Source organism: Sphingomonas sp. RS6, from assembly GCF_054489705.1.
Genome location: NZ_JBTMWM010000003.1, coordinates 113526 through 171196, shown reverse-complemented (window position 1 = coordinate 171196; position 57671 = coordinate 113526). Strand labels below are relative to the sequence as shown.

Sequence of the window (57671 nt, the reverse complement as noted above, 5' to 3'; positions counted from 1 at the left end):
TCCGGTGCCAAAGTTCCATCGCCGCCGGAGCGGGTGACGACCTCGACGCCGAACGCGCGAAGCCTTGCGCCGATCAGCCGCCCGATCGTTCCGTAACCGACCACCAGCGCGCGGCTTTCGAAGAGTTCGACCTTGCCCGGCGTGTCGCTCAGCCAGGCGCGCTGGTCGGCGCTGCGCAGCACGGTATCGAACCGCTTGGCGGCGATCAGGCAGGCCATCACCGCATATTCGGCAACGGCATGGGCGTTGACGCCGCTGCCGTTGGTGACGCGCGTACCGCGCGCGCGCAACAAGGCCGTATCGAGCGGGTCGATCCCGGCATAGATCGTCGACAGCCATTGCAGCCGCTCGCCGGCAGCCACGGCGCGCGCCCATTGATCGGGCCGGTTGATATCCAGCCAGCCGATCGCCGCATCGCGCGCCATCGACACCGCGTCTTCGGGCGTGACGAACCAGGCGATGTCGAGTCCGGCGGGAAGGTACGGCTCCAGCAGCGGCCGCGCGAGCGCCGGCAGGACCGCCTTCATCGGCTCAATCCCTGGCGTAGCGCCGGGCGAACTCGTCGTCCGACATGATTAGATAGCGAATCATGTCGACGAACGACCAGATCGACGTGACCAGCAGGCCGATGATGGTGATCGTCATCAGGATCATCGCGACGCCCGATCCGATTCGCCCGAGATAGAAGCGATGAACGCCCAGCGTGCCGAGGAAAAACGCCAGCGCGGCCGCGACATAGCGGTTGCGATCATTCTCGGTTGGCGGACGGATTGCCTTCGGCTCGGCTTCTAGGAGCCGGAAGATGCGGCGCGCCCGCTTGCCGTCGGCTTCGAAATCGACACGGACCCCGGCGGCCGGGTGCCGCGAATCGCTCCAATCCTCGGGACTGAAGGCGTAACGCAGGCCGTCTTCACCCGAAATCTGGCCGTCGCCGCTCGTCCGATCGACCCCCAATACTTGTCCGCGCATGCAATCCCCTCTGCTTCACGCCGGGTTCTGGCGGGGGCGCACCGGCAAAAGCAAGCCTCTTTTGGCGATCAGAGCGCCGGTTTCCAGTCCCAGCCCAGCGGATCGCCGTCCATTACTTCGATACCGGCTGCGGCGAGTTCGTCGCGAATCACATCCGAACGGCGGAAGTCCTTGACGACGCGGGCCTCCTTGCGTTCGAACAACAGACTGGTGATGGCGTCCGCATCGATCGTCGCGCCTTTGGGCCGCACCCGCAATTCCTCGCGGGTCAATTCGGAGAGCCGCAGTCCGAGCACCTTGTCGAATTCGGCGAGCGCTGCCAGTCGGTCCGCCGGCGTCGTGCGCGTGTCCGCCAGCAGCTCGTCTAGCACCGGCAGCGCCTTTGGCGTGTTGAGATCGTCCGACACCGCGGCGTCGAGCCGCTCGAGCCATGCCTCGGGCGCATGGCCTTCGCCTTCGGCACGCGCCTTCAGCGCGGTGACGGTCATCACCAGCCGCTTCAATCGGGTGAGCGCCGCGCCGAGATTCTCGGCCGAAAACTCGAGCTCGCTGCGATACTGCGCCTGCAGGCAGAGCAGCCGATAGGCGAGGGGGTGAACGCCCGCCTCGATCAGCGACTGCAACGTCGTGAACCCGCCCTTCGACTTGGACATCTTGCCCTGGCGATCGACAAGAAAATTATTGTGCATCCAGAATTTGGCGCCGGTATCGCCGCAGCCGCAATAGGCCTGGTTCTGGGCAATCTCGTTCGGATGATGGATCTCGCGGTGGTCGATGCCGCCGGTGTGGATGTCGAACGGCGCGCCGAGATACTGGATGCTCATCACCGAGCATTCGAGATGCCAGCCCGGCGCGCCCTTGCCCCAGGGCGAATCCCATTCCATCTGGCGCTGCTCGCCCGGCGGCGATTTGCGCCAGATCGCGAAATCCTGCGGGTGGCGCTTGCCGGCCACGGCCTCGATCCGCCCTTCCGCCGCGTCGTCCGCCGCACCGGCGAGACGGCCATAGTCAGGGACGGTCGACACATCGAAATACAGGCCGCTGTCGAGCTCGTAGCAATGCTCGGGCGCGATCCTTTCAGCGAAGTCAATCATCTGTTCGATGTGATCGGTCGCGACCGACCATTTGCTCGGCTCGGTGATGTTGAGATCGGCAATGTTCTGCTTGAACGCCGCGGTATAGTGCGCGGCGATATCCCAGATGCTCTTCGCCTGGGCGCGCGCCGCCGCCTCCATCTTGTCGTCGCCGGCGTCGGCATCGGACGTCAGATGGCCGACATCGGTGATGTTGATGATGTGGGTGAGGCGATAGCCCTTCCAGCGCAGCACGCGGCTCAGCGTATCGGTGAAGACATAGGCGCGCAGGTTGCCGAGATGGGCGTAGTTATACACCGTCGGCCCGCAGGAATAGACGCGAACGCCCTTCTCGGCATCGAGGGGCTCAAATCGCTCGAGCGAGCGGGTCAGCGAGTTGTAAAGCGTCAGCGGGTTAGCATGCATATTTGGCCCATAGCGAAAGGCGGGCCGGGCAGAAAGCCGCTGCGTCGCGAACGGCGACGGGGTTTACGCGACCTCGACTGGCGCCTCGCGGATCGCCGCATTCATCATCGCGCTCCAGATGTCCGCCGGATCGTCACCGGCCAGCCTGCCGGCCTCGATCATCGCGGGCGTCGGTTCGCGCAAGGTCCGCAGCACCGCCAGCGCCCGGTGGGTTTCGCGCGTCCAGATCATGTCGACGATTTCGCTTACGGGCCGACCCAGATCGCCGGCGCCTTCGGCATTGGGGCTCAGCATTTCGGCGGCGATCACGCGAGCGACCCGCTCGACCGGGGAGGTAGAGGAAATGCTGGTCATCGTTGATCGCCTCGTGCGCCGGAAAAAAGCTGCATCATGCCGCAAGCGGCGGCCAGGCGGCGAACCGCCCGTCGGATCCGCTTCTACAGGAAAGGGGAAGGGCGGTCGCGCAGAATGCGCATTCAGCGGTGGTTCGACCGATCATCCAGTTGGACTGGCCGCAACCGGGACATGGATTGCGCTCATTGGCCCGATAGGCCGCAGGCGGTCCGCCGTCCGTGCCGCTGCGTCGAAAGTCCCACATGGGTGCCGTTCCTCTGGTTGCAGCGAGCAAACGCCGACTGCCCTGCTCGGTTCCCGGTGGGGAAGCGTGCGGGTGCAACCACCATGATCCTGAACCCGCGCTAACAGCCGCATTCAGCGTCGGAACAGCGCAGTTGTGCGAATCAGGGTTTCGAAGCGGCACATCGCCGCATGGGAGATGAAAGATGAGGAAGTTCCTGATCGGTGCCGCAATGGCAGCCACGACCATCGCCGGCACGATTGCAACTACGACTTCGGCGTCGGCCCAGGATTATCGCTATCGCGACGACTATAGCCGCTACGACCGCGGCGATCGCTACGGTTACGATCGCTATGACCGGCGTGACTATCGCGATTACCGCGACGTGCGCAGCCGCGCCGCCTATCGCGATCGCTATTATCGCCAGCGCTGCAGCGATGGCACCACCGGCACGATCCTCGGCGCGATCGCCGGCGGTCTGCTCGGCGGCGAGATCGGGCGGGGAAATTCCTGGCGCGGCCGCAGCACCACCGGCACGATCATCGGCGCTGGCGTCGGCGCCCTGGCCGGTCGCGAGGTCGACGGCGGCAATTGCCGCCGCCGCTGAACCATCGGCACCATTATCCCGAACGAAATCAGCGAGCCGCCCCACCGGGGCGGCTCGTTTCATGCGGCCGGCGAAGGCGGGAGAGGGGCTCCCGCCCCGATCGTCACTGTTGCCAGACGGTGACGTTCGAGTTGCCGACGCTCCCGAACCCCTCGGTCGCGAGCACCTGGTAGTTCATCATGCCGAGGTTCATGCCCCGGCTGGCCCAGGCGTTCACATGGTTGCGGAAGGTGATCGTGTGGTTGACGCCGGTCGCGCGCTTGGCGGTGCGGACGCTCCAATATTGATAGAAGGTGGCCGTGCCGATGATCGAGGGCGCGTTCACCCGCTGCGTGCGATAGATCCGGTAGGTGCCGCCATCGCTGTTGACCGTGCCGATCTGCGTGGCGTTTCCGGGCGGGGTGAAGTTGCCCCAATTGTCGACGACATAATATTCGACAAGCGGATTGGTCGACCAACCATAGAGCGTCAGATAGCCGTTGTTGCCGGGCACGAACACACCGGCATTATAGCCGACGACCCGGTTGATCGATCCCGTTTCCCAGCCTTTGCCGACAACCAGATTGCCGCTCGATCCTAGATTCCAGTTCACGCTGTAGTTACCGCCACTGCCCAGCGTCATGCAGCCGGACCCAGAATCGCGATAGAATGTGTAAAAATAGCCGTTGTTGGTACCTGTCTGATTCGAACAGATCGTCTGGGCGGCGGCGCTGACACCCGCCATCAATGCGACCGCCGAAGATGATAGCGCTATCATTTTCAGTGACTTGTTTAACATCGATCCTGCTCCTGCGACATTTTTCGGATATTGCCGCGCAAAAGCCACGCAGCGGGAAGCATCATGATCCCCACGCCGTTAGTTCGTCAACGAGGCTGGAGAGGTACTTTGGTTCACTTTGGCAGCACATCGTCGCGTGGTTCGCGTGCCCAATCGCTCGGGGAAAGGAACGAAGCGGCTGCGGCTGGATCGGAGCGCCAGCCAAGCCGGCCTTGCGACCTTAAGGAACGATCGTCCCAACGATACGGCTGATGGGGGGAGGTTCGGAGTACAGGTCGATGACCCAGCAGCGCCGACAGCCCTAAAGACGATAATCTACATTATGTAAAATAGAGGTAATGGTCAGGGATTTCCGTCTCCACTGGCGACCGGCTCGAGCACCAGCTCCTTGCCCTCGACGCGCCAGCTGTGCAGCCGCGACAGAAAGTTCATGCCGAGAACGTCGAGGTCGCCGAAGTTCTGCGCCACCACGACACCAAGATCACGCGTTTCCACCGGGCCGACGGCCACGCTTTCGATCGTTCCCCGATGCGCCGTAACGCTGCCATTGGCCGTTTCGATGATCGCCGGCAGACCGCCCGATACATTCACGCCCGCCGCCTCGGCAGTTCGCTGGGAGATCGCCGTGATCGTGGCGCCACTATCGATCAACATCCGCCGCTCGATCCCGTTCAGTCGGACACGTGCCCAGAAATGCCCGTCGGGACTCATCCGGATGCGCAGCGTGCTGCCTTCGGCGCGCTGTTCGTCGATGCCGAGCTTTGCCGACAATGTGGCGAACGCGGCCGCGATCTCATAACGGTGCGCAACCGCGACGATCGCCACGAGCACGATCGCCGCCCAGCCGAACGCCGCCCGCACCAGCGATCCAAGGCCGATCCGCCGCACCGAGATTGCGCTGACAACGAGCACGAGCGCGCCAATCAGCCAGATCAGATTGACGGTGTCGCCCGAGGTCATGCCGTCAGCTCCAGGCCGTCATGACCGGGTACCACCCCTGGGGGCAGCGCGGCGGCGAGCGTGGCATAGTCCATCGAATGGTCCATATGGACGAGCGCCGAACGCCCCGGCTTCGTCGCGTCGATCCAGCCCAGCACCTGATCGAGGTGCGGATGCGTCGGGTGCGGTGCACGGCGCAGCGCATCGACCACCCAAATGTCGAGCCCGCTGTAAAGCGCCGCCATCGCGTCGGTCATTTCATGAAAATCAGTGGCATAACCGATGATTTTCCCATCATGTTCGAACCGAAGTCCGGCCGAGGTTATGCCGCCATGCGGCTGATCGACAACCCGAACGGTGATGTCACCAATGGTGAAAACGTCCGGCATGGCCTCAAGGGCGACCACGGGCGGGTAGAATTTCCCCCTTCCCTCAACAAGATAGGGAAACCGGATGAAAATCTGTTCGAGCGTGAACGGCCTCGCGATCCCGCGCACCGGCTGGCCGCCGCGTGCATGCATCACCTGCCGCAGGTCATCGATGCCGTGGCAATGATCGGCATGGTCATGCGTCCATAGCACCGCATCCAAGTCGGCAACGCCAGCGGCAAGGAGCTGCTCGCGCATGTCCGGGCTCGTGTCGACAAGAATGGTCGTCGTCGCGCTGCGCACCAATACCGACGCGCGCGTGCGGCGGTTTCGCGGATTCCCGGGGTCACAAGCGCCCCAATCATTGCCGATCCGCGGCACGCCCGAAGAGGTGCCCGATCCCAGGATCCGGATTTTCAGCAACGCCGAGTCGCCTCTCTGCCCGTCATGGGCGCGTCTTGGCGAACAACGTGTGGAAATTGGCGCGGGTCGCCTCGGCCAGCGCGCCCGGATCTTCGCCGCGCAGTTGCGCCAGGAAGCGGCAGGTGTCCGCCACGAACGCCGGCTCGCCGGTCTTGCCCCGGTGCGGCACAGGCGCGAGGAACGGCGCATCGGTTTCGATCAACAGCCGCTCGAGCGGCAGCGCAGCCGCGGTTTCCTGCAGGTCCCTGGCGTTCTTGAACGTCACAATACCTGAAATCGAAATGTAGAAGCCAAGTTCCAGCGCCACCTCGGCAAATTCGCGGCTGGCGGTGAAGCAATGGATCACGCCGGGGAACGCCCCCTTCCCCATTTCATCGCGCAGGATGTCGGCAGTGTCCGCTTCGGCATCGCGGGTATGCACGATGATCGGCAACTGGGTTTCGCGCGATGCCGCGAGATGCGCGCGAAAGCTCGCCCGCTGGCGGTCGCGGTCGCTATGGTCGTAATAATAGTCGAGGCCGCTTTCGCCGATGCCCACCACACGCGGATGCTGGGCGCGCTCGACCAGCTTGGCGGTGTCGACATGGGGGTGCGTGTCCGCCTCGTGCGGATGGATGCCGACGCTCGCCCATACATCCGCCTCGCGCTCGGCGACCGCGATGACCTCATCCCACTCATTCTCGCGCGTCGAGATATTGAGCATCGCCACCACGCCGGCATCGCGCGCACGGGCCAGCACCTCGGGCTGCTGCTCGCCCAGCCCCTTGTAGATCAGGTGGCAATGGCTGTCGGCGAGCTTCATGCGTCCTCGGAAGCCTGAAGTTCAAGGCGCGGGAAAATCGGGGTCGGCGGCGTGATCCGGAAGTCCGCGTCGCCGTCCGGCCCTAGCTGCGCGAGCAGCTTGGCCGCCGAGGTCGGCACGACCGGCGCGATCGTGACACCAAGACGCCGGATCGCCTTGAGCAGCGTGCCCAATACCGCGTGCATCCGTTCGGGATCGGTCTTGCGGAGCGTCCACGGCGCTTGCGCGTCGATATACTGGTTGCAGGCGAACACGCCGGTCATCCACGCCTCAACGCCTTGGCTGAGCGCAAGGTCCTGAAACGCGCGGGTAAAGGCAGCGCAGGCGGTGTCGACCTCAGTCAGCAGCACCGCATCGGCATCCTCAGCGCGACCGGCTTGCACCGAGCCTTCGCAATTCTTGGCGACGAAGCTCAGCGTGCGCTGGGCAAGATTGCCGAAGCTGTTCGACAGGTCGGCATTGGCGCGGGTGACAATGGTCTCGTCGCTGAACGTGCCGTCCTGGCCGAAGCTGACGTCACGCAGCAGGAAATAGCGCAGCGCATCGACGCCGTAGGTCTCTGCCAGTTCCATCGGATCAACGACATTGCCGACCGACTTCGACATCTTCTCGCCGCGGTTGAGCAAAAAGCCATGGCCGAACACCTGTTTCGGCAGCGCGATGTCGGCGGAGATCAGGAAGGCCGGCCAATAGACGGTGTGAAAGCGGACGATGTCCTTGCCGATCAGGTGCAGGTCGGCGGGCCAGTAGCGCGCCAGCCGCTCCGCATCGTCGGGATAGCCGGCGCCGGTCAGATAGTTGGTCAGGGCATCGACCCAGACATACATCACATGCCCCGGCGAACCCGGCACCGGCACGCCCCAGTCGAAGCTGGTGCGGCTGACCGACAGGTCCACCAGCCCGCCCTCGACGAAGCGCAGCACTTCGTTGCGGCGCGATTCGGGACGGATGAAGTCGGGATTGGCGGCATAGAAGTCGAGCAAAGGCTGCTGGTATTTGGAAAGCCGGAAGAACCAGGTTTCTTCCTTGGTCCACTCGACCGGCGTACCCTGAGGCGAGAGCTTCTGCCCCCCTTCCCCTTCGACCAGTTCCTTTTCCTCGTAAAAGGCCTCGTCGCGGACCGAATACCAGCCCTCGTAGCGATCGAGATAGAGGTCGCCCTTCGCCGCCATCTTTTCCCAGATCGCCTGGCTGGCGCGATAGTGATCGGCCTCCGAGGTGCGGATGAAGCGATTGCACGAAATATCGAGTTTATCCGCCATAACACGGAAATGGTTCGACATTTCATCGGCTAGTTCGCGTGCAGTCATGCCGCGACCACGAGCGGTCTGCACCATTTTGAGGCCATGCTCGTCGGTGCCGGTCTGGAAGAACACGTCGCGACCTTGCTGGCGCTGGAAGCGCGCGATCGCGTCGGCGGCGATCATCTCATAGGCATGGCCGATATGCGGCTTACCGTTGGGATAGTGGATCGCGGTGGTTATATAGAAGGGGTCAGCCATGCGTGGCGCTTTAGGGCGCGCCGCGCGCGACAGCAACCGGCCGAAACGCGATCAGCGCTGCCCCAGCCGGGCAATGATCCCCGCCATCTCGAAACTCGTCGCGCTGCTGTCGAGCGACAGGCCGAGCGCGGCCCCGGCAAGGTCGGCTGCGGCGGCATGGGCGTCGAGCGCGGTGCGCAGCGCCTCGCCACGCTTCTCCCTCGCCTGCGCCGCGATAAAGCTGGGCGCCCGTTCGAGAAAGGCCTCATAGCGCGGTTGTGCCGCCTTGACGCCAAGCTGTCGTGCCAGTCTGGTGCGGATGGCGTTGTCGCGGTCGCCACTAGCTGCGAGCGCCGCCATGTCCGCCTCAAGCGCGCCGAGATCGAGCCCTGCGAAGCGGAGGGCACGCCCCGGCGATCCGCCCGCCGCAGCCACCAGCGCATCGAGCTCGGCATCGCTGGCGTCCGGCAGGTGCTGCCGAAGCACGGCAGCGGTATCGGCATCCGGCAGCGGATCGAAACGCAGCAGGCGACAACGCGATCGGATCGTCGGCAGCAGCCGGCCCGGAGCGTGGCTTACCAGCAGGAAGATCGTACCGGCGGGGGGTTCCTCGAGGTTCTTCAGCAAGGCGTTGGCACCGCCGCGCTCAAGATCGTCAATCGCGTCGATCACCACCACGCGCCGCGGCCCGAGCGCGGGCTTGGTTGCGAACATCGGCTGGAGGCTGCGCACCTGCGCGATCGTGATCGAGCGAGCGAGCGCCTCGCCGGGCTTATCTGAATCCTTTGGCGGGCGTTCGAGCACGCGGAAGTCGGGATGGCTGCCGGCCGCGATCAGGCTCGCCGTTCGGGTTGCTTCGGGCACCTCCCAGCCGGGGGCGAGCCGCGCCGGCTCCGCCGCTTCCGCCAGCATTCGCCGCGCCGCGATGCGCGCGAAGCTACCCTTGCCCACGCCCTCCGGCCCGGCGATCAGCCACGCATGGTGAAGCTCGCCGCTGACCATCGCGGCGGCAAGCGCCGCGCGGGCCCGCGAATTGCCGATCAGCGTCGACATGCTGCGATGCTCCAACCGACCGCCGGCAGCACCCGGATCAGGCCCAGCCGAACAGGGAGAGAAAACCGATCCAGATACGACGAAAGAAACCGGCGGGCCCGACATCCTCGGCCGCGACCAGCGGCAGCACCTGCTGCGGCATGTCCGGCGCTTCGATCACCAGGTCGGCGATATGATCGCCCGCCTTGAATCCTGCCTTTACTGGACCTTGATAAACGATCTTGCCGTTCAGTTTCGGATCGATGCCGGATGGCAGGGTGACGTTCAGGTCCCGCGGCGCCACGACCGCAACACGGGCGGCGTCCCCGCCCTGCACCTGCACCTCGCCGACGGTGCGGCCCTTCTTGACGACAGGCTTGGTCTTCCACGCCGCGAAGCCCCAGTTCATGAAGCGAACGGCCTCGGCAGCGCGGCCGTTATAGGTGTCGAGCCCGGCGATCACCATCACCAGACGGCGACCATTCTGTTCCGCAGAGCCCGTGAAGCCATAGCCGGCTTCTTCGGTATGCCCGGTCTTGAGCCCGTCGGCGCCGGCGACCTTGCCGAGCAGCGGGTCGCGATTGGCTTGCGTGATGTCATTGCCTGCGCCCAACGTCTTGCCCCAGCTGAAGCTCGGCAGCGAATAGAACTGCTTGTAGAGATCGGGGAAGTCGCGGATCGTCGCGGCCGCCAGATGCGCCAGATCACGCGCGGTGACATAGGTGCGGCCTTCGTCGGGCCAGCCGTTTGAATTGCCGAAATGGCTGTTGGTAAGGCCGATCTTCTTCGCCCGATCGTTCATCAGGTTGGCGAATGCTTCCTCGGTGCCGGAAATGCCCTCGGCCAGCACGACGCAGGCGTCGTTGCCGGACAGGGTGACGATCCCCTTCAGCAAATCGGACACGGTCGGCCGCTCACCGACTGCTAGGAACATGGTCGAGCCCTGCGAATGCCATTTGCGCCAGGTATCGGGTCGAACCTCGATCTGCTGGTCGAGCTTCAGCTCGCCCTTCCGGATCAGGTCGAACGCCACATAGACCGTCATCATCTTCGCCATCGATGCCGGCGGCATCCGGCGATCGGCGTCCTTGGCGAACAGGATCGCGCCCGACGACATGTCTTCCATGAACGCGATCGGGGCCGGTGTCGTGAACGATGGATCAGCGGCAATGGCGGGCCTGGCGATGGCGAGCGCCAGGAACGAAACGGCAGCGAGATTCTTCATGATTGACGGTCCAGAACGCGAAAATGAACGCATAACGAGCGGGAATATGCGCGCATTTCCATATTCCGCCCGAACGGTGCCGGAGCATCCGCACTCCGCCTTTACGAAGCCGCACCTCGCTTCGGCAAGCGTCTGGGCAGGCTTTGCCGAAGAAAGTGCGGCCGTCCGGCCATCGCGCGGCGGGCGCGGTTGAACGCGGAACGAGAAAAGGTCCGGGCCACCCAGATCAACGTTCGACTTCGTCGGCCAGCAGCCCCACCGACAAGGCGTAGAAGTTCGAACAATTATAGTCCAGGATCACGCGATAATTGCCGGTCAGCAGATAAGCCGTCTTGCCAGGGCCGTCGGGTTCGAGAAGCGTCGCCATGATCATATCGGCGGGCCAGGCGCGCGACTGTGGCGCGACGCCCAGCGCACGCCATTCGGCCATCGTTTTCCACTGGCTATGCCGGGCATGGACACGGGGACAGCGCGGGCTTGTCGTCCGGTTGGCGATCGATGCCCGGTCCAGCGTCGACGGCACGTTGACCGCAAAGCCCCACGGGACGCCGGAGCGCCAGCCGGCGTTCACGAAATAGTTCGCAATCGATGCCAGCGTATCGGCATTGCTGTTCCAGATATCGGCAACGCCGTCACCATCGCCATCGCGTGCGAGGCGGAGATAGACGCTCGGCAGGAATTGCGGTCCACCGAACGCGCCTGCCCAGCTGCCGACCAGCTTATCGCGCGGCACGCCGCGATCGATCATCTTCAGCGTGGCGACGAACTCATCGGCAAACAGCGTGCGGCGGCGACCCTCATAGGCGAGGCTAGCCAGGGCACGCGGCAGATCGAACCCGCCCATCACCTTGCCATAGTTCGTTTCATGCCCCCAGATCGCGACCATGATCGATTCGGGAACGCCGGTCTCCTGCTCGATCGCCGCCAGCCTGGCTCTGGCCCGCTGATAGGCGGCACGACCGCGATTGATACGATCGGCATCGACATGCCGGGCCTTGTAGGGTGCGAACGCGGGGATCGGGGCGTTGGGCGCGCTTTCCGGCTGCTGGCGGTCAAGCGCCACGACGCGCGGGTTATAGGTGAGCGTCGGGACGACCGCCGAAATCGTCGCGGGCCGGACGCCCGCCGCGCGCGCCTGCGCTGCCAATGTGTCGAGATAGGCGGTGAAGCCCGCTTCGTCCTGCGCGATGGCAGGCGTGCTTGCCAAGGTCAGCGATACAAGCGCCAATCCGAACCGATAAAAGCGTGAACACAGCATCGCCATGCTGTTGCACAGCAGCGCGCAGGCATGAACCCCCGTTCGGCCGGACGCGATGAAATCACGACCGAACTCAGCAAAAAAGCGCGCTACCCGCGAGGGCAGCGCGCTTTATTATCGTCTGTCCGGTGGCCCGGACAGTGATTACGATCAGGCGAGCGCCGGACGCACGCTGCGACGACGGAGCGCCGCACCAGCGAACAGGAAGCCACCGATCATCATCGCCCAAGCCGACGGTTCTGGCACCGGAGCGAACACGCCCTGGCCACCATAAGAGCCGTTGCCGCGCGAGGTGCCCTTGATCGAAATCGTGTTCATCACGCCCGCGAAAACGGGAACCGAGTTGGCGAAGACGACTTCGTTGATGGCGCCGGTCACGCCGGTCAGCTGAACGCCGTTGAAGAACACTTCGGTGAAGTCGAGGTCGTCAATGCCTTTGAACTTCACCGCGCTGGTCGACACGGTGCCGCTGGCCAGGCCGTCCGCCGGCAGTTCGAACTCATAGATGTGCCAGAAAGAACCAGCAGCGATGCCCGACTGGCCGAAGCTCGCCGAGATCGTGCCGGCCGGACCGAACGCGATGTTCATGTCCGAAGCACCGAAATAGGTCTGTGCGCTGGCGGGCGTCGCCACGAGCGCAACTGCAAAAAGCGACAACACGGCCGCCAAAAGCTTACGAAACATTACAATTCTCCCCACGTGTGATCGCGCCGAAGCGTTCTCAAGTCGCGATAATACGTGATGTTAATAGAATATCAACCGAAGACATCGGGAGCAACCGTCCCGTATTGATCCGATCGCGATCCCCCGCTAGCGGGAAGAGACTGGAGAGATGGCCGAGTGGTTTAAGGCAGCGGTCTTGAAAACCGCCGTGGGTGCAAACTCACCGTGGGTTCGAATCCCACTCTCTCCGCCACCCCCGTTTGCCAGCTTTCGCAGTCCTTCGCGAAAAGTCTCTTTTCCCAAGCTTTTTAGCCGCACCTGCGTTCGCAGGCGATTGCAATCCGAATCGGCGCTACGCAAATGTTCTTTGGGGGTATTTTGGGGGTATGGTCCCCACCAGCTGGGGGCATCACTTGCTAACGGACGCGAAGGGCAGCGCGGCGAAGCCGACTGGCAAACCGTACAAGCTGTCGGACGCACGAGAGCTGTTTTTTTGTGGCGGCTACGGGATATCGATCCTGGCGTTGGAAATAACGTCTCAGCGGCAAGAAACGGGCGCCTGTGTTGGGCGCCTATCCGGAGATGCCGCTGAGCAAAGCGCGCCATTCGCGCGACGCCGCAGCCTTGATGCTTCGGGGCGGGGGCAGGATCGCCGCCAAAAAATTCAGCGAAGAAACGAAGGTCAGCGCCGCGTACCGGCTTCCCACACCGCACCAGCCACGCCACCGCCGACGCTGAGCGCGGGGCTATCCCGGTTCCCGTCGATACGCAGGACCAGCATCGCATCAAGCGCGGAACGGGGCGGCCCAGCTCGGCGATGGTCTGCCATGATCTCGCCAACGGCATAGCGCGCGCCGTCGTCCGAGGTGACGAGTCGACGCTCGTCCCGCCGCCATGCCGGATCGTCGGCAGCGCCGGTTGCAATGGGCTCTGCCGCCCGCCCGGTTCCGGCAGCAGCGCGAACCGACAAGTCGCGCAGGTCATATTGGCTGGCTCGCCGCGCGGTCAGGTCGAGCAAGATCGGACCGGCAACGCCCCGGGGGGCTACGTCACCACTCGCCGCAGCGGCCGCGATGCCGGCCGCCGCTGCCATCTGGTGATGACCACTACCTACCGGCCGCTCACCCGCATAGCAGGGTGAGGTCGCGAGTATCACGACAATACAGAAATGCTTCGCCCGCAGCATCGCCGTTCCCCAACTGACGCATTCATCAGAATGCAGAAGATACGGCGAATAGGCAATCTAGTTCCGCATTTTTGGCAAATGCGCCAACATTGATGGCAATTGGAGTGTGAAATCCGGCCATACAGGCCCGGAACCGTTGGTCGACCTCATCTTTCTGCGCCGACCTGATCGGCCATTGCCGGTCGAGGCGCTCCTCCCCGACGCCGCGAGGAGGAGCGCAATCTTCGCGTCAAACCGGGGTCAACCCGGCTTGCAGCTTATTTCTTGCCGAGGGTAAGACCGCCAAAGCGCTTGTTGAAGCGCGCAACCTGGCCGCCCTGATCGAGCAGCTGGCCGCGGCCGCCGGTCCAGGCGGGATGCGCGAGCGGATCGATCTCAAGCTGCATCACGTCGCCTTCCTTGCCCCAGGTCGAGCGCGTTTCATACACGGTGCCGTCGGTCATCTGCACCTTGATCATGTGATAATCGGGGTGGGTGTTCTGCTTCACAGTGAAATTCCTTAGAAAAGCCGCCGGTTTCCGACCGGTAGCGGACGCGCGCGCCTAGCAGAGCCCGGCGGCGCGCGCAACCTGTTGTCTCGGCAAGCATCGCGGCCCCCAGCGGGTCACCGCAGGCGCCTCAAGTCGTCGGCGGGTCCGCGATCATCGCGGTGAACGAACATTCGGCAGCCGTCTCGCCATCGATCGTCGCCCGGCCCGCAAATTTGCAGACACGCGAGCGCTTCTGCACGAATTCGACGTGAAGCTTGAGCAATACGCCCGGCTCCACCGGCTTGCGGAACTTCACATCGTCGATCGCCATGAAATAGACGAGCTTGCCCGAACCGGCCAACCCTAGCGATTCCACCGCGAGCACGCCCGCCGCCTGCGCCAGCGCCTCGACCGTCAGCACGCCCGGCATGATCGGGCGGCCGGGGAAATGGCCCTGGAAAAACGATTCGTTGATCGTCACCGCTTTGACCGCGACGATCGACCGGTCGAGGATCAGTTCCTCGACCCGGTCAACCAGCAACATCGGAAAGCGATGCGGCAGCGCCGCCATCACCCGGCCGATGTCGAGCGGGCCGATATTCGTGCCTGCTTCTTCCGTCATGCTCAGCGCGGCTCGGGCTTGGCCGGTCGTGCCGCACCGGCGGCAGGCGCGGTGGCTGCGCCGGCGGCGGGCGCCTGCTGCTGTTGCTGCTGGGCACGTGCCACCGCCAGCTGATAGGCACGACGCTTGAGCTCGCTCACCTGCTGCTGGAACTGAACCGTGCGCTGCTGCGGGCGCCAGTCGGCCGGCGGGGTGATCGCAACCGTCGGCGTCTTGTCGACTTCGGCCAGCACCAGATCGGTGATGTCCATCGCGTCGGGCGCATAGACGATCGCCTCGGGCTGGAGGATCGCGTTGATCTTGCGCGCGTTGACTACCTGGATCTGCGCCGCGTCATAGACAGCCAGCAGCTTTTCGAAAGCGAACAGCTCGGCCAGGATCGACGGCATCTGCAGCTTCTGGATTTCCTCGTTCGCCTGATTCTGCAGCGTCATCAGACGCTGATAATTCGGATCCTTGCGCGCGGCAGCGGCCTGTTCTTCCTGCTCGGAAACCTGGCCGTCCTTGTTCGTGTCGATCGTGGCGATCAACGCCTTGGCGTCGGCCTGGAACTTGTCTTGGCGCGCCTTGATCTGATCCTGAACCGGCTTGTACGTGGTCTCGATCTGCTTCTCGGCGGTCGTGAACGCCTTGGCGCGCGTCAGAACGTCCATCTGGTTGACGGTGGCAAAGCCGGCGACCTGCGCGGTGGCCGGTGCCGCTGCCGCAACAGCGACCGATGCGGCAAGCGCCGCCACGAAAACGCGTTTGTTGGTCATTAGAACTGGGTCCCTACATTGAAAGTAATGAGCTTCTTGTCGTCGCCGGGCTGGCTGACGAGCACCTTCGCCAGATCGATGCGCAGCGGCCCGAACGGCGAGTTCCAGTTGACGCCGATACCGACAGAAATGCGCGGCGACGCCGTGCTGCCACGATAGACTTCATAGAATGGCGCGGTCGACGTGTAATATTGCGAGTTGACCGAGGTACCAACACAGGCGTCTGTGCTTGATGCAGCATAGCCGACGGCGCAGTGCGTCGTGTAGTTAGCATAATCACCCGTCGAAACTACGTAAACCGGGTTGCCACTGCTGTCGAACTGATAGTTGATACGCGGCAGATAGGTCGGCGAACCATCGGCATTGTAAAGCAGCTCGCCGTTGGTCCCCGTCGCCTGCGTGAAGTAGTTGTTCGTCTGCGGCCGTTTGATCGAGAACAACGAGCCGGCCATCAGGTAGATCGAGGGCCGCAGGCCCAGCTCCGCCGCGCCCGATCCCAGCGGCAGCTGGAGTTCTGCCTTGGTCAGGTAATAGGCCTTGCCGCCGAGCGCGTCGTCGGTGACCTGATCCTTGCCATCGAGCAGCAGCTGCGTACCGCTCGAAGGGTCACCCGTGTAGTAATAGCGCTGCACGCGAGGCCCGACGCCGCGGATATCGAAACCGCGGAACTGCGGTTCACCGAGGTAGAACCGATCGGTGATGCGAACTTCGCTTCCGTCGAGGCTCTTGATCACCCCGCCTTCGGCGCTCGCCTGCAGCACGAAGCCGCCGCCGATGCCCCAATATTTGTCGGCGTTCACGCGCCCGCGAACATAGCGCACATCGCCGCCCAGGCCGGCAAAATCGCCGCTGAACGACACGCGCTGCCCCCGCGTCGGTCGCAACCGGCTGTTGAGGCTGTCATAGATCAGCGAGATGCCGACCAGCGAGGTCAGGCGATTGCCCACCGCTTCGCAATAATAGCGCCCAGCCTTCACAGGATCGCACTGGCCATCGGTGTAGAACGTGTCGCGGTCGAGCGTCACGTCGTCCTTGGCCAGATAATAGCGGCCAGAGAGCGTCCAGTATTCGGTCAGCGGCAAGCCCGCGACAAGCTGGAAGCCCGTCGACACCTGCCGATAGGTCGTGTTGCGATCGGTGCCGTAATAGTTGAACGAGTTATAGTCGCGCCGGAAGACCGTCGCACCCAGCGCAATGTTTGAATCGAACAGATAGGGCTCGGTAAAGCCGAGCTCGACCGACTTCGAATAGCTCGAATAATCGACCGACGCCGAAACCGTCTGACCCATGCCGCGGAAGTTGCGCTGGCGGATCGACGCCTGCAGGATCAGCCGCTCGAGGCTCGAGAAGCCGGCCGACAGCGTCAGTTCGCCATTTGGCTTTTCCTCGACATTCGCCGCGAGCACGATCCGGTCGGGTGCCGATCCTTCCTTGCGCTCGATCTCGAACTTGTCCTGGAAATAGCCAAGGCTATTGATGCGGTCCTGCGAACGCTTGACGAGGAAGGTATTGAACGCATCGCCTTCCGCCACACGCATTTCGCGGCGAATGACTTTGTCCTGGGTCTGGCGGTTGCCGGTGATGTCGATCCGCTCGATGTAGGTGCGGTTCGCCTCGCCGATGTGGAAGTTCATCGACATCGTCAGCGCGTCCTTGTCGCGCTGGAAGTCCGGGCGGACATCGGCAAAGGCATAGCCGAACAGGCCGGCGGTCTCGCTCAGCTGCTCGACGGCATCTTCCACCGCCTTGGCGTTATACCAATCGCCTTCCTTGATCGGCAGCGCGGCGGCGAGCTTCTTGTCATCGAAGTCGCGGATCGCGCTGTCCACCGTCACCGGCCCAAACTTATAGCGCGGCCCCTCCTCCACCACATAGGTGATGATGAAGTCCTTCTTGTCCGGCGTCAGTTCGGCCACAGCCGAAATCACGCGGAAATCGGCATAGCCTTCGGTCAGGTAGAATTGGCGCAGCTTCTGCTGGTCATAGGCCAGGCGATCCTGGTCATAGGAGGTGTTCGAACTGAGCAGATGCGCAAGGCTCGCCACCTTGGTCGCCATCTCGCCGCGCAGCTTGCCGTCCGAAAACTGTTCGTTGCCGATGATATTGATCTGGCGGACCTTGGACTTCGGCCCTTCGTGAATCTCGAAGATCACGTCGACGCGGTTCTGGTCGAGGCTGACCATCTTCGGCTCGACGGTCGCGGCGAAACGCCCCTGGCGACGATACAGCTCGACGATGCGGGCAATGTCCGAACGGACCGCCGTGCGCGTGAAGATCTGGCGCGGACGGAGTTTGATCTCCTTGTCGATCTTGTCCTGCTTGAGCCGCTTGTTGCCTTCGAACACGACGCGGTTGATCACCGGGTTCTCGCGGATGCGGATCACCAGATTGCCGGTTTCCACGCCCTCGATCGCGACGTCCGCCAGAAGGTCGGACGCGAGCAGATCCTTGATCGCCTGGTCGATCGTCTCGTTGGTGTAGCTGTCACCGACGCGCAGGCGGGTGTAGCTGAGCACGGTTTCGGGTTCGATGCGCTGCGATCCTTCGACACGCAGCGCCTTGATGGTCCGGACGACGGGCGGGGTCACCGCCTGCGTCGCCGGCGCAGCCTGAGGCTGGCCGGCGGGGGCCGCCGCCGTCTGCGCGGTTGCCGGCGCCGCCACGCCCGACAGGATCGTCCCTGCCAGAAGCGTCGCCGTTGCGCGCGCGCCGAAATTGCTTGCCTTGATCGCAGTCACCATCCCACCCCAGTCGGAATCCAAATTAATGCCGGTCGGCGCACGCGGCGAAATGCCGCCCTGCCCGAACCCCCTTAGCCGATCAAGCCGGCCAGATTTCTCCACACACCGAATGCGCCCAGATCATTGAACGTTACCAGGAGCATGAGCGCAAGAATTGCGATCATGCCGCCCCGGAACGCCCATTCCATCACCTGCGGTTCCACCGGGCGCCGGCGGACCGCTTCGACTGCGTAGAACAACAGATGACCGCCATCCAGCACCGGGACTGGCAACAGGTTGATGAATCCAAGGTTAATCGAAACCAGCGCGACGAGGAACGCGAACTCGGTCGGCCCAAGCGACAACTGCTCGCCGGATACCTGGGCAATCCGTAACGGGCCGCCCATCTCTTTCATCGAACGGCGGCCGGTAATGATCTGGCCCAGCCCGTCGGCCGTCATCCGGACGATGTCGCCGGCCATATGCGCGCCGACGATCGGCGCCTGAAGCGCGCTCACCGGCACCTGTACGCTCTTGGCCACCCCGATGCCCAGCTGACCGATGCGGATCTCGTTGCCGAAACGATCCTGCTCGACGATCACCCCGATCGTCGCTTCCACCGACCGGGTCTCACCACCGCGCTCGAAGCGGATGCGGACGCGCTCGTTCGGCCGAAGCTGGGTGAACTGCGCCAAGTCGCTATAGGTCTCGACCGATCGGCCGCCCAGCGAAATAATATGGTCGCCCGGCTGTAAGCCTGCGGTCGCCGCGCCACTGCCCGGCACGACCGTCCCGACCACCGATGGCGTGCGGTTCTCGCCAAATACCAGCACGAACGCCGATAGGATGACGATCGCGACGACGAAGTTCGCGATCGGCCCGGCGGCGACGATGATCGCGCGCTGCCAAAGCGGCTTCGCTTGGAAGGTTTGTGCGCGCTCATGCGCGGGCAGGCGCAGCCATTCGGGCGATGGCTGGCTGGCCGGGTTCATGTCGCCGGCAAAGCGCACATAGCCGCCCAGCGGCAGCCAGCCGAATTTCCAACGGGTGCCGCGGCGATCGGTGATGCCCACGATCTCGCGGCCGAAGCCGATCGAGAATTCCTCGGCCTTCACGCCGAACGCGCGGCCCGCGAGATAATGACCCAGCTCGTGCAAAAACACGAGCGGTCCGATCACCAGCGCAAAGGCGAGCACGGCGAACAAAATGGCTGAGCTTCCGATCAAGCGACACAGTCCTTCACACGCTCGACCGCATATCGCCGCGCTTCCTCATCGATCGCCAGGACGGCGTCGAGCGTATCCGGCGCGACCGGGTCATAGCGCTCCAGCGTATCGGCAGAGATTGCGGCAATTTCAAGAAAGCCGATCCGTCCCGCAAGGAAGGCGGCGACCGCCACTTCGTTGGCGGCATTGAGGATCGCCGGACGGGCGCCGCCCGCCTTCAGCGCCTCGATCGCGAGCGCCAGCGCGGGAAAGCGGTCCAAATCGGGGTTTTCGAAGTCGAGGCGACCGACGGCGGCGAGATCGAGCGGCTCACACGGCGTCTCCATTCGCTCGGGCCACGCCAGCGCATAGGCGATCGGCGTCCGCATGTCCGGCGTGCCGAGCTGGGCCAGCACCGATCCGTCGACATATTCGACCATCGAATGCACCACCGACTGCGAATGGACGAGCACCGCCAGCTGGTCTGCCGTCACCGGAAACAGATGAAATGCCTCGATCAGTTCGAGTCCCTTGTTCATCATCGTCGCCGAGTCGACCGAGATCTTTGCGCCCATCGACCAGTTGGGATGCGCCACCGCCTGCGCCGGGGTGATGTCGCGCATCGTCGCCTTGGGCGTGGTGCGGAACGGGCCGCCGCTCGCGGTCAGGATGATGCGGCGTACGCCCTTTGGCGCCGTGCGGTCGAGGCACTGGAACACGGCGTTGTGCTCGGAGTCCACCGGCAGCAGCGTGGTATCGTTCGCCCGTGCCGCCGCCATCATCACCTCGCCCGCCGAAACGAGCGACTCCTTGTTGGCGAGCGCCACGGTGCCGCCGCCTTCCAGTGCCGCCATCACCGGCTTCAGGCCCGCCGTGCCGACGATCGCCGCCATCGTCCAGTCGGCCCCCATGCGCGCGGCGTCGCATACCGCCCCTGCCCCGCCGAACGCCTCGACCCCGCTCCCGGCAAGGCGATCGCGCAGTGCCGCAAGGCAGCTTTCGTCGGCGACGACGGCGTATCGCGCGCGCGTGCGCAGCGCCGCTGCGGCAAGCTTGTCGACGTCGCAGTTCGCGGTGAGCGCGACCACGTCGAACGCATCCGGGTTGCGCTCGATCAGGTCGAGCGTCGAGCTCCCGACCGAACCCGTGGCGCCCAGCACGGTGACCCGTTTCACCACCAGAATCCCCCAGTGCTCGAATAATATTGCACTTCAAAAAATATTGCTGCCACGGGCGCGGCAAACACCAGCCCGTCCAGCCGGTCGAGTATGCCGCCATGTCCCGGCAGCAGCGAGCCCGAATCCTTGACGCCGGCGACGCGCTTCAGATGACTCTCGAACAGGTCGCCGAGCTGCGAGACGACAGCGAGAATCGGCGAGAGCGCCACCATCCCGATACCGCCCGCCATTGCGGGGCGCAGCGCGACGAAGAGAAGCGTAAAGGCCAGCGATGCCGCCACGCCGCCGCCCAGCCCTGCCCAGGTCTTGTTCGGGCTGATTGTCGGCGCCAGCTTCGGCCCGCCGATCGCCCGCCCCGCGAAATAGGCGCCGCTGTCGCAAACCCAGACGATCGCCATCGTCCACAGCGTGATCGCGAAACCATCCGGGTGCGCGCGCAACAGCAGCAGCGCGAACACCGGCAGGCCTACATAAAGGTGGCCCGCCGCCAGTCGCGAATTGCGCGAAACGATTGCGGTGAAGAAAAATGCGGCGAAGATCAGCCCCAGCGCGAAAAACCCCGGTCCCGCCGCCAGCGGACACAGGATCGCCAGCGGCACCGACAGTCCATATTGCGCCAGCCGCTTCTCACGCGCATCGACCCGCATCAGATCGGCCCATTCGCCGAGCATCAGCAGCGCCATGACGACGACGACGAGCCAGAAACCGAAACCGCCGGCCCATAGCGCCGCCAGCGCCAGCCCGACCAGCGCCAGCCCGACGAGCACCCGGACCTTAAGGTCTGACGCCGCGCTCACAGGCCCCCGAAGCGGCGCTGTCGGCGGCCAAACTGGGCGACTGCGTCGCTCAGCGTGCGCTCGTCGAAATCGGGCCAGAGGGTGTCGACGAACAGCAGCTCGGCATAGGCAGCCTGCCAGAGCAGGAAGTTGGAAAGCCGCTGTTCGCCCGAGGTGCGGATCAGCAGATCCAGCGGCGGCAGCCCCGTCGTCTCGAGCTCGTTCTCGAACGCCGCGTCGTCGATCGCCACCGGGTCGATCTCGCCCGCGCTCGCCCGCGCGGCGAGCCGCCGTGCCGCCGCGACGATCTCCGCCTGCGCGCCATAATTGAGCGCGATGACGAGCGTCGGCCCGGGATTGTCGCCCGTGCGCGCCACCGCCGCGTCGATCATCGCCACCAGATCAGGCGAAAGGCGGCGCCAGTCGCCGATCACACGCAGTCGCACGCCCTCCGCGATCAACTCGTCGAGCTCGCTGGCAAGGAAGTGGCGGAGCAGGCCCATCAGGTCGCGGACCTCGTCCTCCGGCCTGCGCCAGTTCTCGGACGAGAAGGCGTAGAGCGTCAGCACCTCGATGCCCAGCGAACGCGCCGCGCGGCTGACACGGCGAACCGCCTCGACGCCCTGCCGATGACCGGCGATCCGCGGCATCAGCCGCTTCTTCGCCCAGCGGCCATTGCCGTCCATGATGATCGCCACGTGGCGCGGCGGCGGCGGTCCATCCCCGGCCACCGGCGCCGGCTTAGCAGCCATCGCCATGCGCCTGTCGCTCCGGCCCGGGGGAAACGCCGCCGATCACTTGCCCAGGATTTCCTTTTCCTTCGCCGCCGCCGCGGCGTCGATGTCCGCGATCGTCGCGTCGGTCAGCTTCTGCACCTCGGCTTCATGGCGCTTGCGCTCGTCCTCGGCGAAGACACCCTTCTTCTCGTCGGTCTTAAGGCTGTCCATGCCGTCACGGCGGACGTTACGCGCAGCCACCCGCGCCTTTTCGGCATATTGATTGGCGAGCTTGGCGAGTTCCTTGCGCCGCTCCTCGGTCAGATCTGGGATCGGCAGACGCAGCGTCTGGCCGTCGACGATCGGATTGAGGCCCAACCCGGCCGAACGGATCGCCTTGTCGACCGGGCCGACATTCGACTTGTCCCACACCTGCACCGAAAGCATGCGCGGCTCGGGCACCGATACCGTCGCGACCTGATTGAGCGGCATGTGCGCCCCATACACCTCGACGGTGACCGGATCGAGCAGCGAGGTCGACGCACGGCCGGTGCGCAACCCACCGAGATCGTGCTTCAGCGACTCAACGGCGCCGGCCATGCGGCGTTCGAGGTCGGCCTTGTCATAAGCGGCCATTTTCGGCTCTCCTTGCAATCGTACGAACAGGGGTCAGGCGGTCTCGCCGCTGACGATGGTGGACGTGCCTTCGCCGCGCAGCACCGAGGCGAGATTGCCTTCGCCGCGGATGTTGAAGACGACGATCGGAATATTGTTGTCACGGCAAAGCGCGACCGCCGATGCATCCATCACCTTCAGATTGTCGGCGAGGACGCGATTGTAGCTCAGCGTCTCATAACGGGTTGCGGTCGGCACCTTCTTGGGATCGGCATCGTAGACGCCGTCGACCGAGGTGCCCTTGAACAGCGCGTCGCAGTTCATTTCGGCGGCGCGCAGGGCGGCCGTGGTGTCGGTGGTGAAGAACGGCAGGCCGGTCCCTGCTGCAAACAGCACGACGCGGCCCTTTTCCATGTGCCGCTCGGCGCGCCGGCGGACATAGGGCTCGCACACGCTCGCCATTGGAATGGCAGACTGGACGCGGGTATCGACGCCCACTTTCTCGAGCGCATTCTGCATCGCCAACGCGTTCATCACGGTGGCCAGCATGCCCATATAATCGGCGCTCGCGCGGTCGAAGCCCTGCGCCGCGCCGGCAAGGCCGCGGAAGATGTTGCCGCCACCCACCACCATGCAGATTTCAAGCCCGCTTTCGCGCGCATCCTTCACTTCCAGCGCGACACGCTCGCAGGTTTCGGGATCGATCCCGAACTGGCCCTGGCCCATCAGGACCTCGCCCGACAGCTTGAGCAGAATGCGACGGAATTTGGGAGCGGACATGCGGACCTTACTGCGGGAAGCGGATAGCGAAGCGGCGCGGACCTTAGAGGTGCCGCGCCGCCGGAACAAGCAAAGATGCCGGGCATGCGCCGCGTCGGCGAGCGCCCGGCTCGTTGCGCTTACTTGGTGAGACCGGCCGTCGCCGCCACTTCGGCAGCGAAGTCGCTCTCTTCCTTCTCGATGCCCTCGCCGAGCTGGAAGCGGACATAGTCCTTGAGGACGATCGCCGAACCCGAGTCCTTCGCCGCCTTGGCAATGACGTCCGACACCGGGGTCTTGCCGTCCATCACGAACAGCTGGCTGAGCAGCGCGTTTTCCTTGGCGAACTTCTTCACCGCGCCGTCGACCATCTTCTCGATGATCTCGGCCGGCTTGCCGCTCTCGGCAGCCTTTTCGGCGGCGATCGCACGCTCACGGGCGAGCACGTCCTGATCCAAGCCGCTCTCGTCCAGCGCCAGCGGGAAAGCAGCGGCGATGTGCATCGCCAGCTGCTTGCCGAGCGGCTCGAGCACGTCGACGCCGGCTTCCGATTCGAGCGCGACAAGCACGCCGATCTTGCCGAGGCCCGGGGCCGCCGCATTGTGGACGTACGGGATAACCGCGCCCTTGCTGACTTCGACCTTCTTGGCGCGACGCAGCACCTGGTTCTCGCCGATGGTGGCGATGTTGGCGGTCAGCGCCTCGTCGACGGTCTGGCCCGATTCCATTTTTGCGCCCTTGATCGCGGCGATGTCGTCACCGGCTTCCAGCGCCAGTGCGGTGGTTTCGCGAACGAAGTTCTGGAAGATCTCGTTCTTGGCGACGAAGTCGGTCTGCGAGTTCACCTCGACGGCGACACCCTTGATGCCGGCAACGGCCAGGCCGACCAAGCCCTCGGCCGCGGTGCGGCTCGACTTTTTGGCGGCGGCAGCGAGGCCCTTGGCGCGCAGCCAGTCGGCAGCGGCTTCCATGTCGCCATTGGTCTCGGAAAGCGCCTTCTTGCAATCCATCATGCCGGCGCCGCTCTTTTCGCGGAGTTCCTTGACGGCGGCTGCAGTGATCTCGGCCATGTCTCTATTCCTCAGTTAAAAGTCGGGCGGAGCAGTGCGTGCGCCCTGCCCCGCCCCGATTACGGTTCGATGACGCGGGCGATCAGGCGTCGATCTGACGCTCGCCTTCTGCGGCGGTTTCGGGCTCGGTCGACGCGGCCGGCGCCTCGACCTGCAGCGCTTCCTCGACCGGGGGCTGCTCGGCAGCACCGAAGTCATAGCCCTGCTGCATCAGTGCCTCGCGGCCACCGCGGGTCGCGGCAATGGCAACCGCTTCGCAGTAGAGGCGGATCGCGCGGCTGGCGTCATCGTTGCCCGGCACCGGGAAGGCGATGCCGTCCGGCGAAACGTTCGAATCGAGGATCGCGACGACGGGGATGCCCAGCGTGTTGGCTTCCTTGATCGCCAGCTCTTCCTTGTTCGCGTCGATCACGAACATGATGTCGGGAATGCCGCCCATGTCGCGTATGCCGCCGAGCGAAAGCTCGAGCTTGTCGCGCTCGCGGGTGAGCTGCAGCACTTCCTTCTTGGTCAGGCCGTGCGTGTCGCCCGACAGCTGCTCTTCCAGCGTCTTCAGGCGCTTGATCGACTGGCTGATCGTCTTCCAGTTGGTGAGCATGCCGCCCAGCCAGCGATGGTTGACGAAGTGCTGGCCGGCACGACGCGCGGCATCAGCGATCGGCTCCTGCGCCTGGCGCTTGGTGCCGACGAACAGGACCTTGCCGCCGCTTGCGACGGTCGAGCTGACGAATTCGAGGGCGCGCGCGAACAGCGGAACGGTCTGCGACAGATCGATGATGTGAACGCCGTTGCGATCACCGAAGATGTAAGGCTTCATCTTCGGGTTCCAGCGGTGCGTCTGGTGGCCGAAATGCGCGCCCGATTCGAGCAGCTGCTGCATGGAGACGACGGGTGCCGCCATAGGGATAACTCCTTCCGGTTGTGCCTCTGGGAAGCGGGAATTCGGAAACAGCTCCGAACACCGGTTTATGATGCTTCCCATGCGGGTTGAGGCGCGCCCCTTACTCGAGCTCGCTCGATTGCGCAACCCCGGAACGCAAGAAGAACATCGCTTGACGATGGAACGTTAATGGAACATACGGCGATCACAACGCGTACTTGGAACGCGGATGCTGGCCCAGCCGTCCTGGAGCCCGCTTCCACGCGTACCGAGTTCGAGGATTGGGGAGCCTGTGATGATGGGAATCGCTGCCTTTTTGCTGTTCGCAGTCGCGCTTGGGGCGTCGGTGCTGACGATCGCCGCGAGCATTGCTCCGCAACGCCATCGATTTGCCGAGTTGTTCGGAGCGTCGCCGCGTCCCGCCGCGCCTTACCGGCTGGCGCGTGTCACGGCGCGGGCGGTGCCGGCTCGGATGCCCCGGCGTCCGAAGCTGCGCGCAGCCGCCTGACCTTGCGATACGCGCGAACGCTGAACGGGATCGTCGCGAGATAGAGCAGCGCGGCGACCGTCAGTGTGGTCCAGGGCGCCGAAACGAGCGCCGCGGCCGCGACGACCAGCACGGCGATTGCCTCGAAGCGAACGTCGCGCCGCAGCCGGATCGTCGGTGAGAAGGTGGCGATGCTCGAAATCATCAGGATCGCCACGATCGCGGTCCACACCGCGACGATGACGGGCGAACGGAACATCGTCTCCCCAGTCCACAGCCACATATAGAGCGGCGCAAAGGCAAGCGCCGCTCCCGCAGGCGCCGGCACCCCCGTGAGAAAGCCCGCCGACTTATGCGGCTGATGCGCGAGATCGATTTGCGCATTGAAACGGGCAAGGCGCAGTGCGCAGAACAAGGCCTGGATCAGCGCAATGGTCCAACCAAAGCGGCCAAGCGATTGCAGCGACCACAGATAGAGGATCAGCGCCGGCGCCACACCGAACGAGATGGCGTCGGATAGACTGTCGAGTTCGGCGCCGAACCGGCTTTCCGCGCGCATCAGCCGCGCGATCCGGCCATCAATGCCGTCGAGCACCGCCGCCGCCAGCACCATCAGTACCGCAATCTCCCAATTGCCGAGGAGGGCAAAGCGAATGCCGGTAAGGCCCGAACAGAGCGCAAGCGCCGTCACCGCATTGGGCAGGACGGCGCGCAGCGGAATGCCGCGCGGCAGGCGACGCTTGGTTCGCGGCAACCCGCGCAGGTGCGAATCGGTCACTGCGCCACCCCGGCTGCGTCGGCAGCGCCGCGGCGCGCGATGATCGTCTCGCCTGCGATCGCCCGCTGGCCGAGCGCGACCTGGCAGCCATATGCTTCGGGAACAAACACGTCGACGCGGCTGCCGAACCGGATCAACCCCACGCGCTGTCCCGCCACCACCATGTCGCCAGGCTTCACAAAACTGACGATGCGGCGCGCGATCAGGCCCGCAATCTGGGTGAAGCCGATGCGCAGCCCGTCCCGATCCTCGATAACCACGTGCTGTCGCTCATTCTCGTCGCTAGCCTTGTCCAGATCCGCGTTCAGGAACTTGCCCGAAATGTAGATCACGTGGCGGATCGTGCCGGTGATCGGCGTCCGGTTTACATGCACATCGAACACGCTCATGAAAATCGATACGCGGACCATCGGTTCCGTGCCGAGCGCGTGCGGGCCGGCCAGTTCCGGCGGCAAAGGCACCCGTTCGATCATCGTCACGAGCCCGTCCGCCGGCGAGACGATCAGGCCTTCGCCGACGGGAGTGATGCGCACCGGATCGCGGAAGAACGCGGCGACCCCGATCGTCAGGACGATGAGCGGCCAGGTGAGCACATCCCAGACCCACAGGCTGAGCACCGCGATCGCGGCTGCGATCGCCACATATTTGTGCCCCTCCGGATGGACCCCGGGGAGGCGCCACTTGACGGTGGAGGTTCCGATCGGGGGCTTGTCTAGCGATGTCATGATTGCCGGTCTAACCTCACCGCTGTCGCTTTCCTAGGGCAAGCGCAATCCGGCGCTCGCGCCTTTGCCGTTTTTGGCGCATGAACCGCGACCGCCACAAGCCCGCACCCTGTGTTTTCGCGAGCCAGGGCTGTGTTTTCCCGAGACAGGATCGTAAGCGGCCGTTGGACGTTGGGAACGACATCGCTTGCGCTTCGCCTGATTTTTGCGCAGGCGGTGCAATTCGATCGTAACAGAGCTTAAGGAAGCCCATGCCCCCTTCGACCGCCGCAACCAAGCGCCGCAGCGCCCGCCGCAGCCGCCCCGCCGGCGTTCCGTCGCCCTGGATGTTTTTCCTGCAAGGCTTTTTCAAGCGACCGACCATGGTCGGCGCGGTCGCGCCCTCTTCGGGCAAGACCATCCGTCGGATGCTGCGCCCAGTCGATTGGGAAAACACCCGCGTGTTCGTCGAATATGGCCCGGGCGTCGGCACCTTCACCCGGCCGATCCTCGATCGCCTGCGGCAGGACGCCAAGCTGATCGTGATCGACACCAATCCCGACTTCATCCGCTATCTGCGTCAGACGATCGATGACCCGCGGCTGATCGCGGTCCAGGGGTCGGCTGCGGACGTCAAGCAGATCCTGGCGGAACATGGCGCGGACCATGCCGATTATATCGCATCGGGTCTGCCCTTCTCGACGCTGCCGGACGGCGTTGGCGACAAGATCGCGAAGGAGACCCATGCGATCCTGCGCACCGGCGGTGCCTTCCTCGTCTATCAATATAATCCCAATGTCCGCAATTTCCTGACGCCTTATTGGGAGCGGATCGATCATGAGATGGAGTGGGTGAACATCCCGCCGGCCCAGCTCTGGTGGGCGTGGAAAGAGTGAAGCCCTGATCCAGCGGCGCCTTCCTGACGGACGGCGCCGCGATCCTTCGCAACTGAGCAGGCAGGCTGCCGCTTGATCCCCCCTGCCCTTGCCCCTAGACGCTGCCGGGTAAATCCACCTGTCTCAGGAAAGCGAGCTTATGGCGAAGATCAAGGTTGCAACGCCCGTCGTGGAGATCGACGGCGACGAAATGACGCGGATCATCTGGGAATGGATCCGCGAGCGCCTGATCCTCCCGTACCTCGACATCGATCTGAAATATTACGACCTCTCGGTGCAGAAGCGCGACGAGACCAACGACCAGATCACCATCGATTCGGCCAATGCGATCAAGCAGTACGGCGTCGGCGTGAAGTGCGCGACGATCACTCCGGACGAGCAGCGCGTCGAGGAATTCAACCTCAAGAAGATGTGGAAGTCGCCCAACGGCACGATCCGCAACATCCTGGGCGGCGTGATCTTCCGCGAACCGATCGTGATCTCGAACGTGCCGCGCCTGATCCCGGGCTGGACCAAGCCGATCGTCGTCGGCCGTCACGCCTTTGGCGACCAGTACAAGGCAACCGACTTCAAGGTGCCCGGCAAGGGCAAGCTGACCATGAAGTGGGAAGGCGAAAATGGCGAGACGATCGAGCACGAGGTGTTCGATTTCCCGCAGGCCGGTGTCGCCATGGGCATGTACAATCTCGACGAGTCGATCCGCGATTTCGCGCGCGCCTCGATGAACTATGCGCTCGGCCGCGGCTGGCCGCTCTACCTGTCGACCAAGAACACGATCCTCAAGGCCTATGACGGCCGCTTCAAGGACATCTTCGCCGAGGTGTTCGAGACCGAGTTCAAGGACCAGTTTCAGGGCGCCGGCATCGTCTACGAGCACCGCCTGATCGACGACATGGTCGCCTCGGCGCTCAAGTGGCACGGCGAATTCGTCTGGGCCTGCAAGAACTATGACGGCGACGTCCAGTCGGACCAGGTCGCGCAGGGCTTCGGCTCGCTGGGCCTGATGACCTCGGTGCTGATGACGCCAGACGGCAAGACGATCGAGGCGGAAGCGGCGCACGGCACCGTCACCCGCCACTATCGCCAGCACCAGCAGGGCAAGGCGACCTCGACCAACCCGATCGCCTCGATCTTCGCCTGGACCGGCGGCCTCAAGTATCGCGGCAAGTTCGACGGCACCCCCGAGGTGACCCGCTTCGCCGAGACGCTGGAGAAGGTCTGCATCGAGACCGTCGAGAGCGGCAAGATGACCAAGGACCTCGCGCTGCTGATCGGCCCGGACCAGGCCTGGATGACCACCGAGCAGTTCTTCGAGGCTATCCGCGTCAACCTCGAAACAGCGATGGGCAGCTGGCAGTAACCGGCTGGCGGGGCGCGCCCGGCGCGCCCCGCGCCTTTCTTTCGGGGCCCGGCAAGCCATTCGTCCTTGCCAAATCAGGCGCCACGTGCTGCGGTTCCGCCATGACCGAGCGAACCCGAGCCGCCGTCGGCCATAGGCCTGTTGATCGACTTTTAACGACTGTTCCACCGACGCAAGGAGCGTCGCGATGCTGAGCCTGACCAACACCGGTTTCAGCGACACCCTGGTTATCCTCGGCGCCGCCGGGCTGGTCATCCCCGCTTTCGCCCGGTTTCGGATCAGCCCCGTCATCGGCTTCATCCTGATCGGCATTCTCGTCGGGCCGGCCGGCTTCGGCAGCCTCGTCGATCGTGCGCCATGGCTCTATTACCTCACCATCTCCGATGCGCATGCGATCGAGCCGTTCGCCGAATTCGGCATCATCCTGCTGCTGTTTTCGATCGGCCTCGAACTCTCGTTCAAACGGCTTTGGGCTATGCGAACGCTGGTGTTCGGCGTAGGCGCGGCCGAATTGTTGGGCTCCGGCCTGATCCTCGCGGCACTGCTCTATTTCACCGGGCTCAGCACCGGCGGCGCGATCGGCCTCGGGCTCGCGCTGGCGCTTTCATCGACCGCGCTCGTGTTGCCCATCGCCGGCACTACCAGTGCGGTGGGCCGCGGCGCGTTCGCGATGCTGCTGTTCGAAGACGTGGCGCTCGTCCCGATCATCTTCGGCCTGGGCGCGCTCGCCCCCGCCGCCGATGGTGATGGTATAGCCCGGCTGCTCGCCACGCTTGGCGCCGGCGCGGCGACGATCGCGGCGCTGTTCGTTGGTGGACGACTGGTCCTGCCGCGGATGTTCGCGCAGGCGGCGCGGACCAAGAGCCCCGAACTGTTCCTCGCGGCCAGCCTGCTCGTCGTGATCGTCGCCAGCCTGGCGACCACGGCGGCTGGCCTGTCCCCGATCGTCGGCGCGCTGATCGCCGGCCTGCTGATCGCGGAAACCGAATATCATGGCGCGGTCGAGGCGATTACCTCGCCGTTCAAGGGGCTGGCGCTCGGGGTGTTCCTTCTGACGGTGGGCATGCAGCTCGATCTCGGCCTGGTCGCGCAGAACTGGGCGCCGCTGCTCGGCGCGACGATCCTCGTCATGGCGGTCAAGGTCGGCGTGACCGCGGTGCTGCTGAGGCTCGCCGGTGCCCGACTGGGTACCGCGGCGGAAACCGCGGTGCTGATGGCCAGCCCGTCCGAGACGACGCTGATCGTGCTTGGCGTCGCGGGCGTCGCCGGGCTGATTCTCCCCGCAACGGTCGCGTTCTGGACGACGGTGACCGCGATCGGGCTTACCGCGACGCCGCTGCTGGCCAAGGCAGGCCGGGTGATTGCCAACCGGATCGAGCGCAACAAGGGCGAGGACGTGCCTGATGAAGATCTGGTGCAGTTGAGTCGCGGCACGGTGGTGATCGGCTTCGGCCGGGTCGGCCACACCGTCGCGGACATGCTCCGGCGGCACGGCAAGCCCTATATCGCCGTCGATGCCGACATCGACACGATCACCCAGGCCCGGCGCGAGGGCTATCATGTGCTGTTCGGCGACGTCACCCGCGCCGAACTGGTCGACCAGCTCCAGCTCGGCCACGCCAACGCGCTGGTGCTGACGATGGACGATCCGGTCCTCACCGTTCGACTGACCAAGCGGGTGCGCGGCTGGGTGCCGCACCTGCCCATCATCGCTCGCGCCCGTGACGCCGCGCACGCCGCCGAACTCTACAAGGCCGGTGCCACCGATGCCGTGCCCGAGACGCTGGAAAGTTCGCTGCAGCTGTCCGAAGCGCTGCTCGTCGATCTCGGCATGGCGGTCGGCCCGGTGATCGCATCGATCCACGAGAAGCGCGACGAGATGCGCCGCGCCATCAAGGAAGCCGCCGGGCTGGAGCGTGAGCCGCGGCTCAACCGGTCACGCCTCAACCCCGAAGTGAACGAGGCGTAAGGCCCATGACGCCCGTGCCGCCCGCCGAGCTTAATGTCGACAAAGGATATACCCGACGATGATTCCGATGCTTGTCGCCCTGCTCGCAGGCGTCGCGCCGCTTCAGGACCAGACGGTTGCGGACCCATTGGCGCCGGCGCGCGCCGGCCGCATCCGCTGCATCGATCCCGATCGCGCCGCCCGTACCTGCCGCACCATCGTGCGCTATACCACGCGCGCCGGTGGCGGCTTTGATGCGATGGTGACGGGCGTCGTCAGCCGGGATCCGACGATCCTGATCGAATATTCGACCTTCGGCCAGGTCCGCGACGGCGCCGTGTGCAGCCGCATCCGGCCGGTCGATTTTCGCGACGGCCGCCTCACCAGCAATGGTGCGCCGCTCACCCCGGTTCTTGCCCAGAGCACGCGCGACAATCTCATGCTCGCGCTCCAGCCCCTGGCGGGCAAGGAACGTTGCTATCGCGAGACGATGAGCGGCGATGAGATCGCCGTCAGCGTGACGATCGACGGAATCGTGCAGTCCGACATGAGCCAGACCGCGATCTGGGTGATGCCCGAGGACGGTTACGCCCCGGGCTGATCACCCCGCCGGTCAGGCGGCGATCTGAGCTTCCGCCAGCGCCGCCTTCACCGCCGCGAGCGCCTCGGCGCCCTTGGTACCGTCCGGACCGCCGCCCTGCGCCATGTCCGGACGGCCGCCGCCGCCCTGGCCGCCGAGCAACGCGACGGCGACCTTCACCAGGTCCACCGCGCTCACGCCGATCTCGTTGGTAACGCCCACCGCGACCGACGCACGGCCTTCGTTCACCGCCACCAGCGCGACCACGCCGCTGCCGATCCGCGCCTTGGCCTCGTCCACCGCGCCGCGCAGCGCCTTGGCTTCGAGCCCGTCCAGAACCTGGCCGACGAAATTGATGCCGTTCACCTGCTCCGGACCCGCCGGCGCCGCACCGGCACCGCCGCCGAGCGCCAGCGCCTTCTTGGCTTCGACCAGCTCGCGCTCGAGCTTGCGGCGTTCCTCGACCAGCGCCGCGACGCGTGCCGGCACGTCGTCGGGCGACGTCTTGAGCGCCGCCGCCGCCTCGCGCAGCCGTTCGTCGCGAGCGTTGAGCCACTGGCGCGCGCCCTCGCCGGTCAGCGCCTCGATACGGCGTACGCCCGACGAGACGGCGCTTTCGGAGATGATCTTGAAGATCGCGATGTCGCCGGTCGCGTTGACGTGCGTACCGCCGCACAGCTCGACCGAGTAGGACGCATCCTCGCCCAACCCCATCGAGAGCACACGCACCTCGTCGCCATATTTCTCGCCGAACAGCGCCATCGCACCTGCCGCGATCGCATCGTCGGGAGTCATCAGCCGCGTCTCGACCACGCCGTTATGGCGGATCTGAGCGTTTACATCGGCTTCGACCAGCGCGATCTGCTCCGCGGTCAGCGCCGAGGGGTGGGAAAAGTCGAAGCGCAGCCGCTCGGGCGCGACCAGGCTGCCCTTCTGGCTGACATGCGTGCCGAGCCGCTTGCGCAGCGCCGCGTGCAACAGGTGCGTCGCCGAGTGGTTGGCACGCACCTGATCGCGATGCTCGACATCGACCGACAGGTGCACCGCGTCGCCCACCGCGACTTCACCACGCTCGATCTTGGCGTGATGCGCATGCAGGCGGCCGAGCGGCTTGGAGGTATCGTCTACAGCCGCGCGCAGCGTGTCGTTGCCGATCACGCCGACATCGCCCATCTGGCCGCCGCTCTCGCCATAGAAGGGCGTCTGGTTGGTCAGGATGGTCACCGTGTCGCCAGCGACGGCCTTCTCTACCCGCGCGCCGTCCTTGACCAGCGCCACCACTTGGCCCTCGCCCTCGGTGCTGACATAGCCGGTGAATTCGGTGCCGCCGAGCTCGTCGGCGAGATCGTACCAAAGCTCTTCCGAGGCCTTCTCGCCCGAGCCCTTCCAGGCCGCACGCGCGGCGCGCTTCTGCTCGGCCATTGCCGCATCGAAGCCGGCGCGGTCGACGCCGATCTCCTGCACGCGCAGCGCGTCCTCGGTCAGGTCATAGGGGAAGCCGAAGGTGTCGTAGAGCTTGAACGCGGTCGCGCCCGGCAGCGTGTCGCCGGCCTTCAGTCCCTGGGTTGCCTCGTCGAGCAGGCGCAGGCCGTTGGCGAGCGTCTGCCGGAAGCGGGTCTCCTCCTGCAGCAGCGTCGCCTCGATCAGCGGCTGCGCTCGGACCAGCTCGGGATAGGCAGCGCCCATCTCGGCGACCAGCGAAGGCACGAGCCGGTGCATCAGCGGATCCTTGGCGCCGAGCAGGTGGGCATGGCGCATCGCGCGGCGCATGATGCGGCGGAGCACATAGCCGCGGCCCTCGTTCGCCGGCAGCACGCCGTCGGCGACGAGGAAGCCCGAGGAGCGCAGGTGATCGGCGATGACGCGGTGGCTCGCGGCCTGCTCGCCATCGGGCGCGGTCGCGGTGAACGCGGCCGACTGCTCGATCAGTGCGCGGAAGGTGTCGATGTCGTAATTGTTGTGGACGCCCTGGAGCACGGCGGCGATGCGCTCGAGCCCCATGCCGGTGTCGATGCTCGGGCGCGGCAGATCGCCGATGATCTCGTCATTTTCCTGCACGAACTGCATGAAGACGAGGTTCCAGATCTCAACGAAACGGTCGCCATCCTCCTCGGGCGAGCCCGGGGGGCCGCCATAGATATGCTCGCCGTGATCGTAGAAGATTTCCGAGCAGGGGCCGCACGGACCGTCCGAGCCCATCGCCCAGAAATTGTCCTTGGTCGCGATGCGGATGATCCTGTGGTCGGGAAGCCCGGCGATCTTCTTCCACAGGTCGAAGGCCTGGTCGTCGGTGTGGTACACCGTGACGGTCAGCTTCTCGGCCGGGATGCCCCATTCCCTGGTGAGGAGCGTCCAGGCATGGGTGATCGCCTGCTCCTTGAAATAGTCGCCGAACGAGAAATTGCCGAGCATCTCGAAGAAGGTGTGGTGCCGGGCGGTGTAGCCGACATTGTCGAGATCGTTATGCTTGCCACCCGCACGCACGCACTTTTGGCTGCTGGTAGCGGTGCTGTAGGGGCGAGATTCCAGGCCGGTGAACACGTTCTTGAACGGCACCATGCCCGCATTCACGAACATCAGCGTGGGATCGTTGTGCGGCACCAGCGGCGCGCTGGGGACGCGGGCATGGCCCTGGCCCTCGAAATAGTCGAGAAACGAGCGGCGGATATCATTGGTCGACGTCATGTTCGCCGACTTAGGGGCGCGGCGCGTTTCGCTCAAGCGAAACACGTCGATCATCGTGATCGTTCCGCGTCCCGATCCTGATCCAATCCGCTTGTGTGACGATCATCCCATCGGCTGATCGATCGTCCGCGGCGGTTCGCTGAACCACTTTGGCCCCGCTTCGGTAATGTGGAAGCAATCCTCCAGCCGGACGCCGAAGCTGCCGGGAATGTAGATCCCCGGCTCGTTCGAGAAGCACATGCCCGGCACGAGCGGGGTCTTCTCGCCGCGTACCAGGTTGACCGGCTCGTGCCCGTCGAGCCCGATGCCGTGGCCGGTGCGGTGCGACAGACCGGGCAGCTTGTAATCCGGCCCATAGCCGAGCGACGCGTAATAGCGCCGCACAGCATCGTCGACGCTACCCGCAGGCGCCCCCAGCTTCGCGGCGGCGAACGCGACCTGCTGGCCCTTCGCCACCGCGTCCCACACCTTGCGCTGCTCGGCGCTGGCAGTGCCGTGGACGAAGGTGCGCGAGACGTCGGACTGATAGCCCATCACGTTGCAGCCACAGTCCATCAGCACGATCGCGCCGTCAGACACCGGCGACGGCGTCTTGGTGCCGTGCGGATAGGCAGCCCCCTCGCCCACCAGCACCATGCTGAACTCGGGATCGCCACCCAGCTTGCGCGTCGCGGCGTTCATCAACGCGGAGACGTCGCGCTGGCGCATCCCTTTCTCGACTCGTTCATAAACAAAGCGGTAGGCAGCAATCGTGACATCGGTTGCTAGCTTCATCAGCGCCAGCTCCGCCGGGCTCTTGATCATCCGGCAACCGCGAACGACCGGGTTGGCCGAAACGACGCCCAGTCCGTTCTTCTGTAGCCCGTCGACGGCGAAGAAGCGTACCGCCTCCTCGATCCCGACCGGCAGCGCCGCAAGCTTGCGGTCCTTCAGGAAGCCGGCGACGATCTTCAGCGGATCCTCATCCTCCTGCCACACCCGCACCTCGGCGGGGACCGCCAGCGTTTCGCGGGTGCGCGGTTCCTCGAAGAACGGCGTGACGATGCAAGGTTCGCCCTCGACCGGCAGGACAGCCGCCGTCAGCCGCTCGCTGCGCCCCCAGCGAATGCCGGTGAAATAGACGAGGCTCCCGCCCGGCTCGATCAGCACCGCGCCGATGCCGTTCGCCCGCATCAGCGCCTGGGCCTTGGCCAGCCGCTGGCGGCGTTCCTCCGGCCCGATCGGTTGCGCGCCAGCCGTCATGTCATGCAGTTCGGCAAGGTCGGGTTCGGCGGCACTCGCCGCACCGGCCAGCGAAACCACCGGAACCGCCGCCATAACGGCAAGCAGTTGCCGCCGGGTCGTCGCATGCATCATCGCCATTCTCCATCGCGCTTCGGACGCCGCCTAGAATGGATGTTGCGCAGGAACAACCGCCCGGCACAGGAGAGCGGGCTTGACCCGCGGCCCGCAATCCCCTTCCCTCCCGCGACGATTCTCGGGGAGCAACTGTGGGCAAACGACTTACTTGGTTCATTCTGGCAGCGCTGGTGCTTGGCGGGCTGATCGGCTGGGGGCTGAACCTCGCCTATGGCAGCACGCCAGAGGGCGCGGCGACGCTCGAATCGGTCGCCTATGCGCTCGACATCCCCACGCAGATGTTCCTCCACCTCATCAAGATGATCATCGCGCCGCTGGTGGTGTCCACGCTCGTGGTCGGCATCGCGCATATGGGCGGCGGCGGCGCGATCGGGCGCGTGGGGTTGAAGGCGTTCTTCTGGTTCGTCTGCGCCAGCCTGATCTCGCTCACGCTGGGCCTGATCCTGGTCAATCTGCTGCACCCAGGCACCGGCCTCAACCTGCCACTGCCGGCGGCCAATGCGTCGAGCGGTGTCGATCGCGCGGCATTCGACGTGGCCAAGTTCTTCACCCATATCGTGCCGACCAGCGCGATCGACGCGATGGCGAGCAACGACATCCTCCAGTTGGTGATCTTCTCGCTGTTCTTCGGCGTCGGCATGGCTGCGGTCGGCGAAAAGGCGAAGCCGCTGCTCGACGGGCTCGAGGCGCTGGTTTCGGTGATGCTCACCGTCACCGGCTATGTGATGCTGTTCGCGCCGGTTGCGGTGTTCTGCGCCGTCGCACGCACGCTGGCGACCAAGGGGCTTGGCGTGGTCGGCGATCTCGCCTTCTTCATGGGCAGCTTCTATCTCGGCCTCGCGGCGCTTTGGGCGGTGCTGCTCGGCGCCTGCTTCCTCGTCATCGGCCCGCGCACCGGCCTGTTGTTCCGTTATCTGCGCGATCCGATCCTGCTCGGCTTCTCCACCGCCTCGTCCGAAGCCGCCTATCCGCGCACGCTCGATGCGCTCGATCGGTTCGGCGTGCCGCCGCGCATCGCCAGCTTCGTGCTGCCGCTCGGCTATTCGTTCAACCTCGACGGCTCGATGATGTACATGACGTTCGCGTCGATTTTCATCGCCCAGGCCTATGGCATCGATCTCGACTGGGGCACGATGATCCAGATGCTGCTGATCCTGATGATCACCAGCAAGGGGATTGCGGGCGTGCCGCGCGCCAGCCTTGTCGTCATCACGGGCACCCTCGCGCATTTCAACATCCCGGAAGCGGGCATCCTGCTGATCCTCGCGGTCGACCATTTCCTCGACATGGGCCGCACCGCCACCAACGTGATCGGCAATGCTGTGGCCAGCGTGGTGGTCGCCCGGTGGGAAGGCAAGCTCGACGAGCCCGACGAAGCCGAACCTCCGGTCAAGTCCATCCCGGCCGGGGGGCCGAGCGACCCCGACCGGTTCGAGGACTATGCCGGCCACTGATTACAGCGGCCGGGTTGTTCAGGCATAGGCATAGGGCCCGCCCGCCGTCAGCGCCTTCTGATAGGCCGGGCGGGCGTGGATCTTCTTCAGCCAGGCGGCGATGTGCGGCCGCCCGTCCGTCGCGCCGGCGCGGCCGACTGCGGCCTCCAGCGGGAAGCTCATCATCACATCGGCGGCGGTGAAGCTGTCGCCGGCGAACCAGGGCCGGCTGGCCAGCTCGCTTTCGACATAGTCGAAATGGACGTCGGCCATCGGCTTGAATTTCTTGAGCCCCATCTTGCCGAACAGCGGCACCCGCGCGAGCACCAGCATCACCAACAGCGGCGGCATCAGCGATCCTTCGGCATAGTGGAGAAAATGCCGATAGCGTAGCGCGCTTTCGCGATGCGCGGGCATGCCCAGCCGGCCGTCCGCCTTGTCGACCAGATATTCGATGATCGCCCCGGTTTCGGCGACGATCACGCCGTCATCCTCGATCACCGGCGATTTGCCCAGCGGGTGGATGCGCTTGAGCGCTGGCGGCGCCAGCATCGTCACCTTGTCCCGCTCGTAGCGCTTGACCGTATAGGGCAGCGCCAGTTCCTCGAGCAGCCAGATCACGCGCTGCGAGCGGGAGTTTTCGAGGTGGTGGAGGATGATGGTCATGCCGGCTCCGTTGGCTTGTGCGTCGGGCCGCAATCTGTGCGCCCCGCGCCGCCCATACAAGCGCAATCCAGACGCTTTTGCGCGCGCCCCGCATGCGCGTCGGGGCGAGCCCCGACATGAAAGCGGCGCCGTTCGTTCCGAACGGCGCCGCTCCCGGTTGTCGATGATCCAGCGCCTTACAGTCGCCAGATCGCCCCGATCACGATACGCCGGTCGTTCAGGAAGCTGAACCGGTCGTAAAGCTGGCCACTCGCATCGATGTACGAGCGCGCCTTGCTCTTCGTATCCAGGATGTTCGCTATCGACCCGCGGATCTGGAACTTGCCGAAGTTGAACTTCAGCGACGCATCCAGAAAACCGGCGGCCGAGTTATAGATCGGATTGCCCGTCACATAGTCGCGATAGGTGGTGAGATATTCCGACCGCCAGTTATAGGCGAGACGCGCCTCGACCACCTTGTTTTGATAGATCGCAACCGCGTTGGCGATGTATTTCGACTGGCCAAGCAGATCGTTCACACCCCAGCGGAACACCGTGGTTACGTCGTCAGGCACCCCGTCACCGTCGGAGTCGACGCCATTGCCCGGCGGGGTGGTCGATGCGTCGATGACGGTGAAGTTGCCCTGGAAGCCGAGATTCTTGAGCGGGCCGGGCAGGAAGTCGAAGAACTGCTGATAGGCGACTTCGATGCCCTTCACCTTCGCCTTGGCCTGGTTGACCGGGCCGTTGTAGATGATCTGCGTCTCCTGACCGTCGAGCGTCACCCGGCCAAGCGGCAGATCGCCGTTGGTGATGATGTTCGACAGATCCTTGTAGAAGCCGGACACCGACAAATAGCCCGTCCTGAAATACCATTCGTACGACAGGTCGAAGCTGTGCGCGATGGTTGGCTTCAGGTATGGGTTGCCGCGACTGACGCGGATTTCGCCGACGCGGATATCCTGAGCACCGCGATCGATGCCGTAGAGCGGATCATTTTCGTCGGTGATCGGCGGATAGTTGATCCGGTTGGCTGTGACGACATATTCCTGCGACGCGCGCAGATCCTGAACGTTCGGACGGCTGAGCCCCTTGCTGTATCCGAAGCGGACAAGCATTTCCCGGTTCAGGTTCCACTTGACGTTGAACGAAGGCAGCCAGCGCTCGTCAGTCAGCTTGACCTTGGTCGGGACCGCCGCCTGCTCCGCATAGGCTACCGCTTCAGGCAGGAAGTCGCGCGGATCGTCGCGGCTTTCTGCATCGTCGGTTCGCGTACGCTCACCAGTGTCAGGATCGAACGCCGGCGTCTGTTCGTCTGCAACAAACGGCCGATATGCCCGGAAGCCGCTGGAGTTCAGATCGGTCCGAACATAGCGCAGGCCGAAATTGCCGTCCAACGACATGCCGTTGTCGAACTGATGCTTGAAGTCGACGCGGACATAGAGGTTTTTGGTCTTTTCGGTGATGTCCGAAATGTCTTCGGGCCGGAAGATCGGGCTGCCGAAGCGGCTGCCGTCGGCGGTACCACGCGGCACCCAACCATAATTGTTGGCCAGCTGGGGTTCGCTGTCGATATAGTTGCGGAAATTGTCGTAGCTCGACAGCAGATCGCTGTTCACGAACACGAACGAGTTGTTGGCGCCCTGCACCACGCCGCCGCGGAAGAAATCCCGGAAGCTGACGGCTTCCGCCGCCTTGCCGGGATCCTGGAAGGTTCCGACAATGCCGAAGCCGCCACGGCCATCCCATGCCGGAGCCATCGAGCCCCAGTTGAGCGCCATTTCCGAGTTGACCTGGCTGCGCTCGGCAAATCGCGCGCCGAACTTGACGCTGTCGAACCAGCCGGCCAGCCCGTCGCCGCCCGACACGTCATAGTCGAAATCAGCCCGCAGCGCGTAAAGGTCGCCGGTACCGACCTGGAAACGATCCGCCACGAACTGCCAGTTCGCACCATTGAAATCGGACGTGCTGACCGGAGTCGGGATGCGACTGTCTTCGGTGTCGCCGCTCCAGCGCGTTTGCCCCGGGTTAAAGCTGTGAGCCGGATCGATGAAGAACTCGATCGAAGGATGATCGAGATCCTGCCGGATCTGCCAGTTGAGATAGGTGTTCATCCCGCCCCAGATTTCGCGCTGGCGGGCACTTGCCTTGGTATACTGCCCGTCGAGCACGACCGAGAGGCGATCGGTGGCGTTCCATTTGAGGTTGAGGCTGTAATCCTCGGTCGTCGCTTCCTCGATCTTGCCAATACCGAGCGAGCCGACGGGCGAGCCGCGGGCGCCGGTCCAAGCGTCCGCGTTGTTAGTGACGAAGCCCGATTCCATCAGGCCGCCGCGCACAGGGATCAGCGTTTCGCAATCGCCGGGATTGCTGGGGAAGCCGCCGGGGCCGCTGCACATCGGCGTTCCGGCCGAGCCCCAGTTCTTGTTGAGCACGATGTTGCTGACACCCGCCGTGGTGCCGGTGTCATGTTCCGGGAACCATTCGAACGTGCGCTCGATGCTGTCGATCGTGTTCTCGGCACGGATATACTTCGCGGTCAGCTGCAACCGGTCGTTCTTCCACTGACCCGCCAGATAATAGCTGGTGCGCTCCCGATCGACATCGTTCGTCCGCATCTGGAAGCCAGGCGTGATACCGATGATGTTCGCGGGATCGACACCGTCGAACTCGCTCAGCTTGTTCGCACCGGTCAGCGTGGTTTCAGGAACATTGCCGTCGGCGTCCAGCACGCGCGGCATCGGTGCGTTCTGCTGCCAGCCGTTGATCCGCGAATCGAGCTTCGACTTCGAATAGGAACCGAGGATGCCGAACTCGCCGATGCCCGTCTTCCAGCGGCTGCCGGCGGTGATGCTTCCCTGCGGCGACCATTTTTCGCGGAGATCCGAATAGGTCGAATCGAAAGCGACCACCAGCGTGGTGCCCGGTCGATCGAACGGTTCGAGCGTGCGCAGGTTGATCGTGCCGCCGATGCCGCCTTCGATCAGGTCGGCGGTCTGGTTCTTGTAGACGTCGACGCCGCCCACCAGTTCGGGCGGGATGCTCGAAAAGTCGAGCGAACGTCCGCCATTGGCGCTGAATGCGTCACGACCGTTGAATTCGGAACGTACGAAACCAAGACCGCGAACCAGGTTGCCGCGTCCTTCAGGCGCCGGGAAGTCAGGGCTGGCGCCACCGGTCGGGAAGCGCGAAATGGTCACGCCCGGGATACGCCCGATCGCTTCCGCGACCGACAGATCGGGCAGTGTCGCGATGTCCGAAGCGGACAGCGAATCGACGAAGGTCGATGCGTTTCGTTTGACTTCCTTTGCTGATTCGAGTGCGCCGCGAATACCGGTAACGATGATCTCGGTCTCGGTGGACGGCGGCACTTCGGATTGTTGCCCATCCTGGGGCTCGGGCGACGTCTGCGGGTCCGACGCCGTCTGCGCTATTGCCGTCAACGGGTTGGCAAATAGCGTGATTGCCGAAGTCGCCAGCAAGACCTGCTTGGCCGACCACGACAGATTCCTGACCGCCTGTTTGTTCACGATGTTCTCCCCTCCCAGCGAAGGACCCGTTGCCCCGGGCCTTCCGGTCTTTTTGTCTCCACCCCGTCGGACTGGTTTGTGGGAAGCCGCGTGGTTTTAACGCTTGCGACCCACAGTCTCTGTGACGGGACGAATCAAATAACTCGGACTTAATCGGGTGGCAAGAGGGACAAGAAGACCACGTCCAGATCAATTGACTTCGTTTCGGAGGTCGGCTCTTGTGGGCAGGCGATCGTATCGGGTCGGACAGAAAAAAAGCACGTCAGGCCCGGCTGGTTTCAAGATCAGAGACAGATTAGACAGGCGCTGGAGGGGACATGACGGGTGTTGGCGTTGAGCGTACGCGGGTGCGTGCGGCCTGATGCGCCCGGCCGCGATCCGATCGATCTGCATCGTCGGCGGCGGCACCGCCGGCTGGATGGTGGCGGCGGCGCTTGCAAACCGATTGCAGGGACTATCCATCGCGATTCGGCTGATCGAATCGTCCGAGATCGGCACCGTCGGCGTCGGCGAGGCGACGCTGCCGCATATTCGCGCCTTCAACACCACGCTCGGCATCGGCGAGGACGATCTGATGCGCGCCACCGAGGCCACGTTCAAGCTTGGCATCGAGTTTCGCGACTGGGGCCGGATCGGCGACCGCTATATCCACCCATTCGGCGATTATGGTCAGCCGATTGAAGGCGTGCCCTTTTATCACCACTGGCTTCGCCTGCGTGAAACCGGCGATCCGGGGCGGCTCGACGATTACTCGTTCCCGATCGTCGCAGCCGAGCAGAACCGGTTTCGCCATCCCTCCGGCAGCGTCGATCGCATCGATGGCAGCTTCGGCTATGCCTATCAGTTCGATGCCGCGCTCTACGCTGGGTTTTTGCGGCGTTATGCCGAACATCGCGGGGTTGCCCGGCTCGACGGCAAGGTGACGAAGACGTCGCTCGATCCCGAAAGCGGCTTCGTGCGCGGCGTAACGCTCGCCGACGGCCGCAGCGTCGAAGCCGACCTGTTCGTCGATTGCTCGGGCTTTCGCGGGCTGCTGATCGAAGGCGCGCTGGCCGCCGGCTATGACGACTGGCGTCGTTGGCTGCCGTGCGATCGGGCGGTCGCGGTGCCGACCGATCATGCCGGGCCGCTGGGGCCTTATACGCGCGCAACCGCGCGAACGGCGGGGTGGCAATGGCGCATCCCGCTCCAGCACCGCGTCGGCAATGGCCATGTCTATTGCAGTAGCTTCATCGACGACGATGCGGCCGAGCGTCAGCTGGTCGACAATCTCGACGCGCCGATGCAGGCGCCGCCGCGCCGGCTCAGCTTCACGACCGGGCGGCGCAAGGCGTTCTGGAAGCACAATGTCGTCGCGATCGGCCTTGCGGGCGGCTTTCTTGAGCCACTCGAATCGACATCGATTCACCTCATCCAGGATGGCATCACCGAACTGCTGGCACTGTTCCCCGATGCCGGCTTCGATCCGGTGGATATCGACGAATATAACCGGCGGATGGCGCTGCACTATGAGCGCGTGCGCGATTTCCTGCTGCTTCACTATGTCGCCACCCAACGCGATGACAGCGAGATGTGGCGGCATTTCCGTGCCCTGACGCTGCCGGACAGCCTGGCCGAGAAGATCGAGGCCTGGCTGACGCGCGGGCTGATCCTTCCCTATCAATTCGGGCTTTTCCTGCCGCCCAGCTGGGTGGCGGTGATGCTCGGGCAGAATCTGGTGCCCGGCGGCTATGATCCGCGGGCCCGGGCGATCGATCCCGCGGCGCTGGCCGCGAAAGCCGATCGCCTCCGCCGGGACATGGCCGCGGCGGTGCGTTCGACGCCCGATCATGCCGACTATATCCGGCGATCGGCCGGCGCCGCTACGCTCACCCGCACGGCCGTCGCGCAGTAGAACCGATCATGTCCACGCCATCCACCAACGCCGATCCCATCGGGCATATCATCATCTGCGGACACGGTCTTGCCGCGCGCATGACTGCCGCCACGCTCGCCCGGCAACTGGCACCCGCGATCCGCATCACGCTGGTCCTGATCGAGCGCGATGCGGCGAGCGACCTGTTCTACGGCACGGTCACCGCGCCATCTGCCTATGCGTTCAACCTGGCGGCCGGCGTCGACGAACCGTCGCTCGTGCTGCGCAGCGATACCGCCTTTTCGTGGGGCACTCGCTATTTGGCGTGGGGAGCGGCCGGGCGTGCCTGGACGCAGTGTTTCAACCTCGCCTTCCCCAACATCGACGGCGTCCAGTTCCACCAATATCTGGCCGCCACGGCGGAGGACGCGATCGAACCCTATCTTGCCGGAGCGGCGGCGGGCGCGCGCGGCGGCTTTGCCCATCCGCCGCAAGGCCCGGGCAAGGCCGCGCAGCACCCGCTGGCCCGTGCCGAATATGGCTATCAGTTCGATCCAGCAAACTACGCGGCGCTGTTCGCAGCCGCGGTGCCCCCTGGGCGGATCGAGATCATTGCGGGCGCCGAAGTGGCGGTCGAAAGCGGCGAGCACGGAATCGACGGCCTCCGGGTGGACGGCGGGGCGCCGAGCCGCGCCGATCTTTATGTCGATTGCAGCGGCCCGGACGCGGTGCTGCTGTCTCGGCTGGCACCGATGGCCGGAGACGCACGTCGGGTCAGCGTCGTCGCCTTTCGCGAACAAGCGGAACGCGCGGGAAGCCCGTTACGCACCGTGACCCCGACGCAGCATGGCTGGACGGCCGAGACCCCACTGCGCGACGAGCTGCTGCGCATCACTGTCCACAATCCCGCCGACCCGGCGGCGATGCCGGACGGCACCGTATCCCGCGCGGCTCAGGCCCTGATCGGCCGGCGCACCGATGCCTGGGCCGGCAATTGCGTCGGCATCGGTCATGCGGCCGGGGTGGTCGAACCGCTCAGTCCCGCCCCGATGATGCTGCTCGAGCGCGACATCGAGCGGCTGGTGTCGCTCATTCCCAATGCCGGGCCGATGGTGGTCGAGCGGCGCGAATATAATCGCCGCTTCACCGACGATTTTCTCCACGCATCGCTATTCAACCGTGCGATCGTCGAGCCGGACGGCCTTCCCGACACAGCCTATTGGCGCGCGGCCCGCGCCGAGCCGCTGCCGGAGAAGCTGGCACGAAAACTCGCGCTGTTCGAAAGTCGCGGGGTGCTCGTCGCCTATGATCTGGAGCCGTTCCACCCCGAGGACTGGACGATCCTGCATCTCGGCATGGGGCGGCGCCCGGCACGCCACGACCCGCTGGCGGATCGCGCCTCGCCCGCGCAAGTCAGGCAGTTCCTCTCGACGATGAAGCAGAACATTGCCCAGATGGCGGCCACCCTGCCTGCCAGCGCCACCTATCGCACCGAACTCGAAGCCTATCTGCGCGAGGGCGGCCGATGAGTGAGTCCGCATTGCTCCGCCACATCGTCATCGTCGGCGGCGGCACCGCAGGCTGGATGACGGCCGCCGCGCTCTCCAGCCTGCTCGATCCCGGAAAGACACGCATCACGCTGGTCGAATCGGACATGATCGGCACGGTCGGCGTGGGTGAGGCGACGATCCCCGATATCCTCGCCTTCAACCGCATGCTCGGCATTGGCGAAGCCGAGTTCATGAAGGCGACCGAGGCGACCTTCAAGCTCGGCATCGAATTCGTCGATTGGGGCCGCAGGGGCGATCGCTACATCCACCCGTTCGGCCAGCACGGCGTCGACATGCAGGGGATCGATTTCCACCAATATTGGCTGCGCAGCAGTGCCGATGGCGACGGCCATCCGATCGAGGACTATAGCCTGTCCTCGCTGGCGGCGTCGGCGGGGCGGTTCACGCTTCCCGATCCCAATCCGCGATCGGTGGTGTCGCAGCTGCGCTATGCCTATCATTTCGATGCGACGCTCTACGCCGCGTTCCTGCGCCGTTACGCGGAAGCGCGTGGGGTGCAGCGGATCGAAGGCATTGTCGGCCGCGTCCGCACCCGATCCGAAGACGGGTTCGTCGAGGCGATCGATCTCGATCACGACCGATCGCTTGAGGGCGACTTTTTCTTCGACTGCACCGGCTTTCGCGCGCTCCTGACGGGCGAGGCGCTGGGCGTGCCGTTTGTCGACTGGGGTCACTGGCTGCCCTGTGATCGCGCGCTGGCGGTCCCCAGCGCCCATTCCAGCCCCCTGCCCCCCTTCACGCGGTCGACCGCGAAAGTCGCCGGCTGGCAATGGCGCATCCCGACGCAGCGGCGAATGGGCAACGGCCATCTCTATTCGAGCAGCTTCCTCCCGGATGACGAGGCAGCCGCGCTGCTGATCGCCGGCCTCGACGGGCCGGCGATCGCCGATCCGCGCATGATCCGCTTCACGGCCGGTCGGCGGGCGGCATTCTGGGTGGGCAATTGCATCCCGATCGGGCTGGCGGCGGGCTTTCTCGAGCCGCTCGAATCGACGTCGATCTATCTGATCCAGGAAGGGATCAGCCGCTTCATTTCGCTATTTCCCAGGGCCGAGATCCCGGACATCCTGCGCATCGAGTATAACCGCCACATGCAGACGGAGTTCGAGCAGGTCCGTGACTTCATCATCCTCCATTATGCCGCCACCGAACGCGACGACAGCCCGTTCTGGAACTATTGCCGGACGATGCCGCTGCCGGACACGCTCACGCACAAGATCGAACTGTTCCGCGAAACCGGGCGCGTCTTCCGCTACAATGACGAGCTGTTCGCCCGGCCGAGCTGGGTGGCGGTGATGCTGGGTCAGAACATCGTGCCGCGATCGTTCGATCCGGTGGTCGCGAGCCTGCCGGCAGGCGAAATCGCCCATAGCCTCGGTTCGATGCGCCACGCGATGCGGGCGGCGGTGCAGCAGATGCCGACGCACGACCAGTTCCTCGCCCGATATTGCGCGGCGGGTTGAGCGTGGACGATCTGAAGATCCGGCGCGTCGTCATCGTCGGCGGCGGGACGGCGGGATGGATGGCGGCGGCGGCGCTGTCGCGCATCCTGGCGGGGGGCGGCATCGCGATCGAGGTGATCGAATCCGAAGCGATCGGTACCGTCGGCGTCGGCGAGGCGACGATCCCGCACATCCGCTATTTTAATCGGCTGCTGGGGCTGGACGAGAATGATTTCGTTCGCCGCACCGCCGCGACCTTCAAGCTCGGCATCGAATTTGTCGACTGGGGGCGACTCGGCGATCGCTATATCCACCCGTTCGGCAGCTATGGCCAGGAGATGGAAGGGTTGCACTTCCATCATTTCTGGTATCGCCAAGCGCAATCGGGCGGCGCGCTGCCGCTCGACCGATACAGCCTGGCCATCGGCGCCGCCCGCGGCGGCAAGTTCCAGCGCCCCGATCCCAGCCGGCGCAATAGCCCGCTGGCGACGATCGCCTATGCCTTTCAGTTCGATGCCGCGCGCTATGCACGCTATCTGCGCGAGGTGGCGGAAGCCGCGGGCACGCGCCGGATCGAAGGCCGGATCGTCGATGTCCGGCTGAGCGGCGAAACCGGCCATGTCGAAACGCTTGCACTCGACGACGGGCGCGTGGTGGCAGGCGATCTGTTCCTCGACTGCTCGGGTTTCCGCGGCCTGCTCATCGAAGGTGCGCTCGCCGCCGGCTATGACGACTGGAGCGAATACCTGCCCTGCGACCGCGCCGTCGCCCGCGCCTGCGAGCGCGTCGGCCCGCCGCTTCCCTATACCCGCGCCACCGCGCGCACGGCGGGCTGGCAATGGCGCATCCCGCTCCAGTCGCGCACCGGCAACGGTCATGTCTATTGCTCCGAATATCTCGGCGACGACGAAGCGGTGGCGATGCTCGACGCGGGGCTCGACGGCGCGCCGATATCCGAGCCCAATTTCCTGCGCTTCCAGGCGGGGATCCGCCGACGCCCCTGGCACCGCAACGTCGTGTCGCTGGGTCTAGCTTCGGGCTTTCTCGAGCCGCTCGAATCGACCTCGATCCACCTGATCCAGTCGGGGATCGCCCGGCTGCTGACCAACTTTCCCGACAAGCGGTTCAATCAGCACGACATCGACTATTACAACCGGGCGACGCGGCTCGAATATGAACAGATCCGCGACTTCCTGATCCTGCACTACAAGGCGACAGAACGCACCGACAGTCCGTTCTGGAATCGCTGCCGGACGATGCCGATCCCGGCCTCGCTTCAGGAACGGATCGACATTTTTCGCGAGAATGCGCGACTGTTCCGGCACGAAAGCGAGTTGTTCGGCGATGCGAGCTGGCTCGCGGTGCTCCACGGGCAGCGGATCGAGCCCAGGCGGCACCATCCGATCGCCGATATCCTACCCGAAGAGGAACTGGCGAGCCGGATGACGCGGATCGCGGCGGCAATCGACGCCGCCGTCGCCTCGATGCCGTCGCACACCGATTTCATCGACCACCACTGCCGCATGCCATCCGAAGGTTGAGCGGTCCCGGTTACCGCCGCAGTTCGTCCATCAAATAGCGTTTGACCATCGCCGCCCGCTCCGGGTTCATTTCGCCGAGCGGCCCCAGCCGTTCGGGCGGCAGATGGGCGACCGCGTCATGGCCGTCGCCGAAGACATAATGGTCGAACCAGGCGCGCCACACCGCGCGCTCGCGCTCGGGCAGGTCGCGGATGTTCATGATCGCGTGCATCAATGTCTTGAACGGCGATCCTTGCCAGGGGCGCTTGGCGATGTCCCACCAATAGTTGACGAGCACGCTCACCGGATCGAGCGCCTCCACCTGGTGCCACCACATATAAGGGATGTAGATCGCGTCGCCCGGTTCCAGATCGGCCTGGACGGCGGTGGCCAGCGCCTCGGCGAAGCGCGGATAGCGTGCCAGATCGGGGTCCTGCAGGTTGACCATGCTCACCGGCGGCCCGGCAAAGGTGAAATCGAACGGCCCGACATAGAGATTGCGGACCTGCTCGGGTGGAAACAGCGTGAAGCGACGGCGTCCGCCCACCACCACCGCCAGATTTTCTGACATGTCGAAATGCGTCGATACCGTCACACGGTTGCCAATCCACAGCCGGGCGACGGCATCATCGTCGACGATCGATGCCGCATTCTCGGCCGCGAAATCGGGGCAATGCTCCGCAACCGGGATGGCGCCGGCGTAAAAGGCGGGCGGCTGTGGCTGAGCGCGAACGTCCAGCAACACGCGCAGCAATTCGCCGATCGGCGCGATCCGCTGCTGGTAATTCAGCCCGCGCATGTCTTCCTGATACCAGAAGCGCCCGCCAATCTGGGGCGGCCCAAGAAATGCCGGGACCGGCTTGCCCCGATCGGCTTTCGCGAGATAGCCGCAAAGCGCCTCGGCCGATTGCCGCGCCGCCGCAACGGCGGGCCAGGCATTGCCCAGGCCGCGGATCACGGCTGGCTCACGCAGCTGCACAATGTCCGTCTCGAAAGTCGCGCGATCGACGTCACGCCATTCGGCTATGGGGGTAAAGCGCTGCGTCATCGGGAAATTGTGACTCCGGGCGTATTCGCCATTGATCCTTGGCCTCTCCCGCGCCGGGTAAAGGCTTTGCACCGCGAAGTCGATTGCCCCGATCAGCGGAACAGGCGCGCCAGGCTCCGTTCCAGAACCAGCAGTTGCCATAGCGTATCGCCGTGATCGGCTCGCCCGGCGCAATGTTCATCGGCGATCCGGGCCAGTGTGCGCGGGTCGAACCATCCCGTACCGATCAGCACCGGCGACCTTGCGAGCCCTGCCGCCGCGTCGACGAGCCCAGTGCGAAACCAGGCGCTGGCCAGCGAAACCGCCGGCGCCTCGCGACGAGCGAGCATCGCTTGTGGCAGCCAGGGCGTCAGCGCGCGCCGCATCAGCCACTTGCCTTGGCCCCTGCGAACACGAAGCGCCGTCGGCAGGCTCGCGGCGAATTCGACCAGCCGGTGGTCGAGCAGCGGCAGGCGAGTCTCGAGGCCCACCGCCATGCCAGTGCGATCGGCGCTGGTCAGCACTGCGCCGGCCAGTCGGTGGCGGATATCGACATATTGCGCACGACCCAGCCCTTCCCGCGCCGGCGCCATTCGCATCGTCTCGACATAACGCTGCTCGGCGCGGTGCCCGCCCAGCGCCGCGCGAGCCGCCTTGCTGTACAGCGCCTCGCGCAAATCGGCACCGGTCACGGTTAGGCGCGTGGCGTGGGCCTCTGCGCCATCGCCAGCGAGCGCCATCAGCACCGGCCTTGCGCGGAACGGACGCGGCATCCAGCCGGCATCGGGCCAGGCCGAGGCGATCGATCCAAACAAACGCGCTCTCGGCGCCTCGGGCAGCACCGCGCGAATCCGTTCCTCGGCAGCAAGGGCAAGGTAATGGCGATGGCCTGCCAGCACGTCATCGGCGCCGTCGCCCGCGAGCACCACCGCCGACCGCTCGCGCGCAAGCTGGCGCAATCGCCAGGCGGCGAGCGCACCGGGATCGCCAAAGGGCTCGTCGAACAGCGCCGCCAGCATGTCGATCGCCGTCGGATCGGGCGCGCCGATCGACCGCTGCTGGTGCCGCGCGGCAAAGCGCTCGGCGAGCGTCACCGCGTCGGCGGCCTCGACCGCCGTCTCTTCGACCGCGATCGCACTGGTCTGCACCGCCGCCTTGCTCGCCTCGGCCATCAGCGCGACCACCGCCGCGCCGCCAATACCGGCCGAGAGCAGCGCGCCGGGAGGCGTCTCTGCCTGCATCTGCAACCGTACGGCCTGGCGCATCAAGTCGGCCAGCTCGGCCTGCAGATCGCCGCTGCGGCCCGCAGCCCGCCGGGAAAAGTCGACGTCCCACCAGCGCGTCGGACGCGGCACCGGCCGCCCGCGTTCGATCAGCAGGAAATGGCCGGCAGCCAGTTTTGACACACCAGCGACGATGCAGGCGTCGTCCGGCACATAACCGAGGCCAAGATAGTCCTCGACGGCGCGAAAATCAGGGGCGCGGCGCATCATCGGGTGCGCGAGTAGCCCCTTCAGCTCGGATGCGAACGCGAACGCGCCGTCCGCGAGCGACGCATAATGGATCGGCTTCACGCCCAGCCGGTCGCGGGCGAGAAACAGGCTCTGCCGCGCCGCATCGTAAAGCGCAAAGGCGAACATGCCGTTCAGCCGTGCCAGCAGGTCGGCGCCCCACACGCGCCAGCCTTGAATCAGCACCTCTGCATCGCAATCGGTGTCGAAGCGTGCGCCCCGCGCCTCCAGCTCGGCACGCAGTTCGCGACCATTGTAGATCCGGCCGTCATGAACGACCGCGACCGAGCGATCGGCGCTGACCATCGGCTGGGCGCCGTCTTCCCGGGCGGCGATCGCCAGACGTCGATGCCCGAGGCCAATGCCGGGCGCGCACCAGCTGCCCGATCCGTCCGGTCCACGATGCGCCATCGCGTCGGTCATCGCCGCGATCCGCGCGGGGTCGACCGGCTTGGCGATGGCGGGATAATAAAGCCCGGCGATCGCACCCATCAGCGCGCGCCTGCCATGCGACGATCGATCGGGCGCCTGTCGACGGCATCGGAATCGGGGCGGAATCGCCTGGCCCGCAACATCGCCGAATTCACGCGCTCGTCTCTCCCGATCAGCAAATCGGGGCTCGCGTACCAAGGGATGCACGCCCATGCCACCCTGCGCGGCCCGGTTCGTCTCGACGTCTTGACGGCAGGTCGTGCTGACGCGCTTCAGGCAAGCCCCTCGCGCAGCGGGCCGATGTTCGGCCGGCGCTGCGGATCCCCGGTCTCGACCCATTCGATGAGCAGCGCGAGCACCCGGCGCAACGCCGCGTCCTGTTCGCCAAGCTGCGCCTCGAGCGCGACGATGCGGCGTTCCAGCGCCGTCACGTCTGCCGCTGGCGGTTTCGAAGGGGGAACAGGCGGGGCTTCGGCTTGCTGTCGTGGCGACGACGGCCGCGGCGGGGCATCGTCGGCCGCCAGCATCGCAGCGTCGAAATTATCGATCACCGCCGCGATTTCTACGCCCCCGAACGTCTCGATCCGCTCGATCCCGCCATAGAGCAGCACGCGCGAGGCGATCTGGTTGAGCCGCCGCGGGATGCCGCCGGACCAGCGATACATCGCCATCAGTGCCTCACCGGTGAAGCGCGGCCGCCCCTGCCAGCCGACACAGCGCAGCCGGTGGATCAGATAGGGCTCGACCTCGTCCGCCTCCATCGGCGCCAGGTGATGCATTGCGATCACCCGCTGGCGCAGCTGTTCGAGCTGCGGCTGGTGGAGCATCAACCGGAACTCGGGCTGGCCGAGCAGAAAGATCTGGAGCAGCGCGTGCCCGCCCGCCTGGAAGTTCGAGAGCATGCGCAGCTCCTCCAGGCTGTCGGGCGGCAGCGCCTGCGCCTCGTCGATCACCAGCAGCGTCCGCCTGCCCGCGCGCGCGATCTGGTGCAGCCCGCGTTCGATCGCCGAGAGCAGCGACGCCTTTGGCAGCGCGCGCGTGTCGACACCCAGCCCTTCGCTCACCAGCCGGAGCAGGTCGTCGGCGGGCACCTGCGTGGAGACGATCCTGATGACGTTCAGTTGGTCTTCGTCGATCCCGTCGAGCAGGTGGCCGACCAGTGTGGTCTTGCCCGCACCGGGATCACCGGTAATGACAACGAAGCCCTCGCCCTGGCTCAGGCCATAGCCGAGATAGGCCATCGCCTTGCGATGCGTGGCAGTATCGAACCAGAAGCGCGGATCGGGGGTCAGCTGGAACGGCCGCCCGCTCAGGCCGTAATGATCGTCGTACATCCTGGTCACTCCGCCGGGTGCCGATGCGCTCCACATCGCCCTGCGCTCGATCGAGCCTCCGCTATGCGCAGGGATTGGTAAAGTTTGCGTTAGCCGTCAGCCGATCCTGCCAGCACCTCCGCAATGGCCGGATGGCCCAGAAACGCCTGCGGGCTTGCGCTCGCCCCATAGGCGCCGGAGGCAAACACCGCGATCAGGTCGCCCACCGCCGCTCTGGGCAGCGCCACCCGATCGGCCAGCCGGTCGAGCGGCGTGCAGAGCGGCCCGACGATGCTCACCACTTCCTCGGCGGGGTCCTGCATCCGATGCGCCACCGCCACCGGATAGTTGCGCCGCACCACCGTTCCGAAATTGCCCGTGGCGGCAAGATGATGGTTGAGCCCGCCATCGACCACCAGGAACGTCTCGCCCTGGCTTTCCTTGCGATCGATGACGCGCGCCAGATAGATGCCCGCCTCCCCCACCAGCCAACGACCCAGTTCGATCGCATAGGTGGTATCGAGTGCATCGAGCGCGCCTGCCAGCGCATCGCCCACCATCGCCACGTCGAGCGGCCGGTCGCCCGCGAAATAGGGGATGCCGAACCCGCCGCCCAGATTGACAAGCGGCGGCAGCGCCCCCGCCGCCTCGGCAAGTCGCGCCGTCAGCGCCACCGTCGCCGCCTGTGTCTCGATCACGGCGGCGGCGTCGAGCGCCTGCGATCCGGCATAGACGTGAAATCCGCGCCAGTCGGCACCCGCGGCGAGCAGTCGGCGGACCAGCGCCGGCACTCGCGCCGCATCCACCCCGAATGGCGATGCGCGACCGCCCATCTTCATACCCGATCCGCGCAGCTCGAAATCGGGATTCACCCGCACCGCCAGCCGTGGTGCCGTCCCGATCCGCGTCGCGATCGCCAGTGCGCGATCGGCCTCGCCCTCGGATTCGAGGTTGAGCGTCACGCCCGCCTGAATCGCCGCCGCGATCTCCCCATCGCGCTTGCCCGGACCGGCAAAGCTGATCGCATCCGGCACCACGACGTCCAGCGCGCGGGCCATTTCCCCCGCAGATGCGACGTCCATCCCATCGACCAGCGGGGCGATCATGCCAAGCAGCGACGGGAAGGGATTGGCCTTGACGGCATAATGCAGCGCCACCCGCGCCGGCATCGCCGCGCGAAACTGAGCGATCCGTGCGACGATCGCGGGGCCGTCATAAAGGTAGAGCGGCGTCTGCCCTTGCGCCCAGCCCGCCGCCGAACGCCCGGCAATGGTCAGTTCGCGCTGCCCGGCATAGGCGGCGGGAATCGGCCCGATCGGTTTTCCGTTCATGTCAGTTCCGCCTTCATTCCTTCGCGGTCGAGCTTGCCATTGGCATTTCGCGGCAGGCTCGCTCGCCACACATAGCGCGCCGGCTGCATGAAGCCGGGCAGTTCGCGGCGCAACCGTTCGCGCAGTTCGGCCTCGATGCTGCCGTCGCCACGCGCGACCACCACGATCGCTTGGCCGAGCCGCGTATCCGCCACGCCGAACGCCGCCGCCTCCGTCGTCTCGCCGCCGGCGATCACCGCTTCCTCGATTTCGGTCGGGCTGATCCGGTTGCCCGACGATTTGATCATCTCGTCATCCCGCCCGACGAAGCGCAGCAGGCCCTCGGCATCGCGCATCACCGTGTCGCCGGACCAGACCGCCATGCCGCCACTTTTGGCAAAGGCGGGCGCCGGGCGGAAGCGCTGGGCGGTCCGCTCGGGATCGTTCCAATAGCCTTTCGCCACCAGCGGCCCGGCATGGACGAGTTCGCCGCGATCAGTCTCCGCCCCCTCGCCATCGACCAGCAGGATTTCGGCAAAGGGGATCGCGCGCCCGATCGAATCGGGGTGCGCGTCGACCAGCGAAGGCTCGAGATAGGTCGATCGGAACGCCTCGGTCAGTCCATACATCGGGTAAAGCTCGGCCTGCGGAAACTGCGCGCGCAGCCCCTCGACCAGCGGGCGGGTGAGTGCGCCGCCCGAATTGGTCAGCCGCCGCAACCGCGCCGCGGTTTCTGCCGGCCACGCCGCTTCCAGCAATTGCACCCACAGCGGCGGCACGCCCGCCAGCGTCGTGATCTCGAACCGCTCGACGGCCTTCACCACGTCGCGCGCGGTCAGGTAATCGAGCGGGACGACGCTGGCGCCCGCCGCCCAGCTGGAAAGCAGCTGATTCTGTCCATAGTCGAAGCTGAGCGGCAACACGCCGAGCACGCGATCGTCCGGCACGATCTTCAGATAATGGGCCACGCTGATCGCGCCGAGCCAGAGATTGGCGTGGCTCAGCATCACGCCCTTGGGTCGCCCGGTCGAGCCGGAGGTATAGAGGATCGCCGCCAGCGTGTCGGGATCGGCCGATGAGGGCGGCAGGTGGTCGCCCGAGGCGAGATCGTCCTCGAACAGCAGGTTGCAGCCGTCCGGAACGTCGCCGGACTGCAACGCAGCGATTCGCGCGCGCTGCGTGACGAACAGGCGCGCGCCGCTATCGGCCAGGATATGCGCCACCTGCGCACGCTTCAGCACCGGGTTCACCGGCACATGGATCAGCCCGGCGCGCGGCGCCGCCAGCGGCAACAGGCAGGCGGCGCGCGTCTTGGGCAGCCAGCTCGCCACCCGCTCGCCCGGTCGCAGGCCGAAGCTCGCGAGGCGGTGGGCAAGCTCGCCAACCGCATGTTCCAGCGCGGCGAAGCACATCACGCCGGTCCGGTCGCGCAGCGCGGGTGCATCCGGCGCGCCGCGCAGGGGCAGCGTGTCGATCGGATAGGGATCGGGATCGAGTGGCAGCATCGCCGCACCCTTATACTTGGCAGCGCGCCCGCCAAGCCTTACGGGCGGAAAATCACCCAGGGGGGATCCGCATTGCAGCCCGAAGGCATGATTGACGTCGAAAACACGGTGCGCGCCGTTCTGCGCGACGTGCTCGGATTGAGCGAGGATCGCGCGGCCGCGTTCGATGCGGAAACGCCGCTGTTCGGCGCGCTGCCCGAGCTGGATTCGCTCGCGGTCGCCGGCGTGCTGACCGAGATCGAGGATCGGCTGGGCATCCTCATCGAGGATGATGAAGTGGATGGCGAGATGCTGGAGAGCTTCGGCACCCTCACCCGCTACGCAGCCGCGAAGGCGCTGGGGTGATCGAACCCTATGACTGGGCGCGCGGGCGCGAGGCGATGATCCGCTTCGGTCCCGCAACCGGCCCGGTCGTCGTCGCTGCGCTGCCGCTGTTCGAGGAAGCGAATCGCACGCGCACGCTGGTCGCCACGATCCTGCGGCACCTTGCCGATCGCGGCATTGCCGGGGTGATCCCCGATCTGCCGGGCACCGGGGACAGCCTGATCCCCAGCGAGCGGATCGACATGACCGATCTGCGCGCCGCCTTCGCTGCCGCCGCGCGGACGGCCGGCAAGCGCGCCTATTCGCTGGCGATCCGCAGCGGTGCCCTGCTCGACGGCTCGGTACTGGTCTCACATCGCTGGCACTTCGCGCCGCAAGGTGGCGCCGAACTTCGCCGCGCGCTGGACCGCATCCGCGATGCCGGCACCGATCCCGATCACGTCGTACACCGCCTGCCCGACGCCTTTCTCGACGATTTGCCCCATCACGAGATCGAGCCGGCCCGGGTCGTGCGACTAATCGACGATGAACGGCCCGCGGATCTCCGGGTCAATGGCGTGCCCTTATGGGCGCTTCCCGCGCCGGGCACACATGCCGCGCTGGCTGCGACGCTGGCGGCGGACATTGCCGATTGGGTGGACCGATGCGAAGCCTGATCGCCTTCCCCTGCGATGGCGACACGCTGATCGGCACGCTCGACAGTGCCGATGGCAAGACGGGGCTACTGATCGTGTCCGGCGGCAACGAAATCCGCGTCGGCGCGCATCGCGGCATGGCGGCTCTGGCACAGCGGGTTGCGGCTGCGGGCTATCCGGTTTTCCGGTTCGATCGGCGCGGCATCGGCGATTCCGCCGGCATCAATCGCGGGTTCGATGCCAGCGCCGACGATATCGCCGTCGCTGCATCCACGTTCCGACGCGAGGCACGCGTGCGGCGGGTGATCGCGCTCGGCCTTGGCGATGGTGCAACCGCGCTCGCGCTTAACCACCCCCAGGCGCGGATCGACGCACTGCTCCTCGCCAACCCTTGGCCCGGCGATCCCGACAGCAACAGCGACCCGCCCGCCGCGCGAAAAATAATTCGTTTTCCGTTGTTTAACAAGCGCTTGAGCAACGAAGATGATTCTGACTTGGAAACATCGCCCTTGGACACCCGGCTCGCCCGCAGCCTGAATGACGCGACGATTCCGATCACCATCCTGCTCGCAGCGCGTGACAGCATGGCGATGGCGTTCGCGGGCTTATTGCGACGCGCCGACTTCGCCGCCGTCGGCACCCGGATCAGCCGCCGCCAGCACGATACGGCCAGCCACGGCTTCTCGAACCCGGCCGACCAGCAATGGCTGTTCGACCGGGTGATCGAGGCGCTCGGCGCCTGAACGCCGGCCGCCGGATTACTCGGCGGCTTCCTTCACCGTCTCGAAATCGGCCTCCGCCAGGAAGCGCTCGGCATCGAGCGCCGCCATGCAGCCGGTGCCGGCCGCAGTGATCGCCTGGCGGTAATGCTTGTCCATCACGTCGCCGCACGCGAACACGCCCGGCACGCTGGTGCGGGTGGTTCCCTTCTCCACTTCGATATAGCCGTCGGCATCGAGCGCGATATGCCCGCGGAACAGCTCGGTCGCCGGATGGTGCCCGATCGCGACGAAGCCGCCATCGACCTCGATCATCGAAAGCGCGCCCGTCACCGTGTCCTTCAGTTCGATCGCGACCAGCCCCTCGGGCTGGCCGCCGCCGATGAAGCGCTCGACCTGCTTGTTCCACAGCACGTTGATCCGCTCATTGGCGTGGAGCCGCTCCTGCAGGATCTTTTCGGCGCGCAGGCTGTCGCGCCGGTGGATCAGCGTGACATCATGGCTGTGGTTGGTCAGGTACAGCGCT

At 65.4% G+C, this 57671-nt stretch carries 51 protein-coding genes and 1 tRNA gene (2 of these 52 cut by a window edge); 14 read left to right on the top strand and 38 right to left on the bottom strand.

Annotation, left to right across the window (positions count from 1 at the left end; translation table 11 throughout):
• The 4 genes from ACX40Y_RS08010 to ACX40Y_RS07995 form a co-directional block, all read right to left on the bottom strand.
• Positions 1 to 527, bottom strand: partial view of a D-2-hydroxyacid dehydrogenase gene (locus ACX40Y_RS08010; RefSeq protein ID WP_459119029.1) — the 5' portion only. 403 nt of this gene lie to the left of the window's left edge; 527 of the gene's 930 nt are visible here — the first part of the coding sequence; it begins with the start codon at positions 525 to 527; its stop codon lies off the left edge, out of view.
• A 4-nt stretch (positions 528 to 531) separates the two neighbouring features.
• Positions 532 to 969 (bottom strand): TM2 domain-containing protein, encoded by a 438-nt coding sequence (locus ACX40Y_RS08005; RefSeq protein WP_459119028.1) that lies wholly within the window; start codon positions 967 to 969, stop codon positions 532 to 534.
• Between the two features lie 68 nt (positions 970 to 1037).
• The gene (gene cysS, locus ACX40Y_RS08000) at positions 1038 to 2468 is read right to left on the bottom strand and encodes a cysteine--tRNA ligase (protein ID WP_459119027.1); all 1431 of its coding nucleotides are present in this window, start codon (positions 2466 to 2468) and stop codon (positions 1038 to 1040) included.
• Positions 2469 to 2531: 63 nt separating this feature from the next.
• Positions 2532 to 2822 (bottom strand): hypothetical protein, encoded by a 291-nt coding sequence (locus tag ACX40Y_RS07995; RefSeq protein WP_459119026.1) that lies wholly within the window; start codon positions 2820 to 2822, stop codon positions 2532 to 2534.
• Positions 2823 to 3250: 428 nt separating this feature from the next.
• Here ACX40Y_RS07995 and ACX40Y_RS07990 point away from each other — a divergent pair, with 428 nt between their 5' ends.
• Complete coding sequence (locus ACX40Y_RS07990) at positions 3251 to 3652, top strand: glycine zipper 2TM domain-containing protein (RefSeq protein ID WP_459119025.1); 402 nt, start codon at positions 3251 to 3253, stop codon at positions 3650 to 3652.
• Between the two features lie 103 nt (positions 3653 to 3755).
• On the opposite strand, the gene ACX40Y_RS07985 is transcribed toward ACX40Y_RS07990, so the two are convergent.
• The 9 genes from ACX40Y_RS07985 to ACX40Y_RS07945 all read right to left on the bottom strand — a co-directional run bounded on the left by ACX40Y_RS07985 (position 3756) and on the right by ACX40Y_RS07945 (position 12642).
• Positions 3756 to 4376, bottom strand: a complete 621-nt coding sequence (locus tag ACX40Y_RS07985) for a glycoside hydrolase family 11 protein (protein ID WP_459119024.1) — start codon at positions 4374 to 4376, stop codon at positions 3756 to 3758.
• A gap of 396 nt (positions 4377 to 4772) precedes the next feature.
• Positions 4773 to 5390 (bottom strand): retropepsin-like aspartic protease family protein, encoded by a 618-nt coding sequence (locus ACX40Y_RS07980; protein WP_459119023.1) that lies wholly within the window; start codon positions 5388 to 5390, stop codon positions 4773 to 4775.
• The gene (locus ACX40Y_RS07975; RefSeq protein ID WP_459119239.1) at positions 5387 to 6157 is read right to left on the bottom strand and encodes an MBL fold metallo-hydrolase; all 771 of its coding nucleotides are present in this window, start codon (positions 6155 to 6157) and stop codon (positions 5387 to 5389) included. Before ACX40Y_RS07975 ends, ACX40Y_RS07980 begins: the two co-directional genes overlap by 4 nt.
• Positions 6158 to 6182: 25 nt before the next feature.
• The gene (locus ACX40Y_RS07970) at positions 6183 to 6962 is read right to left on the bottom strand and encodes a TatD family hydrolase (RefSeq protein WP_459119022.1); all 780 of its coding nucleotides are present in this window, start codon (positions 6960 to 6962) and stop codon (positions 6183 to 6185) included.
• Positions 6959 to 8464, bottom strand: coding sequence for a methionine--tRNA ligase (gene metG / locus ACX40Y_RS07965; protein ID WP_459119021.1), 1506 nt, complete (start codon positions 8462 to 8464; stop codon positions 6959 to 6961). The genes ACX40Y_RS07970 and metG overlap by 4 nt, the downstream gene beginning before the upstream one ends.
• Positions 8465 to 8515: 51 nt before the next feature.
• Positions 8516 to 9496, bottom strand: coding sequence for an AAA family ATPase (locus ACX40Y_RS07960; protein ID WP_459119020.1), 981 nt, complete (start codon positions 9494 to 9496; stop codon positions 8516 to 8518).
• 37 nt (positions 9497 to 9533) lie between these two features.
• The gene (locus ACX40Y_RS07955; RefSeq protein WP_459119019.1) at positions 9534 to 10700 is read right to left on the bottom strand and encodes a D-alanyl-D-alanine carboxypeptidase family protein; all 1167 of its coding nucleotides are present in this window, start codon (positions 10698 to 10700) and stop codon (positions 9534 to 9536) included.
• Between the two features lie 226 nt (positions 10701 to 10926).
• Positions 10927 to 11958, bottom strand: coding sequence for a lytic murein transglycosylase (locus ACX40Y_RS07950; protein WP_459119018.1), 1032 nt, complete (start codon positions 11956 to 11958; stop codon positions 10927 to 10929).
• 150 nt (positions 11959 to 12108) lie between these two features.
• Positions 12109 to 12642 carry an FxDxF family PEP-CTERM protein gene (locus tag ACX40Y_RS07945; protein ID WP_459119017.1) on the bottom strand — a complete coding sequence of 178 codons (534 nt, stop codon included), beginning with the start codon at positions 12640 to 12642 and terminating at the stop codon, positions 12109 to 12111.
• 142 nt (positions 12643 to 12784) lie between these two features.
• Here ACX40Y_RS07945 and ACX40Y_RS07940 point away from each other — a divergent pair.
• A tRNA-Ser gene (locus ACX40Y_RS07940) sits at positions 12785 to 12874 on the top strand.
• Between the two features lie 429 nt (positions 12875 to 13303).
• Here the strand turns inward: ACX40Y_RS07940 and ACX40Y_RS07935 are convergent.
• The 15 genes from ACX40Y_RS07935 to ACX40Y_RS07865 form a co-directional block, all read right to left on the bottom strand.
• Positions 13304 to 13714: a hypothetical protein gene (locus tag ACX40Y_RS07935; protein ID WP_459119016.1), complete on the bottom strand. Its 411-nt coding sequence runs from the start codon at positions 13712 to 13714 to the stop codon at positions 13304 to 13306.
• A gap of 350 nt (positions 13715 to 14064) precedes the next feature.
• On the bottom strand, positions 14065 to 14295 hold the full coding sequence (rpmE, locus tag ACX40Y_RS07930; RefSeq protein ID WP_459119015.1) for a 50S ribosomal protein L31: 231 nt from the start codon (positions 14293 to 14295) through the stop codon (positions 14065 to 14067).
• Positions 14296 to 14425: 130 nt separating this feature from the next.
• Positions 14426 to 14899: a 3-hydroxyacyl-ACP dehydratase FabZ gene (fabZ, locus tag ACX40Y_RS07925; protein WP_459119014.1), complete on the bottom strand. Its 474-nt coding sequence runs from the start codon at positions 14897 to 14899 to the stop codon at positions 14426 to 14428.
• A 2-nt stretch (positions 14900 to 14901) separates the two neighbouring features.
• A complete protein-coding gene (locus tag ACX40Y_RS07920; protein ID WP_459119013.1) occupies positions 14902 to 15657 on the bottom strand; it encodes an OmpH family outer membrane protein in 756 nt (251 codons plus the stop codon).
• The gene (gene bamA, locus ACX40Y_RS07915) at positions 15657 to 18398 is read right to left on the bottom strand and encodes an outer membrane protein assembly factor BamA (protein ID WP_459119012.1); all 2742 of its coding nucleotides are present in this window, start codon (positions 18396 to 18398) and stop codon (positions 15657 to 15659) included. Before bamA ends, ACX40Y_RS07920 begins: the two co-directional genes overlap by 1 nt.
• A 71-nt stretch (positions 18399 to 18469) precedes the next feature.
• Entirely contained in the window at positions 18470 to 19603 is a 1134-nt protein-coding gene (locus tag ACX40Y_RS07910; protein ID WP_459119011.1) for a M50 family metallopeptidase, read from the bottom strand.
• The gene (locus ACX40Y_RS07905; protein ID WP_459119010.1) at positions 19600 to 20757 is read right to left on the bottom strand and encodes a 1-deoxy-D-xylulose-5-phosphate reductoisomerase; all 1158 of its coding nucleotides are present in this window, start codon (positions 20755 to 20757) and stop codon (positions 19600 to 19602) included. The genes ACX40Y_RS07910 and ACX40Y_RS07905 overlap by 4 nt, the downstream gene beginning before the upstream one ends.
• The gene (locus ACX40Y_RS07900; protein ID WP_459119009.1) at positions 20754 to 21557 is read right to left on the bottom strand and encodes a phosphatidate cytidylyltransferase; all 804 of its coding nucleotides are present in this window, start codon (positions 21555 to 21557) and stop codon (positions 20754 to 20756) included. The genes ACX40Y_RS07905 and ACX40Y_RS07900 overlap by 4 nt, the downstream gene beginning before the upstream one ends.
• Positions 21554 to 22288 carry an isoprenyl transferase gene (locus ACX40Y_RS07895; RefSeq protein ID WP_459119238.1) on the bottom strand — a complete coding sequence of 245 codons (735 nt, stop codon included), beginning with the start codon at positions 22286 to 22288 and terminating at the stop codon, positions 21554 to 21556. The genes ACX40Y_RS07900 and ACX40Y_RS07895 overlap by 4 nt, the downstream gene beginning before the upstream one ends.
• A 42-nt stretch (positions 22289 to 22330) precedes the next feature.
• Positions 22331 to 22888, bottom strand: a complete 558-nt coding sequence (gene frr / locus ACX40Y_RS07890; RefSeq protein WP_459119008.1) for a ribosome recycling factor — start codon at positions 22886 to 22888, stop codon at positions 22331 to 22333.
• Between the two features lie 33 nt (positions 22889 to 22921).
• Positions 22922 to 23647, bottom strand: coding sequence for a UMP kinase (gene pyrH / locus ACX40Y_RS07885; RefSeq protein WP_459119007.1), 726 nt, complete (start codon positions 23645 to 23647; stop codon positions 22922 to 22924).
• A gap of 119 nt (positions 23648 to 23766) precedes the next feature.
• Positions 23767 to 24696: a translation elongation factor Ts gene (gene tsf, locus ACX40Y_RS07880; protein WP_459119006.1), complete on the bottom strand. Its 930-nt coding sequence runs from the start codon at positions 24694 to 24696 to the stop codon at positions 23767 to 23769.
• A gap of 82 nt (positions 24697 to 24778) precedes the next feature.
• Complete coding sequence (gene rpsB / locus ACX40Y_RS07875) at positions 24779 to 25597, bottom strand: 30S ribosomal protein S2 (protein WP_459119005.1); 819 nt, start codon at positions 25595 to 25597, stop codon at positions 24779 to 24781.
• Between the two features lie 425 nt (positions 25598 to 26022).
• The gene (locus tag ACX40Y_RS07870) at positions 26023 to 26841 is read right to left on the bottom strand and encodes a CDP-alcohol phosphatidyltransferase family protein (protein WP_459119004.1); all 819 of its coding nucleotides are present in this window, start codon (positions 26839 to 26841) and stop codon (positions 26023 to 26025) included.
• Entirely contained in the window at positions 26838 to 27566 is a 729-nt protein-coding gene (locus ACX40Y_RS07865) for a phosphatidylserine decarboxylase (RefSeq protein WP_459119003.1), read from the bottom strand. Before ACX40Y_RS07865 ends, ACX40Y_RS07870 begins: the two co-directional genes overlap by 4 nt.
• Positions 27567 to 27817: 251 nt before the next feature.
• Between ACX40Y_RS07865 and ACX40Y_RS07860 the strand changes: the two genes are divergently transcribed.
• The 4 genes from ACX40Y_RS07860 to ACX40Y_RS07845 all read left to right on the top strand — a co-directional run bounded on the left by ACX40Y_RS07860 (position 27818) and on the right by ACX40Y_RS07845 (position 32350).
• Positions 27818 to 28441 carry a class I SAM-dependent methyltransferase gene (locus ACX40Y_RS07860; RefSeq protein ID WP_459119002.1) on the top strand — a complete coding sequence of 208 codons (624 nt, stop codon included), beginning with the start codon at positions 27818 to 27820 and terminating at the stop codon, positions 28439 to 28441.
• Between the two features lie 139 nt (positions 28442 to 28580).
• On the top strand, positions 28581 to 29801 hold the full coding sequence (locus ACX40Y_RS07855; RefSeq protein WP_459119001.1) for an NADP-dependent isocitrate dehydrogenase: 1221 nt from the start codon (positions 28581 to 28583) through the stop codon (positions 29799 to 29801).
• A gap of 187 nt (positions 29802 to 29988) precedes the next feature.
• Positions 29989 to 31770, top strand: coding sequence for a cation:proton antiporter domain-containing protein (locus tag ACX40Y_RS07850; protein ID WP_459119000.1), 1782 nt, complete (start codon positions 29989 to 29991; stop codon positions 31768 to 31770).
• Between the two features lie 58 nt (positions 31771 to 31828).
• A complete protein-coding gene (locus ACX40Y_RS07845; RefSeq protein WP_459118999.1) occupies positions 31829 to 32350 on the top strand; it encodes a hypothetical protein in 522 nt (173 codons plus the stop codon).
• 12 nt (positions 32351 to 32362) lie between these two features.
• Here ACX40Y_RS07845 and alaS read toward each other — a convergent pair whose 3' ends face one another.
• Entirely contained in the window at positions 32363 to 35014 is a 2652-nt protein-coding gene (alaS, locus tag ACX40Y_RS07840) for an alanine--tRNA ligase (protein WP_459118998.1), read from the bottom strand.
• Between the two features lie 102 nt (positions 35015 to 35116).
• Positions 35117 to 36370, bottom strand: a complete 1254-nt coding sequence (locus tag ACX40Y_RS07835; RefSeq protein ID WP_459118997.1) for a M24 family metallopeptidase — start codon at positions 36368 to 36370, stop codon at positions 35117 to 35119.
• A gap of 134 nt (positions 36371 to 36504) precedes the next feature.
• Here ACX40Y_RS07835 and ACX40Y_RS07830 point away from each other — a divergent pair, with 134 nt between their 5' ends.
• Positions 36505 to 37827 carry a dicarboxylate/amino acid:cation symporter gene (locus tag ACX40Y_RS07830; protein ID WP_459118996.1) on the top strand — a complete coding sequence of 441 codons (1323 nt, stop codon included), beginning with the start codon at positions 36505 to 36507 and terminating at the stop codon, positions 37825 to 37827.
• 18 nt (positions 37828 to 37845) lie between these two features.
• On the opposite strand, the gene ACX40Y_RS07825 is transcribed toward ACX40Y_RS07830, so the two are convergent.
• Positions 37846 to 38472, bottom strand: a complete 627-nt coding sequence (locus ACX40Y_RS07825; protein WP_459118995.1) for a glutathione S-transferase family protein — start codon at positions 38470 to 38472, stop codon at positions 37846 to 37848.
• Positions 38473 to 38648: 176 nt separating this feature from the next.
• Positions 38649 to 41894: a TonB-dependent receptor gene (locus ACX40Y_RS07820; protein WP_459118994.1), complete on the bottom strand. Its 3246-nt coding sequence runs from the start codon at positions 41892 to 41894 to the stop codon at positions 38649 to 38651.
• 448 nt (positions 41895 to 42342) lie between these two features.
• Between ACX40Y_RS07820 and ACX40Y_RS07815 the strand changes: the two genes are divergently transcribed.
• From ACX40Y_RS07815 to ACX40Y_RS07800, 4 genes are read left to right on the top strand one after another with little or no spacing between them, the layout of a single operon-like run.
• Positions 42343 to 43875: a tryptophan halogenase family protein gene (locus ACX40Y_RS07815; RefSeq protein ID WP_459118993.1), complete on the top strand. Its 1533-nt coding sequence runs from the start codon at positions 42343 to 42345 to the stop codon at positions 43873 to 43875.
• An 8-nt stretch (positions 43876 to 43883) separates the two neighbouring features.
• A complete protein-coding gene (locus ACX40Y_RS07810; RefSeq protein ID WP_459118992.1) occupies positions 43884 to 45365 on the top strand; it encodes a tryptophan 7-halogenase in 1482 nt (493 codons plus the stop codon).
• Complete coding sequence (locus ACX40Y_RS07805) at positions 45362 to 46870, top strand: tryptophan halogenase family protein (RefSeq protein ID WP_459118991.1); 1509 nt, start codon at positions 45362 to 45364, stop codon at positions 46868 to 46870. The genes ACX40Y_RS07810 and ACX40Y_RS07805 overlap by 4 nt, the downstream gene beginning before the upstream one ends.
• A 2-nt stretch (positions 46871 to 46872) precedes the next feature.
• A complete protein-coding gene (locus ACX40Y_RS07800; protein WP_459119237.1) occupies positions 46873 to 48390 on the top strand; it encodes a tryptophan halogenase family protein in 1518 nt (505 codons plus the stop codon).
• Positions 48391 to 48400: 10 nt separating this feature from the next.
• Here ACX40Y_RS07800 and ACX40Y_RS07795 read toward each other — a convergent pair whose 3' ends face one another.
• From ACX40Y_RS07795 to ACX40Y_RS07775, 5 genes are all read right to left on the bottom strand, one after another.
• On the bottom strand, positions 48401 to 49417 hold the full coding sequence (locus ACX40Y_RS07795) for a cupin-like domain-containing protein (protein ID WP_459118990.1): 1017 nt from the start codon (positions 49415 to 49417) through the stop codon (positions 48401 to 48403).
• A gap of 92 nt (positions 49418 to 49509) precedes the next feature.
• The gene (asnB, locus tag ACX40Y_RS07790; protein WP_459118989.1) at positions 49510 to 51399 is read right to left on the bottom strand and encodes an asparagine synthase (glutamine-hydrolyzing); all 1890 of its coding nucleotides are present in this window, start codon (positions 51397 to 51399) and stop codon (positions 49510 to 49512) included.
• A gap of 212 nt (positions 51400 to 51611) precedes the next feature.
• Positions 51612 to 52673: an ExeA family protein gene (locus ACX40Y_RS07785; protein ID WP_459118988.1), complete on the bottom strand. Its 1062-nt coding sequence runs from the start codon at positions 52671 to 52673 to the stop codon at positions 51612 to 51614.
• 89 nt (positions 52674 to 52762) lie between these two features.
• Positions 52763 to 53983: a pyridoxal-dependent decarboxylase, exosortase A system-associated gene (locus ACX40Y_RS07780; RefSeq protein WP_459118987.1), complete on the bottom strand. Its 1221-nt coding sequence runs from the start codon at positions 53981 to 53983 to the stop codon at positions 52763 to 52765.
• Positions 53980 to 55467, bottom strand: coding sequence for an acyl-CoA ligase (AMP-forming), exosortase A system-associated (locus tag ACX40Y_RS07775; RefSeq protein WP_459118986.1), 1488 nt, complete (start codon positions 55465 to 55467; stop codon positions 53980 to 53982). Before ACX40Y_RS07775 ends, ACX40Y_RS07780 begins: the two co-directional genes overlap by 4 nt.
• A gap of 87 nt (positions 55468 to 55554) precedes the next feature.
• Between ACX40Y_RS07775 and ACX40Y_RS07770 the strand changes: the two genes are divergently transcribed.
• Genes ACX40Y_RS07770 through ACX40Y_RS07760 form a run of 3 tightly spaced genes read left to right on the top strand, consistent with a single transcriptional unit; the run spans position 55555 to position 57169 of the window.
• Positions 55555 to 55812 (top strand): acyl carrier protein, encoded by a 258-nt coding sequence (locus ACX40Y_RS07770; RefSeq protein WP_459118985.1) that lies wholly within the window; start codon positions 55555 to 55557, stop codon positions 55810 to 55812.
• Entirely contained in the window at positions 55809 to 56447 is a 639-nt protein-coding gene (locus ACX40Y_RS07765) for a hypothetical protein (protein ID WP_459118984.1), read from the top strand. The genes ACX40Y_RS07770 and ACX40Y_RS07765 overlap by 4 nt, the downstream gene beginning before the upstream one ends.
• Positions 56435 to 57169 (top strand): serine aminopeptidase domain-containing protein, encoded by a 735-nt coding sequence (locus tag ACX40Y_RS07760; protein WP_459118983.1) that lies wholly within the window; start codon positions 56435 to 56437, stop codon positions 57167 to 57169. The genes ACX40Y_RS07765 and ACX40Y_RS07760 overlap by 13 nt, the downstream gene beginning before the upstream one ends.
• Positions 57170 to 57184: 15 nt before the next feature.
• Here ACX40Y_RS07760 and trxB read toward each other — a convergent pair whose 3' ends face one another.
• A protein-coding gene (gene trxB / locus ACX40Y_RS07755; protein WP_459118982.1) for a thioredoxin-disulfide reductase crosses the window boundary here: on the bottom strand, positions 57185 to 57671 show its 3' portion. 485 nt of this gene lie beyond the right edge of the window; only the last 487 of its 972 coding nucleotides appear in the window; the start codon falls outside the window, past its right edge — the gene reads right to left on this strand; its stop codon occupies positions 57185 to 57187.

Coding starts and splice junctions, on each gene's coding strand:
- ACX40Y_RS08005 (WP_459119028.1), bottom strand. CDS start 969: ATGCGCGGACAAGTATTGGGGGTCGATCGGACGAGCGGCGACGGCCAG.
- cysS (WP_459119027.1), bottom strand. CDS start 2,468: ATGCATGCTAACCCGCTGACGCTTTACAACTCGCTGACCCGCTCGCTC.
- ACX40Y_RS07995 (WP_459119026.1), bottom strand. CDS start 2,822: ATGACCAGCATTTCCTCTACCTCCCCGGTCGAGCGGGTCGCTCGCGTG.
- ACX40Y_RS07990 (WP_459119025.1), top strand. CDS start 3,251: ATGAGGAAGTTCCTGATCGGTGCCGCAATGGCAGCCACGACCATCGCC.
- ACX40Y_RS07985 (WP_459119024.1), bottom strand. CDS start 4,376: ATGGCGGGTGTCAGCGCCGCCGCCCAGACGATCTGTTCGAATCAGACA.
- ACX40Y_RS07980 (WP_459119023.1), bottom strand. CDS start 5,390: ATGACCTCGGGCGACACCGTCAATCTGATCTGGCTGATTGGCGCGCTC.
- ACX40Y_RS07970 (WP_459119022.1), bottom strand. CDS start 6,962: ATGAAGCTCGCCGACAGCCATTGCCACCTGATCTACAAGGGGCTGGGC.
- metG (WP_459119021.1), bottom strand. CDS start 8,464: ATGGCTGACCCCTTCTATATAACCACCGCGATCCACTATCCCAACGGT.
- ACX40Y_RS07960 (WP_459119020.1), bottom strand. CDS start 9,496: ATGTCGACGCTGATCGGCAATTCGCGGGCCCGCGCGGCGCTTGCCGCC.
- ACX40Y_RS07955 (WP_459119019.1), bottom strand. CDS start 10,700: ATGAAGAATCTCGCTGCCGTTTCGTTCCTGGCGCTCGCCATCGCCAGG.
- ACX40Y_RS07950 (WP_459119018.1), bottom strand. CDS start 11,958: ATGCTGTGTTCACGCTTTTATCGGTTCGGATTGGCGCTTGTATCGCTG.
- ACX40Y_RS07945 (WP_459119017.1), bottom strand. CDS start 12,642: ATGTTTCGTAAGCTTTTGGCGGCCGTGTTGTCGCTTTTTGCAGTTGCG.
- ACX40Y_RS07935 (WP_459119016.1), bottom strand. CDS start 13,714: ATGGCAGCGGCGGCCGGCATCGCGGCCGCTGCGGCGAGTGGTGACGTA.
- fabZ (WP_459119014.1), bottom strand. CDS start 14,899: ATGACGGAAGAAGCAGGCACGAATATCGGCCCGCTCGACATCGGCCGG.
- ACX40Y_RS07920 (WP_459119013.1), bottom strand. CDS start 15,657: ATGACCAACAAACGCGTTTTCGTGGCGGCGCTTGCCGCATCGGTCGCT.
- bamA (WP_459119012.1), bottom strand. CDS start 18,398: ATGGTGACTGCGATCAAGGCAAGCAATTTCGGCGCGCGCGCAACGGCG.
- ACX40Y_RS07895 (WP_459119238.1), bottom strand. CDS start 22,288: ATGGCTGCTAAGCCGGCGCCGGTGGCCGGGGATGGACCGCCGCCGCCG.
- frr (WP_459119008.1), bottom strand. CDS start 22,888: ATGGCCGCTTATGACAAGGCCGACCTCGAACGCCGCATGGCCGGCGCC.
- pyrH (WP_459119007.1), bottom strand. CDS start 23,647: ATGTCCGCTCCCAAATTCCGTCGCATTCTGCTCAAGCTGTCGGGCGAG.
- tsf (WP_459119006.1), bottom strand. CDS start 24,696: ATGGCCGAGATCACTGCAGCCGCCGTCAAGGAACTCCGCGAAAAGAGC.
- rpsB (WP_459119005.1), bottom strand. CDS start 25,597: ATGGCGGCACCCGTCGTCTCCATGCAGCAGCTGCTCGAATCGGGCGCG.
- ACX40Y_RS07865 (WP_459119003.1), bottom strand. CDS start 27,566: ATGACATCGCTAGACAAGCCCCCGATCGGAACCTCCACCGTCAAGTGG.
- ACX40Y_RS07860 (WP_459119002.1), top strand. CDS start 27,818: ATGCCCCCTTCGACCGCCGCAACCAAGCGCCGCAGCGCCCGCCGCAGC.
- ACX40Y_RS07855 (WP_459119001.1), top strand. CDS start 28,581: ATGGCGAAGATCAAGGTTGCAACGCCCGTCGTGGAGATCGACGGCGAC.
- ACX40Y_RS07850 (WP_459119000.1), top strand. CDS start 29,989: ATGCTGAGCCTGACCAACACCGGTTTCAGCGACACCCTGGTTATCCTC.
- ACX40Y_RS07845 (WP_459118999.1), top strand. CDS start 31,829: ATGATTCCGATGCTTGTCGCCCTGCTCGCAGGCGTCGCGCCGCTTCAG.
- alaS (WP_459118998.1), bottom strand. CDS start 35,014: ATGACGTCGACCAATGATATCCGCCGCTCGTTTCTCGACTATTTCGAG.
- ACX40Y_RS07835 (WP_459118997.1), bottom strand. CDS start 36,370: ATGATGCATGCGACGACCCGGCGGCAACTGCTTGCCGTTATGGCGGCG.
- ACX40Y_RS07825 (WP_459118995.1), bottom strand. CDS start 38,472: ATGACCATCATCCTCCACCACCTCGAAAACTCCCGCTCGCAGCGCGTG.
- ACX40Y_RS07815 (WP_459118993.1), top strand. CDS start 42,343: ATGCGCCCGGCCGCGATCCGATCGATCTGCATCGTCGGCGGCGGCACC.
- ACX40Y_RS07810 (WP_459118992.1), top strand. CDS start 43,884: ATGTCCACGCCATCCACCAACGCCGATCCCATCGGGCATATCATCATC.
- ACX40Y_RS07805 (WP_459118991.1), top strand. CDS start 45,362: ATGAGTGAGTCCGCATTGCTCCGCCACATCGTCATCGTCGGCGGCGGC.
- ACX40Y_RS07795 (WP_459118990.1), bottom strand. CDS start 49,417: ATGACGCAGCGCTTTACCCCCATAGCCGAATGGCGTGACGTCGATCGC.
- asnB (WP_459118989.1), bottom strand. CDS start 51,399: ATGGGTGCGATCGCCGGGCTTTATTATCCCGCCATCGCCAAGCCGGTC.
- ACX40Y_RS07785 (WP_459118988.1), bottom strand. CDS start 52,673: ATGTACGACGATCATTACGGCCTGAGCGGGCGGCCGTTCCAGCTGACC.
- ACX40Y_RS07780 (WP_459118987.1), bottom strand. CDS start 53,983: ATGAACGGAAAACCGATCGGGCCGATTCCCGCCGCCTATGCCGGGCAG.
- ACX40Y_RS07775 (WP_459118986.1), bottom strand. CDS start 55,467: ATGCTGCCACTCGATCCCGATCCCTATCCGATCGACACGCTGCCCCTG.
- ACX40Y_RS07770 (WP_459118985.1), top strand. CDS start 55,555: ATGATTGACGTCGAAAACACGGTGCGCGCCGTTCTGCGCGACGTGCTC.
- ACX40Y_RS07760 (WP_459118983.1), top strand. CDS start 56,435: ATGCGAAGCCTGATCGCCTTCCCCTGCGATGGCGACACGCTGATCGGC.